Origin of the sequence: Oceanobacillus sp. J11TS1, from assembly GCF_018333215.1 — a bacterium.
Classification (GTDB): Bacteria; Bacillota; Bacilli; order Bacillales; family Amphibacillaceae; genus Oceanobacillus.
The window spans coordinates 1-57671 of record NZ_BORO01000019.1 but is presented as its reverse complement, the minus strand read 5'-3'; the positions used below and the strand labels follow the sequence as shown (position 1 = coordinate 57671).

The window sequence follows — 57671 nt, the reverse complement described above, 5'->3', positions numbered from 1 at the left end:
TTTGATCCAGCGTATCGCCCTGTTGAACAACGTATATTTGCAAAATAATAACCCCCTTCTAGTGCTTCTTCCTCACTATATGAAGGGGGACCCTATTATATGCTAAATTGCTGTAATATCTGCATCCATAACAGATTCCATTAAATAAAGCGCATAATTATTCATTTGTATTTCCTCTGAAGCAAGACAATTTTTTGGAATGGAAAGACTGAATTTATACATATAGGCATCCTTTGCAGTGAATAGGATGCAAATATCACCAGCAATTCCTGCTAAAATCAAATGTGTTCGCTTTAATTCTGTAAGAAGCGATTGTAAGGGTGTTTGAAAAAGTGCAGAGTGTTGTGGTTTAATTAAAAAATAATCATCGTCATCTGGTTTGATTTTTTCAATAACTTTCTCGCTTTTTTTATTTTTACAATGATCAATAACTTTACGGAAATCCGCTTGCCATAAACCGTAATGGTCATTAACATAGATAATAGGAATGGATTTTTCTTTAGCAAAGCGACGAAGCTTTACTAAGTTTGGAAGAATAGCTTCTGTGTGAGAGAAAAGATCTTCACCTCCATTAAATTTAAAATCATTAATTAAATCGACAAAAATAAGTGCTGTATTTTCAGGTGTAATATTCATAGGCGGCTCCTTTTATAAAGAATTGAGTTAATTTAGTATTCCCGCTTAGATCGATAATTAAAACGAGAATAAAGTGAAGTGATAAAATGACAGAAGAAGTCTCAGTAAGTCAAGATGAAATATATATGGCAGCTGCTATTCAAGAGGCGCGCCGGGCACAGATATTAAACGAAGTACCGATCGGTGCTGTGATTGTCAAAGACGGGGAAATTATCGGGAAAGGATTTAATCTGCGCGAATCGATGCAAGCAACCATGACACATGCAGAGCTGCTTGCTATTCAAGAAGCAAATCAAGCAGTTGGGAGCTGGAGATTAGAGGATTGTACATTGTATGTTACGTTAGAACCATGCCCTATGTGTGCAGGAGCGATTGTACAGTCGAGAATGAAGCGGGTGGTTTACGGAGCAAGTGATTTGAAGGCGGGCTGTGCTGGGACATTAATGAATTTATTAGAAGAGCCACGATTTAATCATCAAGTAGACGTAACATCTGGAATCCTTGAACAGCAATGCAGTACCATCTTAAAAAATTTCTTCAAAGCATTGCGTCAGAAAAAGTCTGGTAAGGGTTCAACAACGGAAGACACGTAAAAAAGGTGCAAATATCATTGCAATTTTTGCATGAGGAAGCTATAATAATAATTACGTGCTAAGCGGGGAGGTAGCGGTGCCCTGTACTCGCAATCCGCTATAGCGAGGCCGAATTCCTGCTCGAGGTGGGATGACTGTATGGTCTGACGTAAGGGATTGGTGTTGACGTCCGGGTCCTGCGCAACAGGAACCCATGAACCCTGTCAGGTCCGGAAGGAAGCAGCAGTAAGTGGCTACTCTTGTGTGCCGCAGGGAAGCCTGGGCTGAGCCATGAACTTACGTAGCGCATATGGTCATTCCATCGAAAGCAGGTGCACGCTACATATTGAAAAAAGCGGAGAGCGCCAATATCCGGGTTTTTGGCGCTTCAAGCTAGATATATTAAAAAACGAACTGTGTATGCAGTTCGTTTTTTTATGGATAAAAAGTTAAAATGTTGCCATAGGTCCGGGGGTATAAAATTTTTGTTTTTTTCTTCATTAAAATGATTTCTAGCATAACTGTGTTTCGTATAAATTCTTTTAGGGGTCAAAACCAAAATCTATGGTTAATATTAAAGAATAAATATGTTAATTACGTCTAGCTAGCGGAGGAAAAACACGGAGACTCCTATGGGAAAGCGCAATGGTCTTCGGTGGGGCGAGTAATCGCAGTCCCAGTGGGAAGACCCCGCAGAAAAAAGTGGTCTTCTTTTTTCGAGGAGGCTGAGCGCAAGCCCATGGAAAGTGTAGTGTTTTTCCGTAGCGGTTGCTCAGAACAAAGTCATTATAATTTGTCATCCATAAATTTTGGTGAAGAGCCTCTTTTAGATAAATAAAATACATGAGCATTGCTTTATTTAGTTAAACAGATTATTTGCACTAAATAATAAGAAAGCATATGCTATAAATTACTTAGAAATTTATGAGTGAGGGGTGCTAGAATGGCTCAATTAACACAACCTTTTACATTAAAAAGTTTAACCTTGAAAAATAAAGTTGTCATGGCACCAATGTGTCAATATTCCGTTGATGCCAAAGATGGAATTCCAAACGAATGGCATTTTGTACATTATACATCCCGTGCAGTGGGCGGGACTGGTTTAATCATCGTTGAGATGACAGATGTAGATCCCGACGGTCGTATTACAGATAATGATCTTGGCCTATGGTCAGACGAACAAATTCCAGCTTACAAAAAAATCGTTGATGCTGTTCATCAGCAAGGTGCGAAGATCGGTATTCAAATTGCACATGCCGGCAGAAAGGCGGAAGATGCGAATCCGCCAGTTGCTCCATCAGCAATTCCTGTTACAGAAAACAGTAAAATGCCTCGTGCTTTAACCACAGAAGAAGTTCGAGAAACCATTCAACAGTTTCAGGATGCAGCAAGAAGAGCAGTTGAGGCTGGGTTTGATACGATTGAATTGCATGGTGCACACGGCTATTTGATCCATCAATTTCATTCTCCAGGAATCAATCAACGAGAAGACGAATATGGTCAAGACCTATCCTTATTTGGTGTACAGATTATTCGAGCTGTTAAAGCGGTTATTCCAGAGGACATGCCATTATTAATGCGCATCTCCGCTGTCGAGTATATGGATGGCGGTTATGATATCAACCATTCCATAGAAATTGCGAAAAAATATAAATTAGCTGGTGTCGATATGATGCATATTTCCAGCGGGGGGGGAGCTGCTCCAGGAAAACAAAAACCAGCAACTCATCCAGGTTATCAAGTGCCATTTGCACGCAGATTTAAAGAAGAGCTAAATATTCCTGTGATTGCAGTAGGCATCTTGGAAGATCCTTTATTAGCAGAATCTGTGATTGGAAATGGAGATGCCGATTTAGTTGCAATTGGCCGCGGAATGTTAAAGGATCCTTATTGGACCATACGAGCAAGTGAACAGCTGGGGGATACGATGGAACCAGCAGAACAATATAAGCGTGCTTACCCGAAAAAGTAGCCGTAAATATAGGCCCTTATAACTTTCGTTGATTATACGCTTTTTTAAGAAGCAAAATTGTACTAAAAACAAGGCATATGATATAATTTTTATAGAAAAACATAGTATATAATATATAAAGAAGGGCAGTATGCATCCACATACTACCCTGACAATACACACAGTTATTCTCTCATCGCGAGGGAAGGCTGCTTTAAAGTGACGAATGAAGCCACCCTATTTGCCGGCAAGCTAAGGGTGGTTTTACTTTTGGCCTTTATCATGAAATGACAAAATGGCTATAATAAGCAAACCAAAACTTATCATCAGAGAAAGAGCTTCAAAAGTACCCACAGGCATCACCCCCTTTCGTTGAGGAGATGGTACCTTCCACCGGTTAACTTCATACTGTGCGTATCTCTATTTATTATAGCATAAAGGGAACATTAGTTCTACATTTTCGGTAAGCCTTAAATATTTCATTTAAAACTTCTATAATAATTTAATTTATATAAGTTTTAGGCTGTTTTAAAAAATATAAAGAATTCAAGGAAGAAAGACTGCTATTAAAGATCCTAGTAATTGCAGTTCTTAGCAATTTTCTTTAAATGATGAATTACTTCTAGACAATCTATTTCTAAGGTTTTCATCCAAGCCTTTAATCGGTTATAATAGAAACAAGATTAGAAACGACAAACATTTGTGACCAGCGTCTATACTAGGACATCGCGTCCGTTGTGCAAATAGAAAGTTTTATACTTTCCCATTTGACAAATAAGGGGAATCGAAATCATGAGTTATCAAGCTTTATACCGCGTCTGGCGACCAAGAACATTTGAAGATGTTGTAGGACAAAAACATATCACGCGAACATTACAAAATGCCATTACCGAAGATAAATTCTCACATGCCTACTTATTCTCTGGTCCAAGAGGGACAGGGAAAACCAGTGCTGCCAAGATTTTTGCGCAAACCATAAACTGTGAGCATGCGCCTGTAAAAGAGCCATGTAATGAGTGCGCGGCATGCAGAGGAATACAAGATGGCTCCATTTCGGATGTCATTGAAATTGATGCGGCCTCTAACACAAGTGTTGATGATATCCGTGATATTCGAGATAAAGTAAAATATGCACCGAGTTCCGTACCTTATAAAGTGTACATCATTGATGAGGTACATATGATATCGGTGAATGCTTTTAATGCGCTTTTAAAAACATTAGAAGAACCGCCAAAGCATGTTGTGTTTATCCTTGCCACGACAGAACCACATAAAATCCCACTAACAATTATCTCTCGTTGCCAACGCTTTGATTTTAAACCGATTTCGAACCAGGCGATTGTGGATAGAATGCAAAAAATCATGCATGCGGAGAACATTTCTGTTACTGGGGAAGCCTTAGAGGCAGTAGCTTTAGCAGCTGAGGGTGGTATGCGTGATGCGCTAAGTATTTTGGATCAAGCTATTTCGTATAGTGAGGATCAAGTAAATTTAGAAGATGTGCTTGCGGTAACGGGCGGTGTATCTCAAGAAGTTCTCACCAATATTGTTCGTGCAATGCTTCAGCAAGATGTGCCGACCGTACTCAATGGATTAGATCAGATGATTCAAACAGGAAAAGACCCAGGAAAATTTGTGCAGGATTTAATTTACTTTATGCGTGATTTACTTTTATATAAGACTTCATCAGGTCTGGGTGAGTTATTAGAGAGAGCGGTCGTTAATGAAGCTTTTGAAGCACTATCTAAGCAGGTTTCGAATCATTGGATACAGCATTCGATTATTGAATTAAATCAATGTCAACAAGAAATGAAGTGGTCCAACAGTCCGAAAATTTTTATTGAAGTAGCATTGCTATCTATTACAGATCAATTTGGAAAATCAGAAACACCACAGATACAAGCAGACGCTGTGGATCAATCAGCAACTGTGCAGCAACTTCAACAAAAAATACAAGCGATGGAGCGCGATATAGCAAAATTAAAAGAAGCTCCGCCGCAGCATTCTGAGTCTGGAAATGCAAATACTACTCCTGAAAGACGTCGACCTAGTGCCAGAAATTCTCGTAACACATATAAGATTCCATATGATCGAATTCGTGATACACTAGGAAAAGCAGAAAAGAAAGAATTAAAAGATGTGCATGCACATTGGGCAAATTTCTTAAACCAATTAAAAACGACGAATGCACCGGCGCATGCGACCATTCAGGATAGTAAACCTGCTGCAGCATCAGCAGATACACTTATTGTGGCGTTTAAATATGAGATTCATTGTTCCTTATTCCTTGATCATCGAGAAATGGTAGAATCGATATTAGGGAATTTAGATAAACACCGCACGATTATTCCAATTCCTGAAAAAGAATGGAATAACTTGCGCAGTGAATATATTCAAAATCAAGAAAAACCTAAAGATCAAAAGGAGTCGGAAGGAGACCCCATTGTTGATGAGGCACGGAAGCTCTTTGGTGATGATCTTTTAGAAATCCATGATTAACACATCTATTTAAAGGAGGTATTTTCCATGAAGGGAAATATGAATAACATGATGAAGCAAATGCAGAAAATGCAAAAGAAAATGATGAAAGCACAGGATGAATTACATGAAATGTCCTTTGAAGCTACAGCTGGCGGCGGTATGGTAACTGTTCGCGCAAACGGCAAAAAAGAAATTGTTGATGTAGAGATTAAAGAAGAAGTGGTTGACCCCGATGATATTGAAATGCTGCAAGATCTTATTTTAGCAGCAACAAATGATGTGCTAAATCAAATTGATGAAAAAACTAATGCAACAATGGGGCAATTTACAAAAGGATTGAATATGCCAGGAATGTTCTAATTCCTTTCTAATTATGAAATAAGACGTCTGGCTTTTTTGCCAAGGCGTCTTATTTTCGCCAAGGGATAATGTTTTCCATGAGGAGGTAAAAACATATATGTATTATCCAGAGCCGATAACTAAGTTAATGGATAGCTTCTCTAAATTACCAGGAATCGGTCCGAAGACAGCAGCACGTCTAGCATTCTTTGTATTAAATATGAAAGACGATGATGTCATGAATTTCGCCAATGCATTGGTTAACGCGAAACGAGAGCTGACGCATTGTTCCGTTTGCGGACATATTACGGATCAAGACCCATGTGCTATTTGTCAGGATACAAGCCGGGATGGATCCATTATTTGTGTCGTCCAAGATCCAAAAGACGTCATAGCGATGGAAAAAATGAAGGAATTTCATGGGAGATATCATGTGCTTCATGGCGCTATCTCACCGATGGATGGAGTGGGACCTGAAGATATTAATGTACCGGATTTGCTTCATCGCTTGAAGGATGAAGAAGTAGAAGAGCTTATTTTAGCAACCAATCCAAATATTGAAGGGGAAGCAACTGCAATGTATATTTCTCGATTAGTAAAGCCTTCAGGAATTCGTACTACACGTATTGCACATGGTTTACCTGTTGGCGGCGATTTAGAGTATGCCGATGAAGTTACATTGTCCAAAGCATTAGAAGGAAGAAGAGATGTCTAATTTTTTGGATCATCTGTGGAGAGCTAAACCTCCATGGTATGAAATTTCATTTTAAAACGAGGTTTGGTGAAATATGGGGAAGAAATTAAAGAAAAAAGATATGGACAAAGAGCTTCTAAATGCTTTATATCAAGTAGAAGGTGAGTGGAGGCAGCTTCAAGACTTTGTACGAAAAAGTATTGACCCTTCACAAAATGGTATGAAAGAGGAGTTATTAGCAAAATCGAAATATATGATGCTTTTAAGAGAAGCACGCATTCGTAATGTAAAGGCTACACGTTTTTAAAAAATAAAAATACGTTTCCCGAAAGAATCATGTATGTTTCCAGATACTTGGTTCTTTTTTATTCAATCTTATCAAAAGGAATTTGCCAATCCATCTTAGATAACCAAAAGTTAGCTTATATGCGCTTGCAATTTGTTCTAATCGTTGTCACTAAATCATAGAAATAAGGTAAAGCGATAGAAGGAAAGTGGGGAGAGGTATGAGTTCGACACTCGTTATTGGATTTATTATTGGATTAATTATTATTTTATTTATTGTAGGCGCTCCAGTAAAACCAATGAAATATATTGGTAAAGCAACGATAAGGCTAGGCATAGGTGCACTATTGCTTTTCTTTTTAAATGTTTTTGGGGGAGTTATTGGCTTACATATTCCCATTAATCTATTTACTGTTTTGGTATCTGGATTTCTTGGTGTATTTGGTGTCGGTTCCCTTGCAGCTATTCATCTATTTATTCTTTGAGATAATGTTTATGATTGTCTGTTTTCACCAAGAATTTCACTTTAAAGATAGAATGATCAATAGAGATGTGAATGAGCATCTGCTGCTCCAGCAATTTTCGATGGGACGAGTAATCACAATCCCCAATACATTCCGCTGAAAGATCATTTATTTTTAGGGTATTATAGTCACTCGACAAAAGTTCCGTTACCAAAATGGAAAGAAATAAAATTATATCCTCCTGACAAGAACACATTTTTTTAGAATGATTAAACTATAAAATAATATTATCCATGTATATCATCCGTTAGATTAGGAGATACTAGTTTTAACGGAGGTGGGAGAATGAAACAAGAAAAGCTTCATAAACATGAGTATTGTGGAATTTGCGAGGAACCAAAGGAAAGCGGTATTCACTTATATGCGATGTTCCTCTGTACAGAGTGTGAGCATAATATGATTCACACGGAGCCTCGAGAAGAAAAGTATCAATATTATCTGTCAAAATTAAAAAATATAAAACAATCAACATTACATTCCTAAGTTTAATCCCCCTTGTTATAAAGTCTTTGCATGCAAAGGCTTTTTTGTTGCTGTAAATATAAAGGAGGACGCGCTTTTGATAAGTGTGAGGAGATAAATAAGAGTAAAATAGCAGCAAATGGAGATTGCTGTTTTTTAGTACTTGCTTCTATGAATATTAGTAGACGCAGCTTGTAGTTCTATGCTGTCTATACTAACTTTAAGCGATTGCCGCTTTTTGTTACTGCATCATTGCTTGTTATAATAGAGAGCAAAGACACGATAAACCAATCAATTTTTATATTTAGAAGAAATGAGGCAGGTAAATGAACCAGCAACGAATGCCGTTAGTAGAACATTTGGAAACATTTGCAAATAGTAATCCAATCTCTTTTCATGTTCCAGGACATAAACATGGAGAGATTCTCCCATCCGCATATAAAGCATATTTTCAGGAAATGCTCAAATGGGATGTGACAGAGATCACGGGAATGGATGATTTACATGCACCGACAGAAGTTATTGCGGAAGCGGAAAATGTAGCGAGGGATTTTTTTCAAACACAGCATACTTTTTTCCTTGTTGGCGGCTCAACAGTTGGGAATCTTGCAATGATTCTTGCGGTATGTAAGCGGGGAGATAAGGTTCTCATTCAACGTAATTGCCATAAATCTGTGATGAATGGTGTGGAGTTAGCTGGTGCGAATCCTATTTTTCTGGCACCTGAATGGGATGATACTGTCAGACGATTTACAAGCCCAAGCTATGAAACTGTACGAACTGCAATCGAGCAGCATCCAGATGCACAGGCACTTATTCTTACGTATCCGGACTACTTTGGAAATACTTATCATATTAAAGCAATGATTGATAAGGCGCATCAATTTGATATCCCAGTTTTGGTAGATGAAGCGCATGGGGTGCATTTTGCATTAGGAGATCCTTTTCCTATATCAGCCATTCAATTAGGAGCTGATGCAGTCGTTCACTCAGCCCATAAGATGGCTCCAGCAATGACGATGGCCTCCTATTTACACGTTGTCACGTCTCGTATCGACAAGTCTGAGCTTGCTCATTATTTACAAATGCTTCAATCGAGCAGCCCATCCTATTTACTGATGGCGTCTTTAGATATGGCAAGGTATTTTTTAGCGAATTTTTCGGAAAACAATCGAATAAACACATTAAAGAGTACAGCGTATATAAAGGATTTATTTGCAAGTCTCCCCTTTCTGGAATTTATCCCTGCTGCAGACCCATTAAAGCTAACGTTCCACGTGAAACATCCTTTTTCGACAAAATCGGTTGCGAACTTGCTCGAAAAACAAAATATTTTTCCGGAGCTTACGACCGACGAACAAATTTTATTTGTGCATGGGCTTGCACCGTTTGAACAAATCGAATCGTTAGAAAAAAGGTTGAAAACAATAGGGCATCCATTAAAAAAATCAGTAAATCGTGCTACAATAGAGAAGACAAATATTTTTCCAAAGCGGATTCAAGAATTGGATTTGTCGTATTACGAAATGAAAAATTATACCACGTATCTCGTCCCATTGGAGAAAAGTGTAGGAGAAATTGCTGCAGAAGCGATTATTCCTTACCCACCTGGTATTCCACTTTTATTAAAAGGAGAAAGAATCAAAGAGGTTCATATCGCACACGTGGAAAAATTACAGGAGCAGGGTGTTCGAATTCAGCATAGGGATGAAGGCATACGCATATATAGGAATAAAGGGGAACGATGATGACAACTGGTTTGTTTATAACATTTGAAGGTGGAGAGGGAGCAGGCAAGACCACAATTCTAGATCAGGTCTATAAAGAACTCTCAGAAAGCGGAATGGAGATTATCAAGACAAGAGAGCCGGGGGGTATTCGCATTTCTGAGAAAATTAGAGATATCATCCATGACCCCCTCCATCTTGAAATGGAAGAAAGAACAGAAGCATTATTATATGCAGCAGCAAGAAGGCAGCATCTTGTAGAAAAGGTTTTTCCAGCATTAGAAGAGGGGAAAATTGTACTTTGTGATCGATTTATTGATAGCAGCCTTGCCTATCAGGGATATGCGCGAGGTTTAGGAGTCGATGAGGTGTATGCGATCAATCAATTTGTGATTCAGGACTGTATGCCAGATCTAACGCTCTTTTTTGATATTGCTCCGAAAAAAGGATTAGAGCGTATTGCAGCAAATGAAGAAAGAGAGAAAAATCGATTAGATCTAGAAACGATTGAATTTCATGAGAAAGTCTATGAAGGCTACCAGTTAATTCAATCTCGTTTTCCAGAACGTTTTCAAACTGTAAATGCGGACCGCTCACCAGAAGCAGTGTATCAAGATGTGTTCGAAAAAATCACTAATTATATACAGGTTGGGAAAGAATAAAACCTTCGTAACGGTATTAGTAGACCGAGTAATCGCAAAGGGTGCCGGCAGCCCAGAGAAGCATTTGAATTCGTTCAAAATTTCAAGGTACCAATTTCAAGGAAAACGATCTATTCACTAAATGAATAAGCGTTTTTCTAAAATAAGTTAAAAGGGGCCATTTATCATGAAATTAATTATAACTGTCATTCAAGATAAAGATTCGAATCGTTTGGTTAATGCATTAGGTGAAAATAAATTTCAAACGACAAAATTAGCCACCACAGGCGGATTTTTGAAAGAAGGTAACACAACTTTAATGATTGGTTGCGAAGATGAGTATGTGAATGATGCACTTGAAATCATTCGCGATAACTGCTCGCATCGTGAACAGATGGTTGCACCTATTTCACCAATGGGGGGAAATGCCGATTCTTATATTCCAAAACCTGTTAAGGTGGAAGTCGGCGGAGCTACTGTGTTTATCTTGCCAATAGAGTCCTTTTACCAATTTTAAGAGAATGATCATAAAGTAAAAACATATTATGATAGACGAGAGGGGGAGAACAAATGAAGATTTCAAGTGATATATTAACGCCAAGGGATGGCAATTTTAAGCGCCCGCCGCAAACGAATAATCCATCTTTTCAAAATCTTGTTCAATCCCACTCGGAACAGCTTAAAACACAGGAATTCACACAACTGGTAAAGCAAATTACAGAGCAAGGTGATAAGCTCAGCCGATATCGTTCTTTTCGTGAATTAGTAAAATTTAAACGAATGGTGAAGAATTTTCTCGAAAAAGCAACTTCAGAAGGTTATCTTTTAGAGAAAAAACAGAGCTTTGGAATGCAAGGAAGCAGACAATTGTCTACAGTAAAGGCGATTGATGAAAAAATTGTTCAATTAACTGAAGATCTTATGGATGAAGAAAAGAAAACCATTGATATTCTTGGATTAATTGGAGAAATTAAAGGCTTATTAATCAATATTTATACATGAGTTAAACTCCTAGAAAAATTAGCATTTATAAAGTTGACAGGATAAGCGTTAAATGAGCTTATTATCTATCACGAAGCTCTTTTTAAAGATAAAAAAGACAAGGCCGACGAATGACGGATCGCCCTCAACAAACGGGGCGCAGTTTCTACGTTTTAAGCAGGCGCGGCTTGAGCTTTTCAATAAAAGGTGGTAGTAATTATGAAGACTTGGGCAGAGCTCGAAAAAATACAACCTGTGGCAAGCCGAACCATCATCAACAGTATTAAAAAAGGCCGTATCTCCCACGCCTATTTATTTCAAGGAGATAGAGGGACTGGTAAAAAAGAAATGGCTCTTCTGTTAGCAAAATATTTATTTTGTATGAATCGGCAAGGAACAGATCCGTGTAATAATTGTATCAACTGTCAGCGGATTGATTCTGGAAATCATCCAGATATGCATTGGATTGAGCCAGACGGAGCTTCTATTAAAATAGAACAGGTGCGTAATTTACAGAAGGAATTCACTTATTCGGGACTAGAATCGAATCAAAAAGTCTATATTATTCAGGATGCGGATACCTTAACCGTAAATGCTGCCAACCGTCTATTAAAATTTTTAGAGGAACCGAGTGTAGAAACGACCGCCATGATGCTGACAGAGAATGGTCATGCGATGCTGTCTACCATTCGATCACGCTGTCAGATTATTGATTTACAAGCGCTTCCGCCAGATGTTTTACAAGAGAGATTACAGCAGGAAGGTTTACGTGAAGCCGATACTAAACTTTTAAGTGTACTGACAAATAGCCTAACGGAAGCGCTTGAACTTTCTCAGGATGATTGGTTTGCAGGTGCACGAAAAATAGTGATACAATGGGTAGAAATGTATACTATACAACCTGAGGAGATTTATACATTTATTCATCAAAACTGGATGCCTCATTTTAAAGATAGAGAAGAACATGAACGAGGTTTGGACTTATTAATACTAGGATTTAAAGATATTTTACATCAACATATATATGTAGACGCCAATACGATACTATTATCCAATGACCAAAGCAAACTAGAAAAGATGGTCATCACTTTTTCTCAAGCTCAACTGTTGACGATCTTAAATCAGATTTTAATGGCGAAAAGAAAATTAAAGGCAAATGTTCAGCCAACATTGGTTATTGAACAACTAGCGCTTCAAATACAGAGGTGAAAAAATGTTAGAAGTTATTGGCGTACGTTTTAAGAAAGCCGGTAAAATTTACTACTTCGATCCAGATTCCTATCCGATTACTCCCGATAGTTATGTTATTGTGGAAACAGTAAGAGGGATTGAATTTGGAAAAGTCGTTATCACGGAAAAGCAAGTCGATGAAGAAGATGTAGTTTTACCTTTAAAGAAAGTAATTCGGGTCGCCGGTGAAAAGGATAAGCGAACCGTCGTAGAAAATCAAGAACAGGCAAAAAAAGCCTTTGACATATGTACAACGAAAATTAATCAACATAAGCTAGATATGAATCTAGTAGATGTAGAATATACGTTTGATCGAAATAAAATTATTTTCTATTTCACAGCAGATGGAAGAGTTGATTTCAGAAACCTTGTAAAGGATCTTGCATCTATGTTCAAGACGCGTATTGAACTCAGACAAATAGGTGTCAGAGATGAAGCGAAAATGCTAGGCGGAATTGGACCATGCGGACGTATGCTCTGCTGTTCAACCTTCTTAGGAGACTTTGAGCCAGTGTCCATTAAAATGGCAAAGGATCAAAATCTTTCTTTAAATCCAGCCAAAATATCTGGGCTATGCGGAAGGTTAATGTGCTGTTTGAAATATGAAAATGATGCTTATGAAACTGCAAAGAGAGAGTTACCTGACATTGGACAAACCATGCCAACACCACATGGGAAAGGGAAGGTTGTTGGTTTAAATATATTAGAAAAAATGATTCAAATTGAGCTCTTAGACAAAGAACGTGTTGTAGAGTATACATTAGATGAATTAATTGAAGAAGGAATTGTAGCACAAGCGACAGAATAGAGGTGATCGATCATGGGAAACAGAGAAATCTTTGATCAAGTTTCCGATATGGAGAAGCAAATTGGTGAATTATATGAGCAATTAGGTGATTTAAAGGGGAAGCTAAGTGATTTACTTGAAGAAAATCATCGGTTAGCTCATGAAAATCATCATTTGCGCAATCACCTAGATAATCTAACGGAAGATGCTACAGAGAACGAGCAGAAGAAAAAGGATTCTAAGCAGCAAAAAGGCCTTCTTCCAGGAGAAGGGTATGATAATTTAGCTCGCTTGTATGAAGAGGGTTTTCATATTTGTAGTTTGGAGTTTGGCAGTCCGAGAAGAAATGAAGATTGTATCTTTTGCTTGGATTTCTTTGATAAAACGAAACTTTAATTATTGGGACTTCTTTTCCCAATAATTATTAGTTGAGTGAATCAGGAGATGAAGTGACCGTTTTCCCCCAAGGATATTAAAATAATTTTTCTATCGGAAGCAGGGGGAATTACGGACACACATGCTGTGATAAAACGAAACTTTAATTATTGGGACTTCTTTTCCCAATAATTATTAGTTGAGTGAATCAGGAGATGAAGTGACCGTTATCCCCAAGGATATTAAAATAATTTTTCTATCGGAAGCAGGGGGAATTACGGACACTCATGCTGTGGTAAAACGAAATAAATGAACGATAAATGAATGTATCGTATTGGATGGCTGTCTTCCTATGGAGACAGCTATTTTTCTGATAAAGGATGTGATTACTTATGGTACAGTTATATGATGATGAACGTTTAGATTACTTATTAGCAGATGAAACGATGAAAATTATTCAAAGCCCAACAGCATTTGCTTTTTCTTTAGATGCTGTATTGTTAGCTCATTTTAGTTCAATCCCTAAAAAAAGAGGAAAGATTCTTGATTTATGTACAGGAAATGGCGTCATTCCTCTTTTGCTTTCTAAAAAGACAAATGCTGAAATTATTGGTGTGGAGATTCAAGAACGCATTTTTCAGATGGCTGAAAGAAATGTCACTTTAAATGGTCTAGAGAATCAATTACGGATTATTCATGGAGATTTGAAGGAAATGCATACAACACTAGATCAAAGTTCCTTTGATATGATTACTTGCAATCCGCCATATTTTAAAACACCATCCGCTACAGAACACAATCAAAATGAGTATCTTACAATCGCTAGACATGAACTCTATTGTACCTTAGAAGATGTGGTGAAAGCTTGTAAACGGTATGTCAGACCAGGTGGAAAAGTAGCCATGGTACATCGGCCAGGACGCTTAGTTGATATTATGGAGCAATTTAGGCGCTATCGTATCGAACCTAAACGTGTGCAATTTGTTTACCCAAAACAGGGGAAGGAAGCGAATATGCTCTTGATTGAAGGGATTCGTGATGGAAAACCGGATGTTAAAATCCTGCCGCCATTCTATATTTATGAACAGGATGGTACTTACACAAAACAGGCAGAGGAAGTTATATATGGCTAAAGGAAGGCATTTGGTATATATTTTAAAATGCCAGGACGGAACGTTATATACTGGATATACAAATAATTTAGACCATAGAATCCGTATGCATGAAGAGGGAAAAGGGGCAAAATATACAAGAGGAAGAGGCCCATTTGAAATTATCTATACATGTGAATTTGAAAATAAATCAGAAGCCTTGCGTGAGGAATACAGAATTAAGAAATTATCTCGCAAAGAGAAATTAAAATTGATCGGGGTTTATGAGAAAGGAACGTGCGATGAATGAATATCCAAAATAGTTATCAGCCTGAAGAGCACGCTGCATTATACGTTGTCCCAACACCTATTGGAAATTTAGAGGATATGACTTTTCGAGCCATTCGAATTTTAAAAGAATGTGCGTTGATTGCTGCAGAAGATACAAGAAACACGAAAAAGCTGCTCCATTATTTTGAGATTAGTACACCTCTCATAAGTTATCACGAACATAACCACCGGGATAGGGAGAAGCAGCTTTTAGATAAAATCCGTGCTGGTGAATCGATTGCTGTAGTCAGTGATGCCGGAATGCCTGCGATTTCTGATCCAGGAGTGGAACTTGTACAAGCGGCTATCAGGGAAGAAATAGATGTCATTGTTTTACCAGGTGCGAATGCTGCGCTTGTAGCGTTGGTTGGTTCTGGTTTAACGGCACAGCCATTTACATTTTACGGTTTTCTTCCGAGAAAGAAAAAAGAGAAGAAAGAAACGCTTGGAAAATTAAAATATTTTAATTCTACTTTAATTTTTTATGAGTCTCCTTATCGTATGAAGGACACATTAGAGGCCATGGAAGCTGTTTTTGGTGACAGACAAGCAGCTATCGGAAGAGAAATCTCTAAGAAATTTGAAGAATTTGTTAGAGGTTCCATTCCAGAACTTTTTTCATGGAGTAAGAAAAATGACATGCGAGGAGAATTTGTCATTGTTATAGAAGGACAAGGTGAGGCGACGATGGAAGATTATCAACAGGAATCGACCTGGTGGGAAGCTCTATCGGTGAAAGAACATGTAGAGGCTATAATGAAGAATGACAATTTATCGAGTAAGGAAGCAATTAAGCAGGTAGCAGTGGATCGAAAAATGCCGAAAAGAGAAGTTTATCAAAGTTATCATGTTGAATAGAAAGGGAAAGGTATTCTTGTCACCAGGATGATTCTTTTGCTTACCAAAAGGGATAACCTCTGTCAATAGAAGAGGTTATCCCTTTTTATTTATGTATGTTAGGAATACAAGAATCTTCTCAATAGATAAGGTTCTTGTATCCCTAACATGTATTCGGTTGTTTTTTAATTATTATTTGAAACGATTTTGAATTTCTTCTAGCAAAATTTTAGCACCCTCTGGGCTTAAAATAAGATTTCCATCTGCTAAAGTTTGGTTTTCGTCTGTTAACTCACCAGTAATTTGACAAGTCATGTTTGGACGATATTTCTTCAATACGATACGATCGTTATCCACGTAGATTTCCATTGTATCCTTTTCTTTAATATCAAGTGTACGACGCAGTTCAATAGGAATAACCACGCGTCCAAGTTCGTCAACTTTACGTACAATACCAGTAGATTTCATTTCCCCATTCCTCCGATGTCAGATTTAATAGATTTTTCCGAAAAAAGCAACCGCACGTTTTTCAAGGATAAAGTGCAAAAAATGTCGTTGTTAATAACATTAGAATAGCAACAATATTTGGTATTGTCAATACAATTTTACTATAAAAGGAAAAGTTTCACTTGTTCATTTGTTAATATTCAGGTTTTTGTTAAATTTCCGCTACTGGTAAGTAAATAGCTTCTCAAATTGCGAGACGTCGCTATATAAATAGAGTGAAATGGGGCCGTGAAGTAAGGGAATCTTTCACTTTTTCTTCATTAACTGATCATCCATTGATGTAGTGTTTCTATGAATGATGAGAATTCAATATTATTCTACATTTTTCGCAAAGTGAAAGGGAATAGGTACACAATTTGGCAAATTACGTTATAATAGCTACAATAGAAAGTATATATTTTCTTAAAATATTGTATTATATAGGTTTTTTATTAACAAAGAAGATAATAATTTTGAATCTTTTTCGGATGAGATGGCAATGCTTGTTTCATAGCATGTATCATTTTTACAGGTAGATGGGAGAAGCTCCCTGGCACTTGTGTATCCCGGACAAGATTTTTTAAATAGGAAGAAATCTAGGAGGAATAAAACGGATGGGAAGCAAAAATACTTTTTACATTACAACACCAATATATTATCCGAGCGGGAAATTACATATTGGTAGTGCGTATACAACAATAGCTTGTGATATGATGGCGCGATATAAGCGTTTATTAGGGTATGATGTGTTTTATTTAACAGGTAGTGACGAGCATGGTCAGAAAATTGAGCAGAAAGCCGCTGAACAGAATATCTCCCCGCAAGAATATGTGGATGGCATGGCTGCTGGTATGAAAGACTTATGGAAGAAACTTGAAATAAGCAATGATAAATTTATTCGCACGACGGATGAGCAGCACCAAAAAGTTGTGGCGGATATTTTTGAGCGTTTCTTAGCTCAAGGAGACATTTACCTGGATGAATATGAAGGCTGGTATTCTGTCCCTGACGAAACTTTTTATACAGAAACACAGCTAGTAGATATAGAAAAAGATGAAAATGGAAATATTATTGGCGGGAAATCTCCTGATAGCGGACATCCTGTTGAATTAATTAAAGAGGAATCCTATTTCTTCCGCATGAGTAAATATGCAGATCGATTATTGAAATACTACGAAGACCATCCGGATTTTATACAGCCGGAATCTCGTAAAAATGAAATGATCAATAACTTCATTAAACCAGGTTTGGAAGATTTAGCTGTATCTCGTACAACCTTCAGTTGGGGAGTAAAGGTTCCAAGTAATCCAAAGCATGTTGTCTATGTATGGATTGATGCATTGGCTAACTATATCACGGCATTAGGTTATGGTACAGATAATGATGAAAACTTCCAAAAATATTGGCCAGCAGACGTGCACATGGTTGGGAAAGAAATTGTTCGTTTCCATACAATTTACTGGCCGATTATGTTGATGGCATTAGACTTGCCGCTTCCGAAAAAAGTATTTGGCCATGGCTGGTTATTGATGAAAGACGGAAAAATGTCGAAATCAAAAGGGAACGTGGTTTATCCGGAAATGCTTGTGGAGCGTTATGGCCTAGATGCTTTACGTTACTACTTAATGAGAGAAGTTGCTTTTGGCAGTGATGGTGTCTTTGCACCGGAAGACTTTGTTTCTAGAGTAAATTATGATTTGGCGAATGATTTAGGTAACTTATTGAATCGTACGGTAGCGATGATTAACAAATATTTTGATGGAAAAGTTCCTACTGTGAATGGGGTAGTTAATAAAGAAGACGCCGATTTACAAGAGACAGCAGCATCCGTTACCCAAGAATATCAAGAAGCAATGGAGCAAATGGAATTTAGTAATGCATTGAAAAAAGTATGGGCATTGATTTCCCGTGCGAATAAATATATTGATGAAACACAGCCTTGGATCCTTGCGAAAGACGAAGAAAAACGTACCGAACTAGCAAGTGTCATGGCACATTTAGCAGAAACCTTACGTGTAGTTGCCACCATGCTTCAACCTTGTCTGACACATGCGCCAAAGAAAATCATTGAACAGCTTGGTTTAGACGAGAGTGATGGTTTATCTTGGGAAAACGTCCAGTTTGGCAATTTCCCAGATGGCATTACAGTCGTGAAAAAAGGAAAACCAATCTTCCCGCGTTTGGATACGGAGGAAGAAGTAGCATATATTCGCTCACAAATGGGTGGAACTGCCGCGTCTAATGAGGAAGCAGAAAAAGATTGGGATCCGAATGAAACAGAGCTTGTCTCTACGAAAGAAAAACAAATTAAGTATGATGTATTTGATAAAGTCGAGCTAAAAGTAGCAGAAGTGAAGGATTGCAGTAAAGTAGAAGGTGCAGATAAACTATTGAAGTTTCGCCTGGATGCTGGGGATGAAGCAGACCGACAAATTCTATCCGGAATTGCTGAATATTATCCAGAGCCAGAAAAATTAATCGGTAAAAAAGTTGTCATTGTGGCTAACCTTAAACCACGTAAAATGCGTGGAGAAATTAGTCAAGGAATGATTCTCTCGGCAGAAAAAGACGGGAAATTAGAAATCGTTCCAGCACCAGAAAGTGTACCAAACGGAGCCCCGATTTCATAAGAAAAGCGGAAAGCGCCCGTTTAACAAACGATAAAACAAATGAGGTTGGGACAAAAGGAAAGTATATCCACTAGAAGTCGAACAATATGCAAATAGAGCAGAGTATATTTCTGAAGCGGGTAGTTGCACTGATTATGTTCGGAATTTGTTGGATAAAAAAACTTTTGTCCCAGCCTCTTCCTTTTCGATAAGGTATAAAAATGCAAGACAAAGGATGATTGAAAATGTTGTTTGATACACATGTTCATTTAAATGCGAGACAATTTGCTGAAGATAGGGAAGAGACTATCCAGCGTGCGAAAGATGCAGGTGTGGAGTACATGGTTGTTGTTGGATTTGACCATGAGACTATTCCACTTGCAATTGAAATTGCGGAACAAAACGAGAATATTTACGCAGCTGTTGGATGGCATCCCGTCGATGCGATTGATATGACGGAAAAAGAATTAGAATGGCTTGAAGCGTTGAGTGCACATCCTAAAGTGGTAGCGCTTGGCGAAATGGGTTTAGATTATCATTGGGATAAATCACCGAAAGATGTGCAGAAGAAGGTCTTCCGCCAGCAAATAGCACTTGCTAAAAAAGTGAATATGCCTATTATTATTCATAATCGGGAAGCGACAGAAGATATTATTGCGATCTTGCAAGAGGAAAATGCACAGGAAATTGGCGGTATTATGCATTGTTACAATGATTCTGCGCGCTATGTTCAAACATGTCTCGATATGAATTTTTACATTTCACTAGGTGGACCAGTAACGTTTAAAAATGCGCCATTGCCAAAAGAAGTGGCGAAACAAGTACCACTAGATCGTTTGCTTATTGAAACAGATGCACCGTATTTAGCGCCTCACCCATTCCGGGGAAAACGAAATGAACCAGCTTATGTTGCGCGCGTAGCAGAAGATATTGCTGATTTACGCGGAATGGATGTTGCCCAGATTGGAAAAATTACGACAGAAAACGCAAAACGATTTTTTAAGATTAATTAATTCCTTATGATTGTGGAATAAAGTGGAGGAAATCGATTGAAAATAAAAGAAATGATTGTAGTAGAAGGGCGAGATGACACGACGCGTATCAGGCTCGCTGTCGATGCTGATACCATTGAGACAAATGGTTCAGCGATTAATAAAGCGACACTAGATAAAATCCGTCATGCAAAGGAAAAACGCGGAGTGATTATTTTTACAGATCCTGATTATCCAGGCGAGCGAATCAGACACCTTATTAATCAGGCTGTACCTGGCTGTAAGCATGCTTTTTTAAGAAGAGACCAGGCCAAAGCAAAGCATTCCCAAAATAAGAGCTTAGGGATTGAACACGCCTCTGTGGAGGATATCCAAAAAGCGCTTGAGGACGTCTATGAGTTAGCGGATTTTTTGGATAGTGACATTACAAAAGAGGATCTTATCCATTATGGATTAATTGGAGGAGAGAAAGCTGCTGAACGCCGAAAACGTGTTGGGGAGCTTTTGCATATCGGTCATACCAACGGGAAGCAGCTATTAAAGCGACTTACCCAATTCCAAATTTCCAAGGAACAGTTAGAAGAAGTGATGAAAGTGTTAGAGCAGGAGGAACAGGATGTCTAAAAAATATATTGCAACGCCTTCGAGAACAAAAGAATTGTTGAATAAATATGGTTTTGCATTTAAGAAAAGTTTAGGACAAAATTTCTTAATTGATGTCAATGTTTTAGAAAAAATAATCCATCAAGCAGGAATTACGGAAAAAACGGGAGCCATTGAAATTGGTCCTGGAATGGGGGCTTTAACAGAGCAATTAGCCATTCATGCAGATAAAGTAGTCGCTTTTGAAATAGATCAACGTCTATTACCTATTTTAGAAGAGACATTGGGAGACTATAACAATGTGGAGGTAATTCATCAGGATATCTTAAAGGCGGACGTAAATGAAGTGATTAAAACACATTTTAAAGAAGATCAAGATATCCATGTTGTTGCAAACCTTCCTTATTACATTACAACCCCTATCCTCATGAAGCTTGTCCATGATCGGCTTCCTGTTACAAGCCTGACTGTAATGATTCAAAAAGAGGTAGCTGAGAGAATGGCTGCTGTTCCCAATACAAAGAGCTATGGTTCTCTTAGTATTGCTGTTCAGTATTATACCGAAGCTCGGATTGTTTTGAATGTACCGAAACAAGTATTTATGCCGCAGCCTAATGTAGATTCTAGTGTTCTCAAACTTGTTATGCGCAAAGAAGCACCTGTTCAAGTAGACAATGAGGATTTCTTCTTTGAACTTATTCAAGCAAGTTTTGCCTTGAGAAGAAAAACGCTCCGTAATAACTTAAATAAATTTTTAAACAATAAACTTGAAAAGCAGCAAATAGAAGCACTTCTTGAAGAAGCTGCTATTGATGGAAGCAGACGCGGGGAAACCTTAACGATGGACGAATTTGCAAACCTAGCCAATATTATTTATCGGGAGCTCCCAAAAAGCTAATCAAAAGCTAATCTCTTTTGGTTAGCTTTTTTGTATGGTTTCCTCCATTTCTTCATGCGCTTTTTGCACGAACTAAAAAGGAACAGAGCTGGACTTTTATTCATACAATGAGAAAGAGATAAAATGTGAGAGGTGCAGTGATGGATATACAGATTGGGGCCTTAGTGACAAGAAAATCATACAATCATGATTTATTATTTCGTGTGGCGGAGATAAAAAAAAGAGATGCCATACTCCACGGTAAAGAATTAAGGTTAAAAGCAGATGCAGCTTTATCTGATTTAACTTTAGTAGATCAGCGAGAACATAAGAAAAGAAAAGCAAAAGATAAGGAAAAGCAAGAGTCTTCCTTTCGTTTATTTCGCCAGGACTATCAAATGATGAAAGAAAAAAGAAATTTTGAAGCAACGGAAGGTTATACAGATTCTGCAAGTTATTTTCAATTACCAGCAAAAGTGCTTCATATTGATGGAGATCCATCTTATTTAAGAAAATGTATTCAATTATATCAGCGTATCGGGTTGCAAGTGCATGGAGTCCATTTGGCAGAGACAGAGATGTCATTTCAAATTAAGGACCTTTTGGAAAAAATTCAGCCGGATATCATGGTAATAACAGGACATGATGCTTACTCGCAAAATAAGGGGATGAAGAATGATTTAAGTGCATATCGCCATTCAAAATACTTTGTAGAAGCTGTGCGGGAAGCGCGAAACATGTATCCTAACTTAGATCAGCTTGTTATTTTTGCGGGAGCGTGTCAATCACATTTTGAATCATTAATTCGTGCTGGTGCAAATTTCGCAAGTTCCCCCTCCAGGGTCAATATTCATGCGCTAGATCCGGTTTATATTGTTGCAAAAGTAGCATATACCTCCTTTATGGAAAGTGTTTCTGTATGGGAGGCGCTCCGTAATACATTAACCGGTGAAAAAGGGTTAGGCGGCATACAGACACGAGGTTTATTGCGAACAGGGATGCCATACTTAGCTATTGAAGGTGATATCGAAAGCGATAATTAATTATTTGTAGGATGGAAGTCGACGGTGCTGGGAACGAACGAGGAATGGGAAGGGTTAAATGGTGTGACATGAAGTCCTTTAAAAATTAAAGAGCTATAGACGTGGGATGCATACTTTTATTCCTTCTCCTTTTTAATGTTATAAGAACAGAAGTGGTGTAGAAGGATTCCAATTATTCTTAATGAGCGCTAATTACGTCCAGATGGAGTCAGTAAACGTTAGGGCTAAAGTCGATCCAGCAAGTGAAAGTCATCATTCATGCCAAGCCCCCAAGGAACGAGGTCTCAACTCTCTCTATTTTTATTCTAACTTTTTATAATAACAGATATTTACATTTGTTTTTGTGACAAATTATGTATAAAAATAAAGATCTTACAAATAATATCAGAAATAGACATAATTAATAGTTGACAAGCAAAAACATATGCTGATATAATTATAACTTTTATTTGACTTTTCATCGGCATATATGTTAGAATAAATATATGTGAGGTGGAGTGTAGTGGGCAAAACGTTAATCGAAATTAAGCAAGGTCTTGACGGTCAAGTAGGGAAACGGTTAAAGCTCAGAGCGAATGGTGGAAGACGGAAAACCGTTGAAAGATGCGGTATTCTAGCGGAGACATATCCCTCTGTTTTCATTGTTGAGCTTGACCAGGAAGAAAATGCGTTCGAACGAGTTTCATACAGCTATACAGACATATTAACAGAAACGGTAGAGCTGAATTTTGATGAAGGAAATTCAGCAATAATCTTTGAGCAGTAGACAAGCAACAGTCTTCTGCTTTTTTTTTGCGCTTTAGACATCAGAAAACTAGAAATGAAGCAGCATTAATTTCAATGAATGAATTGGGTTAATGTACGAAGCATTAGAAAAAAGGAACAGGAAATGGTTTTCTTGGTTAATTCTTGCGAGAGTGAAAAAAAGAAAAATACATAAGCTATGATTGCCTATCGAGAACTACATTCATTCGTAAAGGGGAGCTTTTACATGGGTAGACGTGGAATTATGTCAACGCAGATGAAAGAAGAAATAGCGAAAGAATTAGGATTTTACGATACGGTACAGCAGGAAGGCTGGGGAGGAATAAAAGCCCGTGATGCCGGTAATATGGTTAAGCGTGCGATAGAGATAGCACAGGAAAACATGAAGGAGAGCGAGTCCTAAATACAGGGCTTGCTTTTTTTGCGTAAAAGCAATAATGTATTCATCCCAAATTATTTTTTGATTAAGGGATAATCACTTTTTATACAAAATTAGCCTCTATGTTTTGATTATGATACAATAAAATATATTTTTAGGGACGTATGTATGATGATTTCATATAGGTGAACGAATTTCCAACGCTTTGAGGATGTGATTGAAGATGCTTGTAATGGAGAAAGCACCTGCTAAGATAAATTTGTCACTAGATGTGTTAAGCAAGCGAGAAGATGGCTATCATGATGTTGAAATGGTAATGACGACGATAGACTTAGCAGATCGTTTGGAATTACGGGAATTACCTACAGACGAAATTCAATTATCGTTGGAAAGCCGTTATGTTCCGTGCGATGAAAGAAATTTAGCATATCAAGCAGCAGTATTATTTAAAGAAACATACCAAATAAAAAAAGGTGTTCACATCCGAGTGGATAAATCGATCCCTGTATCAGCAGGACTAGCTGGAGGAAGTGCTGATGCTGCAGCGGTTTTACGAGGACTAAATCGATTATGGAAATTAGATATTCCATTAGCTGAATTGGCCGGATTAGGATCTCAATTAGGAGCGGACATTGCTTTTTGTGTTTACAGTAAGACAGCCATAGCAAAAGGATATGGAGAATGCATTGAACTTTTACCTCCACCCCCTACATGCTGGGTTGTTCTTGCTAGACCGGATATTGGTATATCTTCCTACACTATTTTTAATAAAATTAATATTCCTGCCTTACAGCACCCAAATACCAAGCAAGTATTAGAAGCCTTACATGAAGGAAACTTTTCAAAGTTATGCAATCATCTAGGTAATGCGTTAGAACCGATTACTTTTTCCATGCACCCTGAGGTTGCGAGGCTCAAGGAAGCAATGGAGCTGGCGGGCGCAGAAGGTGTGATGATGAGCGGCAGCGGGCCGACCGTGTTTGGGTTATTAAAACATCATCGTAAGGCAATTCGAATATATAACAGTATGCGCGGCTTTTGTAATGACGTACAATTAATCCGGATTCTTGGATAAGCATTGATAAAATTCATATGATAATGCTATATTATATAAAGAACATTCGGATTTGAGGTGTGATTTTTTGAAAAGAAGTAACCGATTGGTTGTGTTAACAGAGTACTTTTTAGAAAACCCAAGAAAACATATTCAATTGCCTTTCTTCGTAGAGCTTTGTGATACAACAAAGTCATCAATAAGTGAGGATTTAGATATTATACATGAAGTATTTCAATTAAAAGGACTAGGGCAGTTAGAACGAACTACTGGGGCAGGTGGCGGTGTAAAATATATCCCGACAAGTTCTGCTCAAGCTAGTGAGGATTTTATAACAACCCTGCAGAAAAAATTAGAGGACCCTTCCCGTATTCTTCCTGGAGGATACCTATATATGAGTGATATTCTTGGTGATCCTACTACAGTTCGGGAAATAGGACGTGTTTTTGCTTCTTGTTTTTCCAACTTAAAGATAGATGCAATTGTGACGGTTGCAACAAAAGGAATTCCCTTGGCATATGCCACAGCATCATTCCTAAACGTTCCAGTTATTATAGCGCGCAGAGATCCGAAGGTAACGGAGGGGTCGTCTGTAAGTATTAACTATGTTTCTGGATCATCTCGGAAAATTCAAACCATGGTGCTGCCAAAGCGCAGCTTACCGGATGGGGCAAATGTTTGTATTATAGATGATTTCATGAAAGCGGGAGGGACGATTACAGGTATAAAGAGTCTCTTAGAAGAGTTTTCTGCAACTGTACAAGCTGTTGGTGTATTAGCAGAAGCGGATGATGAGGAAGACGAAAGAGTGATTACAGACTATATTTCCCTGTTAAAAATTGCTCCAGTGGATATACAGAATCACCGTGTTTCGGTCCAGCCGGGTAACTATCAGATAAAGTCTTTAGACAAATAATACTTTAAATTAACTGCAACATGATAAAGCAGATCTTGGTCTCATATATAGATTAAGATCTGTTTTTTTAGTCTCTTTCTAAAAGCTAAGTCTGCTAGGTAGTCCACTTTTCTGCGGAGTCTCCCATTACACTTTCCGACACAATTCATTCCCGTATTTAACCAATGCCAATTGATAGCCTGTAAAAGTTAGATAGAACGTGGAGTAATTTATTCCTGAAATGGATTTTTACTGTATTTATAAGAAAAATATGGATAAAAATGACTAGAATTGTCGAATACATATCCTGATTTAGGTATTCAGATGAATAAATTTAAAATATTTTATTTTTTTGGTATTACTAAGAAGGATTTTTGTAAATTGTGTTGAAGTAGTTAATAATAATAGAGATATTTGATTAGGAAAAAGGTGGTGAAACATCATGGAAGTAACTGACGTAAGATTACGCCGTGTAAAAACGGATGGAAGAATGCAGGCAATTGCCTCTATCACATTAGACCATGAGTTTGTAGTCCATGATATTCGCGTTATTGACGGGAATAATGGGTTATTTGTGGCTATGCCATCCAAGCGGACACCAGATGGAGAATTTAGAGATATTGCCCATCCAATTAATTCCGGAACACGCTCAAAAATTCAAGAGGCTGTTTTAGGAGAGTATCATCGTGAACGCGAAAAAGCAGAAGGGCTAGATTATAAAGAAGAAGCGGGTGTTTCCTAAGCCGCGTTAAGGGTGAGTAGACGAGAAGGTGGAATTCTAAATGATGGATTTGCCTTCTTTTTGTTTTGTGCGTTTTTAATAAGGTAACGCTTTCTTACAGAAAATATTACATGATAACATAGATTGTAGAGAGATTGTAGAAATCAAATCTTCAATTTTATTGAAATCAAGGCTTTTTTACGATATATTTTTAAATGGAGAATTAGAGATAATGGAGGTTTCCTAATGACGAATCGATTTGCTGTTATTTTGGCAGCAGGACAAGGAACAAGGATGAAATCAAAGTTATATAAAGTACTTCATCCTGTAGTTGGAAAACCAATGGTACAGCATGTTGTAGATCACTTACAAGAAACAAATTTAGATAAATTAGTTACCATTGTTGGATTTGGAGCAGAGCAGGTAAAAACGCAGCTTGGAGAATCTAGTGACTTTGTAGTGCAAGAAGAACAACTAGGTACGGGACATGCCGTTATGCAGGCTGAAGGATTGTTACAGGATAAAGAAGGTGTAACGATTGTTGCTTGTGGTGATACCCCTTTGATTCGTGCAGAAACATTCCAAAAATTGTTTGAACACCATGAACAAACGGGTTCCAAGGCAAGTATATTGACAGCTCTCGCAGATGATCCAACTGGATACGGCCGGGTTGTGCGAAATGCTGCTGGTGAAGTTGAAAAAATTGTCGAACATAAAGATGCTTCAGCGGATGAATTATCTATTAATGAAATCAATACAGGAACTTATTGTTTTGATAATAAAGCATTGTTTGAAGCGCTAAAATTGGTTTCGAATGACAATGCACAAGGCGAGTATTATTTACCAGATGTGGTCAAAATTTTGCGTGATCAAGGTGAGCGCATTAGTGCTTATGTGACAGCGGATTTCAATGAGACTATAGGTGTTAATGATCGTGTTGCACTGAGTGAAGCAGAAAAAATCATGAAAAGACGTATTAATGAGCTACATATGCGTAATGGTGTGACAATCTTAGACCCGGATAATACGTATATCGGTCCAGATGTGAAGATTGCTGCAGATGTTTGTCTTCATCCAGGAACAATTTTAAAAGGAAAAACATCTATTGCTGCTGGTTCAGAGATTGGTCCGCATACAGAAATTAAAGACTGTGAAATTGGGGAAGATACAAATATTCGGTTTAGTGTCGCTGTAGACAGTCGCATTGGAAATCGTGTGAATATCGGGCCATATGCGCACATTCGTCCAGCATCCAATGTTGGAAATAATACTAAAGTTGGTAATTTTGTAGAACTTAAGAAAACCAACCTCGGTGATAATAGCAAAGTTTCTCATCTTAGCTATATCGGAGATGCTAACGTTGGGGAGCGTGTCAATGTCGGGTGTGGTACAATTACAGTAAATTATGATGGGAAAAATAAATACCTGACAACTATTGAAGATGATTCATTTATTGGTTGCAACTCAAACTTAATTGCACCAGTTACAGTTGGAAAAGGGGCTTATGTTGCAGCAGGATCTACGATTACGAAAGATGTGCCAAATGACGCATTATCGATTGCGAGATCAAAGCAGGCAAATAAAGAAGGATATGCAAAAAAGCTTAAAAAATAGACTACAAAGTCATGGAGGTTAGGGTAATGTCATCCAACTATAAGGATTCGTCGTTGAAAGTATTTTCGTTAAACTCTAGTTTAGCGTTAGCAGAAAAAATCGCAGATCAGATCGGAACGAAATTAGGAAAGTGTACAGTAACACAGTTCAGTGATGGAGAAATACAAATCAATATAGAAGAGAGTGTACGTGGATCTGACGTTTATGTTATTCAGTCCACTTCTGCTCCAGTAAACCAACACATTATGGAACTGCTTATTATGATTGATGCATTGAAACGTGCTTCTGCAAAATCAATCAATATTGTGATGCCGTATTACGGTTATGCACGTCAAGACCGAAAAGCAAGGGCACGTGAGCCAATTACAGCAAAATTAGTAGCAGATTTAATCGAAAAAGCAGGAGCAAATCGAATGATTACACTTGATTTGCACGCCCCGCAAATTCAAGGCTTCTTTGATATTCCAATTGACCACTTACAAGGTGTACCAATTTTATCCACTTATTTTGAACAAAAAAACTTAGAGGATGTCATTGTGGTTTCTCCTGACCACGGCGGTGTTATTCGCGCAAGAAAAATGGCTGACCGCTTAAAGGCTCCAATTGGTATTATCGACAAACGTCGTCCAAAACCAAATGTTGCGGAAGTAATGAATATTATTGGTAATATTGAAGGAAAAACAGCAATCTTAATTGATGATTTAATTGATACTGCTGGTACAATTACATTGGCGGCAAATGCATTAATTGAAAGTGGCGCAAAAGAAGTATATGCTTGTTGTACACATCCAGTACTTTCAGGGCCAGCAATTGAGCGCATTGATAATTCAAAAATTAAAGAACTTGTGGTAACAGATACAATTCCTTTACCAGAAGAAAAATGTATCGATAAAATTACCGAGTTATCCGTTTCTTCTCTTATCGGAGAAGCAATCATCCGTGTTCATGAAATGCAATCTGTAAGTATTCTTTTTGACTAATACACGGAAGCATCATTTTAACATGAATTATTTCTTTTCTGAATTGAAGGTTTAACTTGTTCCATTTTAGGGTATTTAATATACTGACCGTTTTTTTATTGAGAAAAAAGAAATGAACTTTCACAAGGTGTAATGACTTCTAACCCGCCACAAGAAGTGAGCGGTTTTCATAGAAGATTCTATTCACAGTAACGATGTTTCATATTATTTTTTTAAATAAACTTGGAGGGTGATACGAATGGCAGTAAAATTAAACGCACAAAAAAGAGAAGACCTTGCAAAGTCAGCAACAAATGAAATTAGAAATAGCGGTAGAATTCCAGCGGTTGTGTATGGGAAAGACAAGGAAGCCAAAACGGTTTCTGTCGATAGTATTGATTTAATCAAAACCGTTCGCGACGAAGGAAGAAATGCGATTATTTCGCTTCAAGTCGAAGGTGGCGACGCTGTAGATGTGATGCTGCATGATTATCAAATTGACCCAATAAAAGATAATTTACTACATGCTGATTTTTATATCGTGAATATGTCTGAAGAAATGGACGTTGAGGTTTCTGTTCGCCTTGAAGGTCAAGCAAAAGGTGAAAAAGAAGGTGGCGTGCTGCAACAGCCATTTTATGAAATCCAAGTCCGTGCAAAACCAAGCGATATCCCAGAGGAAATCGTGGTCGATGTCTCTGACCTAGAGGTGAATGATAGCCTATCTATTTCTGATCTGACACCAACTGGAAACTATGAATTTTTAGATTCTCCAGATACGGTTATCGCTTCTGTTGTACCTCCAACTACAGAAGAAGAGATAGAAACAGATGCAGATGAGGGCGCTGAACCAGAAGTCATTAAAGAAAAAGATGAATAAGATTCATTCATTCTTCTAATTCAAAATAGAATGTATAAGTAGTACCTCCCTTCTTTACTTACATCGTACAGGTTTGAGTAAAGAAGGGTTGTTGTGTTTAAAGAAAATGTGGTTTTGATGAACCTCTTATAAGAAGTGAGGGCAAGGTGATGAAGTTAATCGTAGGGCTAGGTAATCCTGGCAGAAAGTATAAGGAGACGCGTCATAATATTGGATTTTGCACCATTGACGAATTACTGCGTCGACATGACTGGAAACTAAATAATTCTAAATTTCGTGGGGATTATGCAATAGAACACTTCAATGGTGAAAAAATTATATTATTACAACCGCAAACTTATATGAATTTATCAGGAGAGTCTATTCGACCATTGATGGATTATTATGATATAGATATAGATGACGTTGTGCTTATTTATGATGATTTGGATTTACCTACCGGAAAAATTAGATTACGGCAAAAGGGTGGCCATGGCGGTCATAATGGTGTCAGGTCGACTATTGAACATTTAGGTACGAAAGAGTTTAAGCGCGTACGTCTTGGCGTAGGAAGGCCGGTAAATGCAACACCTGTTGTAGATTATGTATTAGGGAAGTTTCCAAAAGAAGAAAAAGAAGCTGTCAGCCAAAGTATTCAACAAGCAGCTGATGCGATTGAATCATGGATAAATCGAAAGCCGTTTATAGATGTAATGAATGAATTTAATCAATAGAGCATACTTTTTTTAAGACAAAGTATATTCTCATTCCCCTCGGTTAAAACTAGAAAGAATAGTACAGAACATCCTCTTAAAACAAAGGATAAACTGTACTCTAAATCTTTGTGTTTTAATCGAGGTGAATGAGATGATTATCTATTATGGTTGTCGCCATTGCGGGAAAGAATTAGGTATATTGGAGTATAAAGAAATTGACTTATCCTTTCGTTTTCTTGAATTAATAGATGAACAAGATATGATGGAGATGGTAGTCTCTGAAAAAGACGGCAATTTTCGATTAAATGTAATTTGTGAATACTGTCAACAGACTCTTGAAGCGAACCCTAATTATCATGAATTAGATCATTTCTTACAATAGCGGGATAACCGTGATTTGGTAATCACTTTGGTTTAATAGACATTTGCCATATAAATATATACCATTGTCTGATAAGGTGGTTTATCATGCTGTAATTATTTACTCGAGCCCAAGTAGCTCTTTTTCTTAATATTTTAACTTAGCAGTTTAGAGGGGAAATACGAATGAAAGCAATTCAAAATTATTTAAATTCGCAGGAAGATATACAGTCGATTATGGATGGGTTGCTAACTGGCATGAAAGAGCAAATGGTTGCCGGTTTAAGCGGCTCCGCCAGAAGCCTGCTCTTATCCACCATACATCAATCAATGAATCGACCGTTTTTAATTGTTACGCATCAATTAGCTCAGGCACAGCAACTATATGATGACCTGACAGAGTTGACAAACAATGAAGGCGTTTATCTTTATCCGGTTAACGAGCTGATAGCTTCTGAAATGGCTGTAGCTAGCCCAGAATTACGCTCACAGCGCATTGAAGCCTTGACGGCGTGGACCGAGAAGGATAAAGGGATTTTAATAGCACCTGTTGCAGCATTAAAACGGATGCTGCCACCAAAAGCATATTGGAATAAGTATCAGCTTCTGTTTCAGGTTGGCAAAGACATTGAAATGGAGGTTTACTTGCGTTCTCTTGTGGAGATGGGATATGAAAATGCTCCCATGGTTACGGCCCCTGGAGAATTTAGTCAGCGTGGAGGAATTATTGACATTTATCCGATTACGGAAGAACACCCGATTCGTATCGAGTTATTTGATGAAGAGGTAGATTCTATCCGTTTCTTTGATGCGGAGTCACAACGTTCTATGGATAAATTAGAAGAGATAACCATTCATCCTGCAACGGAATTATTAATTGACGAACAAGAAATGATCAAAGTAGCAGAACGAATTGAAGACGCACTTGCAGATACGTTGAAAAAAGTAAAAAAACCTGAAGATAAAGAAGATCTTGTCGAAGTAATCGAGCAGGATATTGAGCAGTTTAAACAACTTAATCGTTTTCAAGGCATGTATAAGTATATTGGCTATTTATATGATGAGCCCGCTAGTTTATTAGACTATTTGCCGAGAAATGGTGTTATCTTTTTTGATGAAATGAGTCGAATTCATGAAACAGCGACAAATCTAGATCATGAGGAATTAGAATGGTACACAGGGCTGTTAGAAGCAAATAAAATGGTTCAGGGCAGTCAATTCTCTTTTGGGTGGAATAAGCTAATAGATGAAATTTCACATCCTCGTGTATATATGTCTGTATTTATGCGACATATTCCAAATACCAACCCGCAAAATGTTATTAATCTATCGACACGGACCATGCAGGAATTTCATGGCCAAATGCCTTTATTTAAAAATGAATTAAAGCGTTGGGAAAAAGGGGATTATTCAGTTGTTATTCTTACGCCAAATGAACAACGCGCAGAAAAAGTACACTCTATTTTAGAAGATTATGATATCGAAACAAATGTGGAAAAAGATTTAAAGTTACCTTTACAAAAGCCGACAATTGTTGTTGGTTATCTACATGCCGGTATTGAATTTCCAATGCATAGGTTGGCAATTATTACGGAAAACGAGTTATTTAAAAAACGTATGAAGCGTCCTAGAAAACAGCCGAAGATTTCCAATGCAGAACGAATTAAAAGTTATCAAGAGTTAAAGATAGGCGACTATGTTGTGCATGCGAATCATGGTGTTGGGAAATATTTAGGGATTGAAACGTTAGAAGTCAATAAACTGCATAAAGATTATATGCTGATTCGCTATTCCGGAGATGATAAGCTATTTGTACCGATTGAACAAATTGATTTAGTGCAAAAATTTGTTGGTTCAGAGGGGAAAGAGCCGAAACTATATAAATTAGGCGGCACGGAATGGACAAAGGTAAAACGAAAAGTACAAAGTTCTGTTGAAGATATTGCCGATGATTTAATCAAGCTGTACTCAGAACGTGAATCTCGGAAAGGATATGCCTTTTCGCCAGATTCCGATTTACAGCGGGAATTTGAGGACTCATTTGCTTATCAAGAAACAGAAGACCAGCTCAGGTGTATCGCTGAAATTAAAGCAGATATGGAAAAAGAAAGACCAATGGACCGCTTGCTTTGTGGCGATGTAGGTTATGGAAAAACAGAGGTAGCTATTCGTGCAGCTTTCAAAGCAGTAGCAGATGGAAAACAAGTAGCGATTCTTGTTCCAACGACAATTCTTGCGCAGCAGCATTATGAGACATTTCGTGAAAGATTTCAGGACTATCCAATAAATATTGGTCTATTAAGTCGTTTTCGTACGCGCAAACAATCCAATGATACCGTAAAAGGGCTTGCGGATGGAAACATGGATATTGTCGTGGGGACGCATCGCCTGTTATCGAAAGATGTCCATTATAAGGATTTGGGATTACTGGTTGTCGATGAGGAACAACGATTTGGTGTAAAACATAAAGAAAAAATTAAACAGCTGAAAACCAATGTCGACGTTTTAACATTGACAGCAACACCAATTCCAAGAACATTGCATATGTCTATGCTTGGCGTAAGAGATTTATCTGTTATTGAGACACCACCAGAAAATAGATTCCCGATTCAAACGTATGTGATGGAGTATAACCCCTCTTTTATACGTGAGGCTATTGATCGAGAAATGTCTAGAGGCGGGCAAGTTTTCTTCTTGCACAATCGGGTAGAAAACATTGAAAAAGTCGCTCGTGATATTGGAATGCTCGTACCAAATGCAAAAGTAGCAATTGCTCATGGGCAGATGAACGAATCCGAACTGGAGAACGTTATATTTGGTTTTATTGAAGGTGAATTCGACATTCTAGTTAGTACGACAATCATTGAGACTGGTGTAGATATTCCAAATGTAAATACGTTGATTGTTAACCACGCTGACCGTATGGGACTTAGCCAGCTTTATCAGTTAAGAGGACGGGTTGGCCGTTCTAATCGTGTAGCATATGCTTATTTCACCTATCAGCGTGACAAAGTTTTAACAGAGGTTGCGGAGAAAAGGTTGCAAGCAATTAAAGAATTCACAGAACTCGGTTCCGGCTTTAAGATAGCTATGCGGGATTTATCCATTCGCGGTGCTGGAAATCTTCTAGGTGCACAGCAGCATGGATTTATCGACTCTGTAGGGTTTGATATGTACTCTCAAATGCTGAAAGACGCCATCGATGCTCGTAAAGAAGGTAAAGAGGTCGAGGATATCAAGCCTTTTGAACCTGAGATTTCCTTGAAAATTGATGCTTATATTCCGGATGAATATTTGAAGGATGAAAAGCAAAAAATTGAAATGTATAAGCAGTTCCAAACCTTGGATAGCCCAGAAGATGTCCAGGATTTAAGAGATGAATTAATTGATCGTTTTGGAGATTATCCTGCCGAAGTAAATAATCTATTTACGGTAAGTATTATGAGAATGCATGCTAAGAAGCAACGTGTTCAATCAATTACTGAGGCGCCAAAGAAAATTACCATGCTGATTGATGAAGGAAGAAGCCGAGAAATTGATGGCTCTAAATTGTTTGAAGTAGCAAATCAATTTGATCGTCAAGTCAGTCTAGGCACAGAAAATCAAAACTTAAAAGTCGGTATCAAATGGAGTAATGACAAAGCCTACAAACGTCACGATACCGTGATAGAATTTATAAAAAAATTAAGTGATGTAAATCGTTAAATAAATAGTAAGGAACGACAAGCAACTTTCTTCTATAAGAGAGAAGCTTGTCGTTTTTTTGCTGTCTAAAATAAAATCGTCTAAATTTCAATTGGAATGTATAGTTATTCTTGGTTGATTTATACTAAAACAACAGCCAGTGATGATGAAGCAAAGGATAGACTTTTCATCCAGGCCAGAATTGTCAGTTGAAAGGGAGGATACTTAGATGAAAGCAACAGGAATTGTGCGACGTATTGATGACTTAGGAAGAGTAGTGGTACCGAAAGAAATTCGAAGAACACTGCGAATTCGTGAAGGAGACCCGCTTGAAATCTTCGTTGATCGCGAAGGTGAAGTCATTTTAAAAAAATATTCGCCAATTAGTGAATTAGGTCATTTTGCCAAAGAATATGCAGAGGCATTATTTCAATCTTTACAAGCACCAGTTCTTATTACAGACCGGGACGAAATTATTGCAGTAGCAGGAGAATCCAAAAAAGAGTATCTAAATAAATCGGTAAGTAATCATATTACAACTATTATTGAAGGGCGTTCACCTGTTTATGAAGGAGATAAGACACAAGTTGAGATTATAGACGGGATTGAAGAGGAGCTGCACTCTTATTCTATTCAACCTATTATTGCGAATGGTGATCCAATCGGCTGTGTCATGATTTTTTCAAAAGAAGAAAAACTGAGTAAGGTAGAACAAAAAGGAATAGAAACTGCATCTGTTTTTCTGGCGAAACAGATGGAATAGCCAATTATTATTGATACTTGTCCAGAAAGAAGCTTTCTCTAGGTTACCCTCCAATCTAGAGCATAGGCTTCTTTTTTATGGATAAAGAAAGTATTAAAGTTTTGGCTCTTCACCTGAAACCATGGTTGACAAACTGAATTTAAATTGATAAAGGCAACCGCTGCAGAAAAACACTACGCTTTCCGTGGGCTTGTCCTCAGCCTCCTCGAAAAAGAAGTTCGCTTTTTCTGCGGGGTCTTCACACTGCGCATTCCCACAGGAGTCTCCGTGTTTTTCCTCCGCTAGCTAGTTTTCACTACCATATTTATTCATATATTTCAACCATTAATTTAGGTGTTGACTCAAAGTTTTGCGTGAATTAATTTTGGCTCTTCACCAAAATCTATGGATGCAAATTATATTGAATTTGTTAGGAGCAGTCGCCATGGAAAGCGGAGTGTATTTCCGAAGCGGGTAATTGCGCTCATTATGTTCGAAATTTGCTGGATAAATGAACACTTTTGTCTCAGCCTTCACCCCCCCAAAGAACGGGGCGCAATCTCTACGTTTTTAAACGGGCGCTCTGCGCTTTTGGTTTTTGATATGGTATACTGAGGGAAATTCATTTTGAAAAGGAAATATTCGTGATGTCAGACAATGAAACAAGTCGGTTAGTTAAAGGCGCACTCTTACTTAGTATTGCTGGTTTGATAAGTAAAGGGCTCAGCGCCGTTTATCGTATTGTATTGCAAAATTTAACAGGGGATCTGGGATTTTATATGTACCAACAGCTTTATCCGTTGTTAGGAATTGCAACAATGCTTGCGTTATACGGATTTCCCTCAGCGATTTCTTCATTGACAGCAACAGAACTAGAAAAAGGGAAACTGCTGTCATGGAAAACTTTTTACCGGCCAATCTTATTAATCCTTTCGGGCTTTCATATTGTATGGATAGCTATCATTTATTTTACCGCTCCAATTCTAGCTAGACTAGCTGGTGATGAGCGTTTTATTGTTCTATACCAATTTGCAGCTATTGTGTTTCTAATTGTTCCTATCTTGGCTTTGTTTCGGGGGGTAGCGCAAGGTAGATTTGAAATGGCCCCAACTGCAATTTCTCAAATTGGAGAGCAGATTATACGTGTAGGAACCATTATTTTAGGGGCGTTGTTTGTAAGTCAGGGTATTTTTTCTCTATATACCATTGGAACGACTGCAGTGATTGCATCTATACTGGGAGGCTTCAGCGCACTTTTTATTCTATTTGTTTTCCATTACAAAAGCCGCTACTATCCAAGCGCAGCAGCTAAAACATCTACTTTTGAAGAAGCGATTCCATGGAAAACTTATCTGAAAACCTTGCTGTTATTTGGGATTGCTGCTGCAATGAACCATATGACGCTTTTATTCATGCAATTAGCGGATGCATTTACATTTGTACCGAAACTAATGGCAAGCGGCGTGGAAGAACTCGATGCCAAAGAGATGAAGGGTGTATTTGATCGCGGGCAGCCACTTATCCAGATGGTAACCATCGTCGGCTCTTCTATTGCATTAGCAATTATACCGGCAATTAGCCATCAAAAATTAAAAGAGCAGAGAAAACAGGTGACGAATTACATTCAAACAGCAATCCATGTCGGCATTTTTATCGCAGTAGGTGCTGTGTTAGGTTTATTTATTCTTTTTCCAGAGGTCAATCAATTGCTTTATAAAAACACAGAAGGGACAAATGAATTAAGGTTATTAATTGTGTCCATTTTGATGTCAACCATTTCTATCATTGGTGCATCGATCCTGCAAAGTCTGGGAATGATTGTGCGGACGGCAGTATTTATTGGGATTTCTTTTGTAATAAAAGTGTGCAGTAATCTTATTCTCATAGCCCTTTATGGCGTGTATGGAGCGAGCATAGCAACTGTCTTAAGCCTTAGTGTGTTATTATTGCTTGTAGTTATCGAATTACACCGGAAACTGCCAAATATGGCGTTATACCGCTCCATTTCTTGGAAAAGTTTATTAGCAGCAAGTTTATCAATGGTTATATACCTTTTCATCATGCAAGGAATTTTTTCAGCATTTGTGATGAATGGGAGACTGTTGCTGCTTGGCTATGTTGTCTTTATTTCCATCTCAGGAGCAGTTGTATTTCTCTTTGTATTGCTTCGGACCGGTGGATTAACGGAAGCACAAATTCGCATTTTACCAAAATCAGAGTACTTGTTACGTATTTATAAAGGGAGGAATCATCCTTGAAAAAAATAGAGGTGATCGGACTGGGCGCAGGAGATTTGAATCAGCTTCCGCTCGGTATATATCGAAAATTAACCGCAACACAGCAAACCATTTATGTAAGGACATTAGATCATCCGGTTATAGAAGCACTAGAAAGTGAAGGAGTGACCTTTACTTCATTTGACCAGCTTTATCAAGAGGAAGAGCAGTTTGAAGCAGTGTATGAACGCATTGCTGCGACATTAGTGGAAGCTGCCAAGATAAGCGAGAACACGGTTCTCTACGCTGTTCCAGGTCATCCCATGCTAGCAGAAAAAACCGTTCAGCTTCTTTTGAATCAAAAAGAAGTAGAGATGGCGATTGTTGGCGGCCAAAGTTATTTGGATGACTTGTTCACGGCGATGCAGATCGATCCTATTGAAGGTTTTCAATTCGTAGATGGAACAGATTTTAGGCGCAATCAGCTTAACCTGCGCAATCATCTGTTTATTTGCCAAGTATACGACATGTTTATCGCCTCTGAAGTCAAATTAACTTTATTAGAGGACTTACCGCCTGAGTATGAAATTTATATTGTCGAAGCAGCAGGGAGCAGTGCAGAAAAAATCGAAAAAGTTCCTTTAGAGGAATTAGATCACCGGATGGAAATTAGCAATTTAACAACGTTATATATTCCGCCGGTTCCAGAAGAATATCTTCACCATACTTTCCCGTTTTTCCGAGAGGTGATGGCTGTTTTACGCGGACCAAACGGCTGTCCTTGGGATAAAAAGCAAACACATGAATCTTTGCGTTATCATACCATTGAAGAAGTCTATGAGTTGATTGAAGCGATTGATGAGGGAGACGATGATCATATTGTTGAGGAGCTTGGCGATTTGCTGATGCATGTTTTATTGCATAGTCAGATTGGTGAGGATAATGGTTATTTTTCAATAAATGATGTGATTAAATCTATATCCGATAAAATGATTTATCGTCATCCGCATGTGTTTTCTACAACGGTCGCGGATACAGAAGAAGCTGTTCTACAGAACTGGGAAGAGTTAAAGCAACAGGAAAAAGGAAAAGAAAGAGAATCCATTCTTGATGGCATCCCGTCCCACCTGCCTTCCTTGGCCAAAGCATATAAATTAACCTCCAAGGCTGGAAAAGCCGGTTTTGAATGGGAACATGTCGAGGAAGTTTGGGAGAAGCTGAAGGAAGAAATCGATGAAGTTATAGAAGCGGTCCAGGAAAAAGAATTTACAGATGTGGAAGAAGAACTTGGAGATGTATTATTTGTTTTAGCAAATATTTCTAGATATTATAGAGTAAATCCGGAGGTTGCGTTAGAACGTGCTAATCGGAAATTTATGTATCGATTTCATTATATAGAGAAAAAGCTTCAAGAGAAGAATCAAACAGTTCAGGAAGCTTCGCTACAAGAAATGGATGCTTACTGGGAAGAAGCGAAGAAAAAACAATGATTGTTAGAGGAGAATGAAGATGAGACTAGATAAATTCTTAAAAATATCTCGTATTATTAAACGCCGTACTTTGGCAAAAGAAGTAGCAGAACAAGGAAGAATTACGGTCAATGGCAATCCAGCGAAAGCTTCTACGATCCTTTCTGAGGAAGACGAGCTTGTGATTCGCTTTGGCCAAAAGCTTGTAACAATAAAAGTAAAAGCTTTACGGGAAAATGTCCGTAAAGACGAAGCGGATTCGCTGTACACCATTGTCAAAGAAGAGAAATTAGAGCAGTAGAAGATATTGAACAGGCACTGCTAGAAATATAGTTCTATCCTTGTCCCTCCCATCATAAGCTATTAACGATAGGGAGGGTTTTTATATGAATTATTATGAGAATAGGGATGTAAGAAATAATGTTGAACTAGAGCATACGGTAAAAATAGACAAACGAAAAAACCTTGAAATCACAGGTGTCAAAGAAGTGGATAGCTTTGATAATGAAGCTTTCCTTTTAGAAACGGTGATGGGATACTTAATTATTCGTGGGCAGAACTTGCAATTAAAGAATCTGGATGTGACAGAAGGGGTTGTCACAATTAAAGGGAAAATTTATGAGCTTTCCTATGTAGATGAGCAGCAGCAGGAGAAAGCTAAAGGATTCTTTAGCAAGTTATTCCGATGACGTTATCTACGCAATTTATAACACTAATCACAATGATTATCAGCGGGTTTTATTTAGGGATTGTCCAGGAAACCTTCCGTCGCTTCACAATTTATTGGAAGGGGCGGTTGTTTTTAACCTATTCTTTAGAAATATTATTCTGGGTGACGCAGGCTGGTATATTATTTTATATCTTATATCGGGTAAATCAAGGAGAGCTCAGACTTTATATCGTGTTAGCATGTCTCTTTGGTTTTTCTATTTATCAGGCATTGGTGAAACAAGCATACAAAAGGTTATTAGAACATGTGATTCAAATTTTGAGAGCGATCTATCAGGGAATAGAGAAATTGATAAAAATCTTGTTGATTTCTCCTTTGCGGTGGATAATTTTAACATTATATCGTATGATAAAAGCAATTCTCATTGGAATTTTGAAAATAGTTATGTGGATATTCCGTTTCGTATTTACTCCATTCCGATGGGTAGGGACGGGGATTTTTCGCCTTTTACCAAAACCAATCCAAAAATTATTTCTGCAAATAGCAGGATTTTATAGTAAAATACAGAATATAGTTAATAAGTGGCTTCAGTCTTATCGAAGGAGGTAAAAGCTGTGGAAGAAAGAAAGAAGGTAACAAAGCTTCATTCTAAATCCGCACATCAGTACGATGCATATCTAGAGCGGCAGAAAAGAAAAAAGCAGCGGCTTACCAGACGGTTGGTACTGTATGCAATCATTGTTGCGGTTATCGTAGGAAGTATGTCCGTGTATCATTTTAATCAGCGCGCCATTAAAGCAGAAAAAATGGACGAGTATGAAAGTTTGGAGCAGCAGCTTGCGGATTTAAAGAAGGAAGAATCGGATTTAAATCATGAAATTGGACTCCTGCAAGATGAAGATTATGTACTTGAAATTGCTAGAACAAATTATTTCTTCTCTAATGAGGGAGAATTAATATTTAAATTACCAGATGAAGACCCGTCATATTGACACTTTTTATTTTCGTTAATATACTATACATTGAAGAACATTTAATCTTTTAAGGAGGAGCATTTCTTTTATGTCAATTGAAGTAGGCAGCAAGCTGCAAGGAAAAGTAACCGGGATCACTAATTTTGGGGCTTTTGTGGAGTTAGAAGAAGGAAAAACAGGTCTTGTTCATATTAGTGAGGTTGCTGACAACTATGTAAAAGATATTAATGAGCATTTAACAGTCGGCGATGAAGTGAAGGTTAAAGTCATTAATGTTGAAAAGGATGGCAAAATCGGCCTGTCCATAAGAAAGGCAAAAGATCGCCCACAAGTACGTCAAAAGAGTCAAAAAGAACGCACAGAGAACTTCGAGTCCAAAATGAGTCGTTTCCTAAAGGATTCCGAGGATCGCTTAGCCTCTTTGAAAAAGCACACCGAATCCAAACGTGGTGGTCGTGGTGCAAGAAGAGGATAGTAGTTGCTGTCTATAAATAATGCTCTATGAATAAATAAAACAGGTGCTTAAATGAAAGCATCTGTTTTTTGTATGGAAAGAGAGTATAAAAGTTTTGTAAATGGTTTCGGTAGGGCGAGTAATCGCAACAATGTTGTCAGGTTAATGCAACCGCTACGGAAAAACACTACGCTTTGAAAGAGGATAATGAATGTTTGTATGAACAAAAAAAAGCTTATTTCCTTTATGTGAGGAAATAAGCTTTTTTATTTGATAGCGGCGGAGGGGATCGAACCCACGACCTCACGGGTATGAACCGTACGCTCTCGCCAGCTGAGCTACGCCGCCATAGAAAACCAACAAGAAGAATCATACAATAGACAATACAAAGTGTCAATAGTTTCTTGTTATATTTTTTAAATTAATTTTATAGATAAGCCTGCATGACCTTAAGCCCCCTTCTGTTTTCATTGTCTGTTTTCTTGTCGAGCAAATAAAAAAGAATAAGATTCCCCCCACTTTTTTCTACAAATGATGAAGGGATATCTAAAAACCTGCGACAATCCTTCCCTCATATATAGGTAGAAATAGATAGCAAAAGATCCTTTTTTCGCTGTTTTAAATAAAAATCTCTCATCATCCGTATCCAATCCATTTTGTAAAACAATGTTACCTTCCTAAAATTACGTCGAACGATTTTTAGAAATTACCATGTTTTTTTGACAAAAAAAGAATGCATACTGTGGTTTACTAGTTGGAAAGATGGGAGTGGATAAAATGATAGGTTCAATTCCAAGGGTGGAATCGGGAAGCATTACAATTGAGAAGGCAAGTAAAAAGAGAAAATGGAGAGAGCGAATTACAGCAAAGATTAATCACATATTAATTGCACAGGGGTGGCTTTTTTACATTACTGGGTTCTTATTAGGACGAGCTGTCATCTTGCAGACAGTTTCTCCATTTGCTGTTGCGTTCATTGCTAGTATGTGGCTTATTCATCGGGATAAATCATTTCGTTCCATGATTGCTGTTGTTTTAGGAGCGCTAACGTATTCCGTGCACCATGCGATATTCATCTTTCTAGCTTTTATACTATTTATCTTTCTATCGGCAGCAACAAAATCTATTCCAAATAAGCAATGGTTGTTACCAATTGTTGTGTTCTTTTCTACTAGTCTGCCGAGAATGTTTTTATATTCTATTCAAGATACAATTTCGTCTTTCGGGTGGATGATGTTAGCCATTGAGGGGGTGCTCGGAGCAATCCTTGTACTTATATTTATGCAAAGTATTCCGCTATTATCACCAAAACGGTATAAACCAGCCTTAAAAAGTGAAGAAATTGTCTGTTTGATTATTCTCATTGCCTCTGTATTAACCGGGTTTATTGGCTGGGAGGTATATGGAGCATCATTAGAGCAGGTCTTTTCAAGATACTTTGTACTATTATTTGCATTTATTGGCGGAGCGGCTATAGGATCAACGGTTGGTGTGGTGGCGGGGATGATCCTAGCTTTGGCTAACGTAGCCAACCTTTATCAAATGAGTTTGCTCGCATTTTCAGGGGTGCTTGGAGGACTATTGAAGGAGGGGAAGAAACCAGGGACGGCACTAGGGCTTTTAATTGGGACAGGCCTCATTGGTGTCTACGGTGAAAATGTTGCCTTGTTGCCGTCATTAATAGAATCACTTATTGCTGTTATGCTATTTCTATTAACTCCGGCATCTTGGTTTGAACAAATCGCTCGCTATATTCCAGGGACAGAGGCATATACGAATGAACAAGAACAGTATTCGCAAAAGGTGAGAAATGTCACTGCCAAACGGGTAGAGCAATTTTCCGATGTATTCCATGCTTTATCAAAGAGTTTTGCTGTAACGGATCGGACGTTAAGCGATGAAAAGAGAGATGAGAAACGGGATACAGATTACTTTTTAAGCCAAGTGACTGAAAAAACCTGCCAAGGATGTTTCCTTAAGAGTAAATGCTGGCAAAAGGAATTTGATAAAACCTATTCTCTGATGGAGGAAATGAAGCAAGATGTGACTTCAGGGCAAGAACCAAATCGGACAGTGATGAGAGAATTTGAAAATCATTGTGTCAAATCACGCCAAGTTGTGGAGGTCATGCGGTCGGAAATGAGCTTTTACGAAGCGAATCAACAACTAAGGCAACAAGTGACAGAAAGTAAACGCTTAGTCTCCGATCAGCTCCAAGGTGTTTCAGAAGTGATGAATGATTTCGCAAAAGAAATACTTAAAGAGCGACAACATCACGAGTTGCAAGAATCTCAAATTATTCAAGCTTTAAAGCAAATGGGCATTGAATTAGTGCGTCTAGATATTTATCACTTGGAGAAAGGAAATGTAGATATAGAATTGACGACAAGCTTTTATGAATATCATGGAGAAGGAGAAAAATTAATTGCTCCGATTCTTTCGGAATTACTTGATGAGATGATTGTAGTAAAGGAAGCAGATATTTCCTCCTTCCCGCATGGCTATAGTCATTTCGTCTTCGGCTCAGCAAGGGAATTTGCAATTGAGACGGGAGCTGCCAATGCGGCAAAAGGAGGTGGGCTTGTTTCAGGGGACAGCTTTACGACGATCGAACTCGGCGCAGGGAAATTTGCAATGGCAATCAGTGATGGCATGGGGAATGGAAAACGCGCAATGGAAGAGAGTACGGAAACATTGCGCTTACTGCAGCAAATCTTACAAACAGGGATACGGGAAAAAGTCGCCATCAAAACCATTAACTCTATTCTTGCTTTGCGGACAACAGATGAAATGTTTGCAACGCTCGATCTAGCAGTAATTGATTTGCATAATGCATCCGCTCAATTTTTAAAAATTGGTTCGACACCAAGTTTTATACGGAGAGGGAACGCGATGATTAAAGTGGAAGCTAGTAATCTGCCAATGGGGATTATTAAAGAATTTGATGTCGATATTGTAAGCGAACAGTTAAAACCGAATGATTTATTAATTATGATGAGTGATGGAATATTTGATGGACCTAAGGACGTGGAGAATATCGATATTTGGATAAAACGAAAAATAAAAGAAATGGATACAGAAGATCCACAAGAAATTGCTGATCTACTATTAGAAGAGGTGATTCGAACAAGGTCAGGAGATATTAATGATGATATGACCGTACTGGTTGCCAAAGTGCAGAAAAACACTCCAAAATGGGCAAACGTTCCAGTTTATCAGGGGAAGGTTCTTTCTGGATAAAGAAATACTCTCTTATTCTTCTAGCAAAACGTATATAGAAATCAATATTTGGTGATGATGGTAATGGAAGAAGAGGGAGGTTTACATGAAATGAAGGCAGGTACATTAAAACAAATTTTGCTATTAACAGATGGTTGTTCTAACAAAGGGGAGGACCCCGCTGTGGTTGCTGGATTGGCGAATCAGCAAGGAATCACCGTGAATGTAATTGGCATTTTAGATGATGATCAAACGGAGGAGCCAGAAGGTCTTCGGGAAGTGGAGGACATTGCTGTTTCAGGTGGTGGAGTTAGTCAAATTGTTTATAGCGAACGATTATCACAGACGGTGCAGATGGTCACAAGACAGGCAATGACACAAACCTTGCAAGGATTTGTAAATAAAGAGCTGCGCAGTATTTTAGGGAAAAATCAATCGATGGAGGAGTTGGAACCTGAAAAACGTGGTGAAATTATGGAAGTCGTTGAGGATCTGGGTGAAACAAGTGATTTAGAAGTCGTTGTCCTAGTTGATAGCAGTGCAAGTATGCGTGATAAATTAGAAACGGTCAAAGAAGCACTCGTTGATTTATCAATTAGCTTGAACGCACGTATCGGAAAAAACCGCTTTTGTATTTATCGATTTCCAGGGCGTCGTAATGATATAGAGCTTGTACTTGATTGGTCGCCAAAGTTAGATGCGATTTCGCAAGTCTTTCCAAAGCTGACAAGCGGTGGAATCACTCCAACTGGTCCAGCATTACGTGCAGCAATGTATCAATTTAGTAAGAAGCAGCTACGGAGGAAGTGGGATGAAGAACCATTCGACATTGAAGAAACCGGCTATTAAATTACATGCTGGGCAGAACGTAATTGGAAAATGGCATCATCAATCCTATACCGTAGTAAGAAAGATTGGCGAGGGTGCAATTGGCGCAGTATACCTCTGCACGCAGCGTGGGCGACCTGTTGCTTTAAAAATTAGTGAACAAGATGCTGCTGTAACCGTAGAAGTAAATGTACTTAAAGCGCTAAAAAAGGTTCAAGGATACCGCCTTGGACCTTCTTTGTTGGATGTGGACGATTGGACAGCACCGAATGGAAGGGTGTATTCGTTCTATGTGATGGAATACATGAAAGGAGACAGATTAGGAGCATTTATTCAGGCGGAAGGGAAGAAGTGGCTTGGTGTGTTGATGATTCAATTATTAGACGATTTAGAGCAGCTTCATCAGGCAGGTTGGACTTTCGGCGATTTAAAAACCGATAATATTCTTGTTGAATCAAATCCGCCGAGAATTCGATTAGTGGATGTGGGCGGCACAACAAGGATGGGACGTTCGATTAAAGAGTATACAGAGTTTTTTGATAGAGGCTACTGGGGACTGGGTACTCGAAAAGCAGAGCCTAGCTATGATTTATTTGCTGTTGCTATGGTGTTTCTCCATATTTATTATCCAAGACGATTTGACCGTGTCGCGGGGGAGGCTTCTGGTAAACTACTGGAAAAAAAGCTGTACCGTGCAAAAGATTTAGACTTATTGCATCCCATTTTAAAGCGAGCGTTAAAAGGAAAGTACCTTACTGCAAGTGAGATGAAAAAAGATGTCATCGATAAAATGAAACAATTACAGCGCCGCAGTCATTATCATAAAAAGACGCGTCAAAAAAAGAATTATCCGGTGCTGGAATCGTTTAGTATATCTATCGTTGCTTCAATTTATTGGATTATTTCTTTGCTATTACCTTAGTTGAAAGTAACGTGATAATGGCATCTTCTTTTTTGGCATACTCTTTTTTGAACCGATTCTTAAAAAAGAGTATGATAGAAGTATAGCCAAAAAACTGGGTTTTCTTCTTTGAATCCTGGTTATACTGGATAGAAATTTTGAGCTGGGAGGAAAGCGATGGAACAGGAAGTGTTTGCGTTTTTGAATAGGCACCAATTAATTCCAAAGCATACAACCGTCCTTGTGGGTGTTTCAGGAGGACCAGATTCTATTGCATTATTACACTTTCTTAAAAATCTCCAATTCAATTGGGATTTAACCATCATAGCGGTAACGGTAGATCATCAACTACGCAACGCAGCATCTGCGGAGGATTGTCGGTTTGTGGAAGAAATTTGTCAGAGTTGGGGAATTCCCTGTGTGGCGAGAAAAGTAAATGTGCGTCAATATCAAAAAGAAAAAGGTGTCAGTGAAGAGGTTGCTGCGCGTGAATTACGTTACAGTGTTTATAAAGAGATAATGCGTGAAAAAAATGCGCATATTCTTGCGCTTGGTCACCATGCAGATGATCAAATTGAAACCATGGTCATGCGTCTGGCGAGAATTGCGACATCGAATGCGTTAAAAGGAATTCCTGTACGGCGTAAATTTGCTGGCGGTGAAATTATCAGGCCGCTATTAGGTGTGACTAAGAATAACATCCTTGACTATTTGGGAAAATATCGACTGCATTATCGAACGGATAAAACAAATGAAGATGACACGTATACGAGGAATTATTACCGGATGAATGTAGTCCCTTTGCTGAAGAAGAAAAATCCAAATCTTCAAGAGACGATACAAACCCTTAGTGAGACGTTATCTCAGGATGAGCAATATATGCAAGCAGAGACAAAAGAAAGGTTGGAAAAGGTGGTAGAATTTCGTGAGAATAAGCAGGAAATTTGTTTTGCCGCAGATGCTTTTTTAGAGCTTCCTCAGGCTTTACAAAGACGGGGGTTTCATCTAATATTAAACTATCTATATGGAACCTTACCTAAAGACCTATCTTATATCCACGAAGTAAACTTTTTTGACCTATTAAGGCGTCGGAATGGCAGTTCTAGTCTGGATTTTCCTTCGCGGCTTCGTATCACAAATGAATATGGACAAATTCATCTGCAATTTGGTCATCAAGTATCCGCGAAGCCAGCTCATTCCTCCTTATTGACAGTTCCGGGCGAAGTGCTGCTCTCAGACGGAACAAGGATTGAGTCAACAATGGTTAAAGAAGCTCCGGCTGAGAATGAAGCTACTTTTGTTTTTCCGTTAGATTCTGTTTCATTACCACTACATATCCGAGCAAGAAAAGCGGGAGATCGTATGTCTGTAAGAGGACTAAATGGTTCAAAAAAGCTGAAGGATATTTTTATAGATGCTAAAATACCAAAAAATCTGCGGGATAATTGGCCAATTATAGCGGATGATAAAGGAGTCATCCTTTGGGTCGTCGGTCTAAAAAAATCTGAGACTGTACAAAATGGTAAAGGAATGAATATTAAACTAAAGCTTCATCGAGACGATAATTAGGAGGAAAAAACATGGCACAAGGGACAATTCATGACGAGATTGAGAAGATTTTAGTAAGCGAAGAAGAAATTCAAGAAAAATGTAAAGAGCTGGGTGCTGTATTATCAGAAGAATACAAAGACAAGTTCCCATTGGCTATCGGTGTATTAAAGGGTGCATTGCCATTTATGTCAGATATCCTTCGTTATACAGAAATACATTTAGAAATGGACTTTATGGATGTATCTAGCTACGATGGCGGAACGTCTTCCACAGGTGAAGTGAAAATTGTAAAGGATTTGAATACAAAAGTAGAAGGCCGCGACATTATCATTGTAGAAGATATTATTGATAGCGGACTTACATTAAGTTACTTAGTAGATTTATTTAAATATCGTAAAGCAAATTCCATCAAGATTGTGACGCTTCTTGATAAACCTGCCGGAAGAACAGCAAATATCAAAGCAGACCTAATTGGTTTTGAAATTCCTGATGAATTTGTTGTTGGTTATGGATTGGATTATGCGGAAAAATATCGAAACCTTTCCTACATTGGTGTTTTAAAACCAGAAATTTATGGTGGCTGATAAAAGAAAGTTGACGGCAGGAAAGAAAAGGCTCTATCAAGAAAGATTGCAAATGTGCTTGCTAAAAAAACATAGATATGATTAAGGGCAGGCATGACATAACTTATCGATTTCAAAGCGTAACCTTAGCCGATATAATCAGGAATTTTGCAATATTTCTTTTCATAAACATATACGTTTAAAAAGGTCTAGAAATTCGATATGTCATTTTTATCGGACTTTTTGAACTTTATCTAAAAATAATTCGTCAAAAATGGTTAAATTATTTGTATAAAGCGTTTTTCCTGTGATACGATTTACTATAGTTTTTCCCCATTTGGGAGGAGGTTGGCAATGAATCAGATATTTCGTAAGGTCTTCGTTTGGATGCTCTTATTTATTATCATCATTGGTGTAATTGGGGTATTCAATGGACAAGGTGAAGATCAAGAAAAGTATGATGTACAGCAATTTATGAATGCTTTAAATAGTGGTGAAATTAAGGAACTGACCTTTCAGCCATCACACGGTATCATTCGTTTGACGGGTACGTTAAAGGATGGCGAAACGGAATTCGTTGCTCAAGTGCCGGACAATGAAGAAATTGTTTCGCAAATAACAGAACAAGCAACCAGTCAAAGTGAATTGACTGTGGAAGAAGAAGAGCAGCCAAGTCCTTGGCTCACATTCTTAACTGGAATTATTCCATTCTTATTGATTGGTTTATTCTTATTATTCATCCTAAGTCAGGCACAAGGTGGCGGCGGTGGCGGTCGCGTTATGAATTTCGGTAAGAGTAAGGCAAAAATGTACTCTGAAGATAAGAAAAAAGTCCGCTTTAAAGATGTCGCTGGTGCTGATGAGGAGAAACAAGAGCTTGTTGAAGTGGTGGAATTCTTAAAGGATCCGCGTAAATTCTCTCAAGTAGGCGCACGAATTCCAAAAGGTGTTCTTCTAGTAGGGCCTCCAGGTACCGGTAAAACATTATTAGCGAGAGCAGTTGCTGGGGAAGCAGGAACTCCATTCTTCTCCATCAGTGGTTCAGATTTCGTGGAAATGTTTGTTGGTGTCGGAGCATCCCGTGTACGAGATCTATTTGAAAATGCGAAGAAAAATGCACCATGTATCATCTTTATTGATGAGATTGATGCAGTTGGTCGTCAACGTGGAGCTGGTCTTGGTGGCGGACACGATGAACGTGAACAGACACTAAACCAATTACTTGTTGAAATGGACGGGTTTGGAGCGAATGAAGGGATTATCATTATCGCTGCAACGAACCGTGCGGATATTCTTGACCCAGCCTTATTACGTCCAGGACGTTTTGACAGACAAATTATGGTAGATCGTCCAGATGTGAAAGGCCGTGAAGCGGTTCTAGGTGTTCATGCAAGAAATAAACCGCTTGATGAAACAGTCGATTTAAAAACAATTGCGATGCGTACTCCAGGATTCTCTGGCGCAGATTTAGAGAACTTGCTAAATGAAGCAGCTTTAATCGCTGCTAGAGATGATCGTAATACAATAGGTCAACTGGATATTGATGAAGCAATTGACCGTGTTATTGCGGGACCTGCGAAGAAAAGCAGAGTTATTTCCGAAAAAGAAAGAAATATTGTCGCTTACCATGAAAGTGGGCATACCGTCATTGGTATGGTACTAGATGATGCGGACGTCGTTCATAAAGTAACCATTGTACCTCGTGGTCAAGCCGGCGGATATGCGGTGATGCTTCCGAGAGAAGATCGTTATTTCATGACGAAACCAGAACTGTTTGATAAAATTACAGGCTTATTAGGCGGCCGTGTTGCGGAGGAAGTTTTCTTTGGTGAAGTAAGTACCGGTGCTTCCAATGACTTTGAACGTGCAACAGGTATTGCTCATAAGATGATTACCGAATTTGGTATGAGTGATAAGATAGGACCACTTCAATTCAGTAATGGCAGTGGAGGAAATGTTTTCCTTGGCCGTGATATCCAAAATGAACAAACATATTCTGATGCCATTGCACATGAAATTGATCAGGAAATGCAGAATTTCATTAATTACTGTTATGACCGTGCAAAACGTATTATTACAGAGCATAAAGAACAATTAGAACTCATTGCACAGACATTGCTAGAAGTGGAAACACTTGATGCTAAACAAATTAAATCCCTTTTTGAAGATGGAAAGTTACCGGAAGAAAGTTCAGATGATGTGAAGGTAAGTATTCAGTCGAAAGAAGAAAAAGCGGATAACGATGTAAAAACCGGTCTCTCTTTTGAAGAGGCAAAAGAAAAAGCAGAGAAGAAATCCGAAGCTTATATAAACGATCCAATTATGCGTGATGATTCTAAGGCAAAAGAAAAGCCTACCTCTGACGAAAGCACAGAGGATAATTCAGACCATAAAAATTAAGAAATTGGATAGGATATATAGAGAGAAGCAGCCTAAACATGAGGGCTGCTTCTTTTTTTGAATCGTTGCTTTAAGGTATTTATAAAGGGTGGGTGTTTCGTGCGGATGCTTTTTTCGTTTTTCCTTAAAAAAAGTATGTTATATTAAATTTTATAGAAATAAGGGAAGGTATGATGATAGATGTTATTTGTTCTTGATGTGGGGAATACCAATACTGTACTGGGTGTTTTTGATAATGACGAATTAATTCATCATTGGCGTATAAAGACAGACCGTTATAAAACGGAAGATGAGTTTGGAATGCTCATTCATTCTTTATTTGAATTCAAAGGACTAAGCTTTAAAGAAATTACTGGGGTGATTATTTCTTCTGTTGTACCGCCTATTATGTTTGCGTTGGAGAAAATGAGCCGAGATTATTTTGATATAGAAGCTGTTGTTATTGGGAAAACTTCTTATGAAAAGATGATTAAGATGAATTACCCGAATCCTTCTGAAATTGGAGCGGATCGAATTGTCAATGCGATAGCGGCTATTGAAAAATATGGAGCACCATTAATCATTATTGATTTCGGAACAGCTACAACCTACTGTTACGTGGATGAAGAAGCAAGATATGCAGGTGGAATTATTACCCCTGGTGTTAATATTTCCATGGAGGCTTTAAATACCAGAGCCTCAAAGCTCCCGAAAATCGAAATTCAAAAACCACAACATGTTATTGGTTCTTCTACTGTCGAGGCGATGACATCTGGTGTATTTTACGGGTATATTGGTCAAGTCGACGGGCTTGTGAAACGTATTAAACAAGAAAAAGGAAAAAATCCAACCGTTGTTGCAACAGGCGGCCTTTCTAAACTGATGGCATTTGAATCAGAAACAATTGATGCTGTAGAACCTTATTTAACGTTGAATGGGCTGTATCAAATTTATAAAAAGTATTATCAATAAAGTGAAGGAATGATGATTGTGAAAGATTATTTAATTAAAGCAACGACATTTAATGGTCAAATTCGTGCGTATGCGATAGATTCAACAGAAACCGTGGAAGAGGCGCGCAGAAGACAAGATACATGGGCAACTACTTCCGCTGCACTTGGCCGTACAATTACAATTACAGCGATGATGGGTGCAATGCTAAAAGGAGAAGACTCCGTTACCGTTAAAGTGATGGGGAACGGACCTATTGGCGGTATTATTGCGGATGGAAATGCAAAAGGCCATGTACGTGGATATGTTACAAATCCCCATGTTGATTTTGACTTAAATGAGATCGGAAAGTTGGACGTGGCCCGAGCAGTGGGGACAGAAGGAAATATCAGTGTCATCAAGGATCTTGGGATGAAGGACTATTTCACGGGGGAAACACCTATTGTTTCTGGAGAAATTAGTGAGGACTTCACCTATTATTTTGCGACCTCTGAACAAGTTCCATCTGCAGTTGGGGCAGGGGTTTTGGTTAATCCGGATCTCAGTATTTTAGCTGCAGGCGGTTTTATCGTACAAGTCATGCCAGGTGCAGAGGAATCGATTATTGAGCAATTAGAAGATCGTATTCAATCTTTTCCTGCCATTTCGACACTTATCCGTGAAGGAAAAACACCTGAAGAGATTTTATATACTCTGTTTGATAAGGACAACGTAAATATATTGGAGAAAATGCCAATAGAATTTCAATGTAAATGTTCCAAAGAGCGACTTGCTAACGCTATTATTGGACTAGGTGACGAAGAGATCCAACAAATGATTAATGAAGATCATGGAGCAGAAGCAACGTGTCATTTCTGCAATGAACGCTATACCTTTACAGAAGAAGAATTAGAAGAGCTTAAACAGTCGTAAGAAGTAATGGATATAAAGCGTAGTTTGTCAACTATGGGTTTTAGTAAAGAGCCAAAAATGAAAATGTTTATTTTAAAGCTTGTATTTCTTTTAGATTAGAAAACAGGCTTTTTTTTACCATTAGGATTGACATTTTTTCAAAAAAGAAATACATTATATATAAATCAGATAAAAACACTTGGTTTTAGGAGGGGTTAAATGACAGTCGCAAATAATATTACAGGTTTAATTGGCGGAACACCGATTGTAAAGCTTCACAATGTTACAGAATCAGGTAGTGCAGATGTATATGTGAAATTAGAATTCATGAACCCGGGCAGCTCAGTAAAAGACCGTATCGCCGCAGCAATGGTAGAGGCTGCTGAGAAGTCAGGAGAATTAAAGCCTGGTGATACAATTATCGAACCAACTAGTGGCAATACAGGGATTGGCTTAGCAATGGTTGCTACTGCAAAGGGATACCAAGCAATTCTTGTTATGCCTGATACGATGAGTCAGGAGCGTCGCAACTTATTGAAAGCTTATGGAGCGAAATTAGTATTAACTCCAGGAGCTGAAGGAATGAAGGGCGCAATTGCTAAAGCGAAAGAATTGCAAGAGGAGAAGGGTTACTTTATGCCTCAGCAATTCAATAACCCTGCTAATCCAGAAATTCATGCAAAAACAACTGGTAAGGAAATTGTGGAACAGATGTCTGATGGCTTAGATGCTTTTGTTTCCGGGATTGGAACAGGCGGAACCATCACAGGCGCAGGTAAAGTACTTAAAGATCATTTCGATGGCATAAAAATATATGCTGTAGAGCCGAAAGATTCAGCAGTACTTTCAGGAGGAAATCCTGGTCCGCATAAAATTCAAGGAATTGGCGCAGGGTTTAAGCCAGAGGTTCTAGATACATCTGTTTATGATAAGGTTCTTCCAATTTCGAACGAAGAATCTTTCGAAGCAGCACGTAAAGTGGCTACTACCAACGGAATTCTTGGAGGTATTTCTTCTGGGGCGGCAGTAGCGGCTGCATTGAAAGTAGCAAAAGAATTAGGAGAAGGCAAGAAGGTTCTTGCAATCCTTCCTGATAACGGAGAACGTTACCTTTCTACACCTCTTTATCAATTTGAGGAAGACAAATAAAATAGAAAAGGAATCAGCGGGAAAAACAGCTGGTTCTTTTTTTATGTCAAAGAAATGATTGAATCCTGCGTGACAGTCCAGACCCGGAAATCAACGACGCTTTCCGCTTTTTTTCTTTACCTTCTTAGGGTAGGATATAGAATAGACACAATTCATTTGGTATGATGCGATATAGAATTAGACTTATGCTCAGATGGAAAAGAGGTATGGAAACCGGATGATACAGGCAAAAGAATTTCAATTAGATATAAATAAACGAACGCATATTATGGGGATATTAAATGTCACACCGGATTCTTTCTCGGATGGCGGAAACTATTATGATATTGAGAAAGCTGTTGCAAGAGCAAAGAAGATGGAAGCAGAGGGCGCGGATATTATTGATATTGGGGGAGAGTCCACCCGACCTGGGCACACGCCTATAAGTGGCGAAGAAGAAGCGAGGAGAATTATCCCTGTTATTGAAGCTTTAAAAGAAACCTTGCAAATACCAATTTCAGTGGACACCTACAAAGCAACGGTAGCGGAACAAGCTGTAAAAGCTGGTGCTTCTATCATCAATGATATTTGGGGAGCAAAGCGTGAACCAAAAATTGCAGAGGTTGCTGCTCGTTATGATGTACCAATTATTCTAATGCATAATCGTATGGATATGGATTACAAGGACTTTATGATGGATGTGAAAGCAGATTTACAGGAGAGCATTTCAATTGCTAAGCAAGCTGGTGTAAAGGACAGCCAAATTATACTCGATCCGGGCATTGGGTTTGCGAAGACAATGGAACAGAACCAATATATGATTAAAGAGCTCCAAGAGCTAATAACACTTGGTTATCCGCTTCTTCTTGCGGCATCGCGAAAGAAATTCATAGGCGAAGTTTTACATGTCCCTGCAGACCAGAGAGATGTCGGAACAGCAGCTACAACAGTGATAGGAATTGGAAAAGGTGCACGTATTGTTCGTGTTCATGATGTGAAGATTAATCGAGAAGCGGCAAGAGTTGCAGACGCCATTTACCAAACTACTATATAATTGATTTTGTGTAGGAAGGTGTTAGAGAAGGGAGGGAAGATGATGGACAAAATTACTTTGAAACGAATGCAATTCTATGGATATCACGGGCTATTGCCTGAAGAAAACACCCTGGGACAACGGTTTTATGTCGACGCTGACCTGTATCTATCACTGAAGAAGGCAGGAAAATCAGATGCGATGGAGGATTCCATTCACTACGGCGAAGCATATGAAAGAATCAAATATGTCGTTGAGGAAAAGCAATTTAATTTAATTGAAGCAGTGGCTGAAGCGATCGCAGACGAACTATTTGCTTCTTTTGAACAATTAGAGGCATGTACTATTCATGTAACGAAGCCAGATCCGCCGATTCCAGGTCATTATGATTCGGTAGCTGTAGAAATTTATAGGGAGAGAACAAAATGAACCAAGCATTTATCGCACTGGGCACAAATATTGAACCAAGAGAAGAATACCTTATCCAAGCAATAGACATACTGAGAGCAAACCCGAATATTACTATCTCAAAAAAATCCTCTATATATGAAACTGCCCCAGTCGGATATCAGAACCAAGCGGATTTTTTAAATATGGTATTGGATCTAAAAACAAGTTTATCTTCCATGGATTTGCTTCGCGTCTGTCAGCACATCGAAACGGAACTCGGAAGAAAAAGAGATATACGATTTGGCCCCCGAACCATAGACCTTGACATTTTGACTTTTAATCATGAAAATAGTACAGTAGAAAGATTGATTATACCGCACCCTCGCATGCATGAACGTGCTTTTGTGTTAATTCCGTTAGCAGAAATCGCACCTGGATTTGTTATCCCTGTATATGAGAAATCGGTTGAATCCTACTTAGGAGAACTACCGGAGTCAGATAAAGCGGATGTCAGACTATGGAAGACAGAGGTCTAAAGAAGAGCAATAAAGGTGAAGATGGCTATGGGATATAGATGAAAATCTATCGCATAGTCAAATCAGTGTTGAAAAAATGGAATTGGAACATCAACTTTCGCAGTGTAATTAAAATCTGCTCGTATTATTATCTGAGCAGATTGTTGCGTTTAATGTAGGTGTTTAGAAGATATATTACATTAACTATTATAGAAGCGGAGTGGTCGAAGTGTCAGAAGAATTAAATGAACATATGCAGGTAAGACGCGATAAGCTTACGGGATACATTGAAAAAGGATTAGATCCATTCGGCGGGAAGTTCGAGCGTACTCATTTAGCAAAAGAGCTCGTTGAAAAATACGATCAATATTCCAAAGAAGAGTTAGAAGATATTACGGATGAAGTGACTATTGCTGGACGTTTAATGACAAAGCGTGGAAAAGGAAAAGCTGGATTCGCGCATATGCAGGATTTAAGCGGACAAATCCAACTCTATGTACGTAAAGATGAAATTGGCGAAGAAGCATATGAAGTATTTAAATCCATGGACTTAGGTGACATTGTCGGTGTTACAGGTGGAATGTTTAAAACAAAGGTTGGAGAGCTATCTGTTAAAGTAAAAGAATTTCATTTATTAACGAAATCGTTACGCCCTTTACCAGAAAAATATCATGGATTAAAGGATATTGAGCAACGCTACCGTCAGCGTTATTTAGATTTAATCACCAACCCAGAAAGCAGAGAAACTTTTGTATCTCGCAGTAAAATTATTCAATCCATGCGTGAATATTTAAATGGACAAGGTTACTTAGAGGTAGAAACACCAATGATGCACAGCATTCCAGGTGGAGCATCTGCACGTCCTTTTGTTACACATCACAATGCATTGGATATTCCTTTATATATGCGTATAGCAATTGAGTTGCATTTAAAACGTCTTATTGTCGGTGGTTTAGAGAAAGTATATGAAATTGGTCGTGTATTCCGTAATGAAGGTGTATCAACAAGACATAACCCTGAGTTTACAATGATTGAATTATATGAAGCATATGCAGACTATCATGATATTATGGAACTTACTGAAAATCTCATTGCACATATTGCAAAAGAAGTGTATGGAAAAACAACAATTCAATACGGTGATTATGAAGTAAATCTTGAGCCAAAGTGGACAAGATTGCACATGGTAGATGCTATTAAAAAGGCGACAGGTGTAGACTTCTGGCAGCACCTATCAGATGAGGAAGCACGTTCATTAGCAAAAGAACACAATGTGGAAATCACAGAATCGATGACATTTGGACATATTGTTAATGAATTCTTTGAGCAAAAGGTAGAAGAGACATTAATACAGCCTACTTTTATCTTTGGGCATCCTGTAGAGATTTCACCGCTTGCTAAAAAGAATAAAGAAGATGAACGTTTTACAGATCGTTTTGAGCTATTTATTGTTGGAAGAGAACATGCCAATGCATTTAGTGAATTGAATGATCCAATTGACCAACGTCAACGGTTTGAAGCGCAGGTAAAAGAGAGAGCAGAAGGCAACGATGAGGCACATTATATGGATGAGGACTTTTTAGAAGCATTAGAATACGGTATGCCGCCGACTGGAGGATTAGGAATCGGTGTGGACCGTTTGGTAATGTTATTAACAAATTCTCCTTCCATACGTGATGTATTGTTATTCCCGCAAATGAAAAACCGTTAATGGAATTATTATTCCATGCGTATATAAAGGACCTAATGGGAGGTGATATCCATTAGGTCCTTTGCGGTTTAATGAAGGTAGATAAGCAGGTAAAATGCTGATAAATTACGGTTTATAAAGGGTTTAACAAAATGCTTCAATAAGGAGAATTATAGAAATATTTTTCTTGTGTAAATTTCTTTTAAAAAAGACTTGCTTTCGCTTAAAAATCATGATAAATTAATTAACGTTGCATGACGCAATACGCATCACACAAACGATTCGACATAATAACAACAAAATAATTTAAAAAAGTTGTTGACAAGGAATTGCGGATGTGATATATTAATAAAGTCGCTGATTTGAAATGGCGACAACGAAATTGCTCTTTGAAAACTGAACAAAACAACCAGTACGAAAAAAGAAAGACAACCTCGTTTTTCTTATTAAATAAGTCAGAAGTTGACTTCTGAAAGCTAAGAAACAAAAAACTTTTATAGAGAGTTTGATCTTGGCTCAGGACGAACGCTGGCGGCGTGCCTAATACA

59 protein-coding genes, 1 tRNA gene and 1 other RNA gene (1 of these 61 running past the window's edge) are annotated in these 57671 nt (G+C 38.2%); 56 read left to right on the top strand and 5 right to left on the bottom strand.

What is annotated here, in order from left to right; all coding sequences use genetic code 11:
* On the bottom strand, positions 1-43 hold the start of the coding sequence (locus KI343_RS14130) for a glycoside hydrolase family 18 protein (protein WP_212927071.1). 1256 nt of this gene lie to the left of the window's left edge; only the first 43 of its 1299 coding nucleotides appear in the window; its start codon is at positions 41-43; the stop codon falls past the left edge of the window.
* A 59-nt stretch (positions 44-102) separates the two neighbouring features.
* Positions 103-636 (bottom strand): cysteine hydrolase family protein, encoded by a 534-nt coding sequence (locus tag KI343_RS14125; RefSeq protein WP_212927070.1) that lies wholly within the window; start codon positions 634-636, stop codon positions 103-105.
* 86 nt (positions 637-722) lie between these two features.
* Between KI343_RS14125 and tadA the strand changes: the two genes are divergently transcribed.
* The 3 genes from tadA to KI343_RS14110 all read left to right on the top strand — a co-directional run bounded on the left by tadA (position 723) and on the right by KI343_RS14110 (position 3180).
* Positions 723-1229, top strand: a complete 507-nt coding sequence (tadA, locus tag KI343_RS14120) for a tRNA adenosine(34) deaminase TadA (RefSeq protein WP_212927069.1) — start codon at positions 723-725, stop codon at positions 1227-1229.
* A gap of 53 nt (positions 1230-1282) precedes the next feature.
* Positions 1283-1548: signal recognition particle sRNA large type (gene ffs, locus KI343_RS14115), an RNA gene on the top strand.
* 603 nt (positions 1549-2151) lie between these two features.
* Positions 2152-3180, top strand: a complete 1029-nt coding sequence (locus KI343_RS14110) for an NADH:flavin oxidoreductase/NADH oxidase (RefSeq protein WP_212927068.1) — start codon at positions 2152-2154, stop codon at positions 3178-3180.
* A 243-nt stretch (positions 3181-3423) separates the two neighbouring features.
* Here the strand turns inward: KI343_RS14110 and KI343_RS20640 are convergent, their stop codons facing one another.
* Positions 3424-3519 carry a putative holin-like toxin gene (locus tag KI343_RS20640; protein ID WP_374705444.1) on the bottom strand — a complete coding sequence of 32 codons (96 nt, stop codon included), beginning with the start codon at positions 3517-3519 and terminating at the stop codon, positions 3424-3426.
* Positions 3520-3951: 432 nt separating this feature from the next.
* On the opposite strand from KI343_RS20640, the gene dnaX reads away from it, so the two are divergent.
* The 16 genes from dnaX (at position 3952) to rsmI (ending at position 15964) form a co-directional block, all read left to right on the top strand.
* A complete protein-coding gene (gene dnaX / locus KI343_RS14105; RefSeq protein ID WP_212927067.1) occupies positions 3952-5658 on the top strand; it encodes a DNA polymerase III subunit gamma/tau in 1707 nt (568 codons plus the stop codon).
* 27 nt (positions 5659-5685) lie between these two features.
* Entirely contained in the window at positions 5686-6000 is a 315-nt protein-coding gene (locus KI343_RS14100; protein ID WP_212927066.1) for a YbaB/EbfC family nucleoid-associated protein, read from the top strand.
* A gap of 97 nt (positions 6001-6097) precedes the next feature.
* Positions 6098-6694, top strand: coding sequence for a recombination mediator RecR (recR, locus tag KI343_RS14095; RefSeq protein WP_212927065.1), 597 nt, complete (start codon positions 6098-6100; stop codon positions 6692-6694).
* Between the two features lie 73 nt (positions 6695-6767).
* Complete coding sequence (locus KI343_RS14090; protein ID WP_212927064.1) at positions 6768-6980, top strand: YaaL family protein; 213 nt, start codon at positions 6768-6770, stop codon at positions 6978-6980.
* 199 nt (positions 6981-7179) lie between these two features.
* A complete protein-coding gene (locus tag KI343_RS14085; RefSeq protein WP_212927063.1) occupies positions 7180-7443 on the top strand; it encodes a pro-sigmaK processing inhibitor BofA family protein in 264 nt (87 codons plus the stop codon).
* Between the two features lie 324 nt (positions 7444-7767).
* Positions 7768-7965 (top strand): sigma factor G inhibitor Gin, encoded by a 198-nt coding sequence (locus KI343_RS14080; protein ID WP_212927062.1) that lies wholly within the window; start codon positions 7768-7770, stop codon positions 7963-7965.
* Between the two features lie 305 nt (positions 7966-8270).
* The gene (locus tag KI343_RS14075) at positions 8271-9692 is read left to right on the top strand and encodes an aminotransferase class I/II-fold pyridoxal phosphate-dependent enzyme (RefSeq protein WP_212927061.1); all 1422 of its coding nucleotides are present in this window, start codon (positions 8271-8273) and stop codon (positions 9690-9692) included.
* Positions 9692-10333 carry a dTMP kinase gene (tmk, locus tag KI343_RS14070; RefSeq protein ID WP_212927060.1) on the top strand — a complete coding sequence of 214 codons (642 nt, stop codon included), beginning with the start codon at positions 9692-9694 and terminating at the stop codon, positions 10331-10333. The genes KI343_RS14075 and tmk overlap by 1 nt, the downstream gene beginning before the upstream one ends.
* A gap of 166 nt (positions 10334-10499) precedes the next feature.
* Positions 10500-10829, top strand: coding sequence for a cyclic-di-AMP receptor (locus KI343_RS14065; protein ID WP_040977662.1), 330 nt, complete (start codon positions 10500-10502; stop codon positions 10827-10829).
* 53 nt (positions 10830-10882) lie between these two features.
* On the top strand, positions 10883-11314 hold the full coding sequence (locus KI343_RS14060) for a YaaR family protein (protein WP_212927059.1): 432 nt from the start codon (positions 10883-10885) through the stop codon (positions 11312-11314).
* A 198-nt stretch (positions 11315-11512) separates the two neighbouring features.
* A complete protein-coding gene (gene holB, locus KI343_RS14055; RefSeq protein WP_212927058.1) occupies positions 11513-12502 on the top strand; it encodes a DNA polymerase III subunit delta' in 990 nt (329 codons plus the stop codon).
* A 4-nt stretch (positions 12503-12506) separates the two neighbouring features.
* Complete coding sequence (locus tag KI343_RS14050; RefSeq protein WP_212927057.1) at positions 12507-13331, top strand: PSP1 domain-containing protein; 825 nt, start codon at positions 12507-12509, stop codon at positions 13329-13331.
* Between the two features lie 12 nt (positions 13332-13343).
* Positions 13344-13706, top strand: a complete 363-nt coding sequence (gene yabA / locus KI343_RS14045; protein ID WP_212927056.1) for a DNA replication initiation control protein YabA — start codon at positions 13344-13346, stop codon at positions 13704-13706.
* 371 nt (positions 13707-14077) lie between these two features.
* Complete coding sequence (locus tag KI343_RS14040) at positions 14078-14818, top strand: tRNA1(Val) (adenine(37)-N6)-methyltransferase (protein WP_212927055.1); 741 nt, start codon at positions 14078-14080, stop codon at positions 14816-14818.
* Complete coding sequence (locus KI343_RS14035; protein ID WP_212927054.1) at positions 14811-15086, top strand: GIY-YIG nuclease family protein; 276 nt, start codon at positions 14811-14813, stop codon at positions 15084-15086. Before KI343_RS14040 ends, KI343_RS14035 begins: the two co-directional genes overlap by 8 nt.
* The gene (gene rsmI / locus KI343_RS14030; protein WP_212927053.1) at positions 15083-15964 is read left to right on the top strand and encodes a 16S rRNA (cytidine(1402)-2'-O)-methyltransferase; all 882 of its coding nucleotides are present in this window, start codon (positions 15083-15085) and stop codon (positions 15962-15964) included. Before KI343_RS14035 ends, rsmI begins: the two co-directional genes overlap by 4 nt.
* 171 nt (positions 15965-16135) lie before the next feature.
* On the opposite strand, the gene KI343_RS14025 is transcribed toward rsmI, so the two are convergent.
* Complete coding sequence (locus KI343_RS14025; RefSeq protein ID WP_077602833.1) at positions 16136-16411, bottom strand: transition state genes transcriptional regulator AbrB; 276 nt, start codon at positions 16409-16411, stop codon at positions 16136-16138.
* A 632-nt stretch (positions 16412-17043) separates the two neighbouring features.
* Between KI343_RS14025 and metG the strand changes: the two genes are divergently transcribed.
* From metG to KI343_RS13905, 24 genes are all read left to right on the top strand, one after another.
* Positions 17044-19059, top strand: coding sequence for a methionine--tRNA ligase (gene metG / locus KI343_RS14020; protein WP_212927052.1), 2016 nt, complete (start codon positions 17044-17046; stop codon positions 19057-19059).
* A 224-nt stretch (positions 19060-19283) separates the two neighbouring features.
* Positions 19284-20051, top strand: coding sequence for a TatD family hydrolase (locus KI343_RS14015; RefSeq protein WP_212927051.1), 768 nt, complete (start codon positions 19284-19286; stop codon positions 20049-20051).
* 36 nt (positions 20052-20087) lie between these two features.
* The gene (rnmV, locus tag KI343_RS14010) at positions 20088-20654 is read left to right on the top strand and encodes a ribonuclease M5 (protein WP_212927050.1); all 567 of its coding nucleotides are present in this window, start codon (positions 20088-20090) and stop codon (positions 20652-20654) included.
* Positions 20647-21531 (top strand): 16S rRNA (adenine(1518)-N(6)/adenine(1519)-N(6))-dimethyltransferase RsmA, encoded by an 885-nt coding sequence (gene rsmA / locus KI343_RS14005; RefSeq protein ID WP_212927049.1) that lies wholly within the window; start codon positions 20647-20649, stop codon positions 21529-21531. Before rnmV ends, rsmA begins: the two co-directional genes overlap by 8 nt.
* Positions 21532-21671: 140 nt before the next feature.
* Entirely contained in the window at positions 21672-22553 is an 882-nt protein-coding gene (gene yabG, locus KI343_RS14000; RefSeq protein WP_212927048.1) for a sporulation peptidase YabG, read from the top strand.
* A gap of 502 nt (positions 22554-23055) precedes the next feature.
* Positions 23056-23319, top strand: a complete 264-nt coding sequence (gene veg, locus KI343_RS13995; protein ID WP_212927047.1) for a biofilm formation stimulator Veg — start codon at positions 23056-23058, stop codon at positions 23317-23319.
* Between the two features lie 225 nt (positions 23320-23544).
* Positions 23545-23721, top strand: a complete 177-nt coding sequence (locus KI343_RS13990; protein WP_212927046.1) for a small, acid-soluble spore protein, alpha/beta type — start codon at positions 23545-23547, stop codon at positions 23719-23721.
* Positions 23722-23920: 199 nt separating this feature from the next.
* Positions 23921-24772, top strand: a complete 852-nt coding sequence (gene ispE / locus KI343_RS13985) for a 4-(cytidine 5'-diphospho)-2-C-methyl-D-erythritol kinase (RefSeq protein ID WP_280530144.1) — start codon at positions 23921-23923, stop codon at positions 24770-24772.
* A gap of 67 nt (positions 24773-24839) precedes the next feature.
* Complete coding sequence (gene purR, locus KI343_RS13980) at positions 24840-25667, top strand: pur operon repressor (RefSeq protein ID WP_212927044.1); 828 nt, start codon at positions 24840-24842, stop codon at positions 25665-25667.
* Positions 25668-26088: 421 nt separating this feature from the next.
* A complete protein-coding gene (gene spoVG, locus KI343_RS13975; RefSeq protein WP_212927043.1) occupies positions 26089-26388 on the top strand; it encodes a septation regulator SpoVG in 300 nt (99 codons plus the stop codon).
* A gap of 225 nt (positions 26389-26613) precedes the next feature.
* On the top strand, positions 26614-27981 hold the full coding sequence (gene glmU / locus KI343_RS13970) for a bifunctional UDP-N-acetylglucosamine diphosphorylase/glucosamine-1-phosphate N-acetyltransferase GlmU (protein ID WP_212927042.1): 1368 nt from the start codon (positions 26614-26616) through the stop codon (positions 27979-27981).
* Between the two features lie 26 nt (positions 27982-28007).
* On the top strand, positions 28008-28961 hold the full coding sequence (locus KI343_RS13965; protein WP_212927041.1) for a ribose-phosphate diphosphokinase: 954 nt from the start codon (positions 28008-28010) through the stop codon (positions 28959-28961).
* A 238-nt stretch (positions 28962-29199) separates the two neighbouring features.
* Entirely contained in the window at positions 29200-29820 is a 621-nt protein-coding gene (locus tag KI343_RS13960; RefSeq protein WP_212927040.1) for a 50S ribosomal protein L25/general stress protein Ctc, read from the top strand.
* 149 nt (positions 29821-29969) lie between these two features.
* Positions 29970-30533, top strand: a complete 564-nt coding sequence (pth, locus tag KI343_RS13955; protein WP_212927039.1) for an aminoacyl-tRNA hydrolase — start codon at positions 29970-29972, stop codon at positions 30531-30533.
* 133 nt (positions 30534-30666) lie between these two features.
* Entirely contained in the window at positions 30667-30897 is a 231-nt protein-coding gene (locus tag KI343_RS13950) for an anti-sigma-F factor Fin (protein WP_212927038.1), read from the top strand.
* Between the two features lie 164 nt (positions 30898-31061).
* On the top strand, positions 31062-34580 hold the full coding sequence (gene mfd, locus KI343_RS13945) for a transcription-repair coupling factor (protein WP_212927037.1): 3519 nt from the start codon (positions 31062-31064) through the stop codon (positions 34578-34580).
* 208 nt (positions 34581-34788) lie between these two features.
* Complete coding sequence (gene spoVT, locus KI343_RS13940; protein ID WP_212927036.1) at positions 34789-35322, top strand: stage V sporulation protein T; 534 nt, start codon at positions 34789-34791, stop codon at positions 35320-35322.
* Positions 35323-35948: 626 nt separating this feature from the next.
* Complete coding sequence (locus KI343_RS13935) at positions 35949-37559, top strand: putative polysaccharide biosynthesis protein (RefSeq protein WP_212927035.1); 1611 nt, start codon at positions 35949-35951, stop codon at positions 37557-37559.
* Positions 37556-39007, top strand: a complete 1452-nt coding sequence (gene yabN, locus KI343_RS13930; RefSeq protein WP_212927034.1) for a bifunctional methyltransferase/pyrophosphohydrolase YabN — start codon at positions 37556-37558, stop codon at positions 39005-39007. Before KI343_RS13935 ends, yabN begins: the two co-directional genes overlap by 4 nt.
* Before the next feature lie 19 nt (positions 39008-39026).
* A complete protein-coding gene (locus tag KI343_RS13925) occupies positions 39027-39287 on the top strand; it encodes an RNA-binding S4 domain-containing protein (protein ID WP_212927033.1) in 261 nt (86 codons plus the stop codon).
* Positions 39288-39372: 85 nt separating this feature from the next.
* Positions 39373-39675, top strand: a complete 303-nt coding sequence (gene yabP, locus KI343_RS13920) for a sporulation protein YabP (RefSeq protein WP_212927032.1) — start codon at positions 39373-39375, stop codon at positions 39673-39675.
* A complete protein-coding gene (gene yabQ, locus KI343_RS13915) occupies positions 39672-40265 on the top strand; it encodes a spore cortex biosynthesis protein YabQ (protein ID WP_212927031.1) in 594 nt (197 codons plus the stop codon). The genes yabP and yabQ overlap by 4 nt, the downstream gene beginning before the upstream one ends.
* A gap of 5 nt (positions 40266-40270) precedes the next feature.
* Positions 40271-40648, top strand: a complete 378-nt coding sequence (locus KI343_RS13910; protein ID WP_212927030.1) for an FtsB family cell division protein — start codon at positions 40271-40273, stop codon at positions 40646-40648.
* 70 nt (positions 40649-40718) lie between these two features.
* Positions 40719-41105, top strand: coding sequence for a S1 domain-containing RNA-binding protein (locus KI343_RS13905; RefSeq protein WP_212927029.1), 387 nt, complete (start codon positions 40719-40721; stop codon positions 41103-41105).
* A 253-nt stretch (positions 41106-41358) separates the two neighbouring features.
* Here the strand turns inward: KI343_RS13905 and KI343_RS13900 are convergent.
* Positions 41359-41432 (bottom strand) — tRNA-Met (locus KI343_RS13900).
* A 429-nt stretch (positions 41433-41861) separates the two neighbouring features.
* On the opposite strand from KI343_RS13900, the gene spoIIE reads away from it, so the two are divergent.
* The 13 genes from spoIIE (at position 41862) to lysS (ending at position 57144) form a co-directional block, all read left to right on the top strand.
* Positions 41862-44324 (top strand): stage II sporulation protein E, encoded by a 2463-nt coding sequence (gene spoIIE / locus KI343_RS13895; RefSeq protein ID WP_212927028.1) that lies wholly within the window; start codon positions 41862-41864, stop codon positions 44322-44324.
* 63 nt (positions 44325-44387) lie between these two features.
* Positions 44388-45152, top strand: a complete 765-nt coding sequence (locus KI343_RS13890; RefSeq protein WP_280530143.1) for a vWA domain-containing protein — start codon at positions 44388-44390, stop codon at positions 45150-45152.
* Complete coding sequence (locus KI343_RS13885) at positions 45115-46053, top strand: serine/threonine protein kinase (RefSeq protein ID WP_212927026.1); 939 nt, start codon at positions 45115-45117, stop codon at positions 46051-46053. Before KI343_RS13890 ends, KI343_RS13885 begins: the two co-directional genes overlap by 38 nt.
* Before the next feature lie 156 nt (positions 46054-46209).
* Entirely contained in the window at positions 46210-47601 is a 1392-nt protein-coding gene (gene tilS, locus KI343_RS13880) for a tRNA lysidine(34) synthetase TilS (RefSeq protein WP_212927025.1), read from the top strand.
* A gap of 11 nt (positions 47602-47612) precedes the next feature.
* Positions 47613-48167, top strand: a complete 555-nt coding sequence (gene hpt / locus KI343_RS13875; RefSeq protein ID WP_374705443.1) for a hypoxanthine phosphoribosyltransferase — start codon at positions 47613-47615, stop codon at positions 48165-48167.
* 333 nt (positions 48168-48500) lie between these two features.
* A complete protein-coding gene (gene ftsH / locus KI343_RS13870; RefSeq protein ID WP_212927024.1) occupies positions 48501-50546 on the top strand; it encodes an ATP-dependent zinc metalloprotease FtsH in 2046 nt (681 codons plus the stop codon).
* Between the two features lie 180 nt (positions 50547-50726).
* Entirely contained in the window at positions 50727-51497 is a 771-nt protein-coding gene (locus KI343_RS13865) for a type III pantothenate kinase (protein ID WP_212927023.1), read from the top strand.
* An 18-nt stretch (positions 51498-51515) separates the two neighbouring features.
* Positions 51516-52388 carry an Hsp33 family molecular chaperone HslO gene (hslO, locus tag KI343_RS13860; RefSeq protein ID WP_212927022.1) on the top strand — a complete coding sequence of 291 codons (873 nt, stop codon included), beginning with the start codon at positions 51516-51518 and terminating at the stop codon, positions 52386-52388.
* 198 nt (positions 52389-52586) lie between these two features.
* The gene (cysK, locus tag KI343_RS13855; protein ID WP_212927021.1) at positions 52587-53516 is read left to right on the top strand and encodes a cysteine synthase A; all 930 of its coding nucleotides are present in this window, start codon (positions 52587-52589) and stop codon (positions 53514-53516) included.
* Positions 53517-53733: 217 nt separating this feature from the next.
* Positions 53734-54549 carry a dihydropteroate synthase gene (gene folP, locus KI343_RS13850; protein WP_212927020.1) on the top strand — a complete coding sequence of 272 codons (816 nt, stop codon included), beginning with the start codon at positions 53734-53736 and terminating at the stop codon, positions 54547-54549.
* 42 nt (positions 54550-54591) lie between these two features.
* Positions 54592-54957: a dihydroneopterin aldolase gene (gene folB / locus KI343_RS13845; RefSeq protein ID WP_212927019.1), complete on the top strand. Its 366-nt coding sequence runs from the start codon at positions 54592-54594 to the stop codon at positions 54955-54957.
* Complete coding sequence (gene folK / locus KI343_RS13840; RefSeq protein WP_212927018.1) at positions 54954-55454, top strand: 2-amino-4-hydroxy-6-hydroxymethyldihydropteridine diphosphokinase; 501 nt, start codon at positions 54954-54956, stop codon at positions 55452-55454. The genes folB and folK overlap by 4 nt, the downstream gene beginning before the upstream one ends.
* A gap of 208 nt (positions 55455-55662) precedes the next feature.
* On the top strand, positions 55663-57144 hold the full coding sequence (lysS, locus tag KI343_RS13835) for a lysine--tRNA ligase (protein ID WP_212927017.1): 1482 nt from the start codon (positions 55663-55665) through the stop codon (positions 57142-57144).
* Positions 57145-57671 lie beyond the last annotated feature (527 nt).

What these genes read in the sequence shown, in the direction of transcription:
- KI343_RS14125 (WP_212927070.1), bottom strand. Translation starts at nt 636, where the DNA reads ATGAATATTACACCTGAAAATACAGCACTTATTTTTGTCGATTTAATT.
- tadA (WP_212927069.1), top strand. Translation starts at nt 723, where the DNA reads ATGACAGAAGAAGTCTCAGTAAGTCAAGATGAAATATATATGGCAGCT.
- KI343_RS14110 (WP_212927068.1), top strand. Translation starts at nt 2,152, where the DNA reads ATGGCTCAATTAACACAACCTTTTACATTAAAAAGTTTAACCTTGAAA.
- KI343_RS20640 (WP_374705444.1), bottom strand. Translation starts at nt 3,519, where the DNA reads ATGCCTGTGGGTACTTTTGAAGCTCTTTCTCTGATGATAAGTTTTGGT.
- dnaX (WP_212927067.1), top strand. Translation starts at nt 3,952, where the DNA reads ATGAGTTATCAAGCTTTATACCGCGTCTGGCGACCAAGAACATTTGAA.
- KI343_RS14100 (WP_212927066.1), top strand. Translation starts at nt 5,686, where the DNA reads ATGAAGGGAAATATGAATAACATGATGAAGCAAATGCAGAAAATGCAA.
- recR (WP_212927065.1), top strand. Translation starts at nt 6,098, where the DNA reads ATGTATTATCCAGAGCCGATAACTAAGTTAATGGATAGCTTCTCTAAA.
- KI343_RS14090 (WP_212927064.1), top strand. Translation starts at nt 6,768, where the DNA reads ATGGGGAAGAAATTAAAGAAAAAAGATATGGACAAAGAGCTTCTAAAT.
- KI343_RS14085 (WP_212927063.1), top strand. Translation starts at nt 7,180, where the DNA reads ATGAGTTCGACACTCGTTATTGGATTTATTATTGGATTAATTATTATT.
- KI343_RS14080 (WP_212927062.1), top strand. Translation starts at nt 7,768, where the DNA reads ATGAAACAAGAAAAGCTTCATAAACATGAGTATTGTGGAATTTGCGAG.
- KI343_RS14075 (WP_212927061.1), top strand. Translation starts at nt 8,271, where the DNA reads ATGAACCAGCAACGAATGCCGTTAGTAGAACATTTGGAAACATTTGCA.
- tmk (WP_212927060.1), top strand. Translation starts at nt 9,692, where the DNA reads ATGACAACTGGTTTGTTTATAACATTTGAAGGTGGAGAGGGAGCAGGC.
- KI343_RS14065 (WP_040977662.1), top strand. Translation starts at nt 10,500, where the DNA reads ATGAAATTAATTATAACTGTCATTCAAGATAAAGATTCGAATCGTTTG.
- KI343_RS14060 (WP_212927059.1), top strand. Translation starts at nt 10,883, where the DNA reads ATGAAGATTTCAAGTGATATATTAACGCCAAGGGATGGCAATTTTAAG.
- holB (WP_212927058.1), top strand. Translation starts at nt 11,513, where the DNA reads ATGAAGACTTGGGCAGAGCTCGAAAAAATACAACCTGTGGCAAGCCGA.
- KI343_RS14050 (WP_212927057.1), top strand. Translation starts at nt 12,507, where the DNA reads ATGTTAGAAGTTATTGGCGTACGTTTTAAGAAAGCCGGTAAAATTTAC.
- yabA (WP_212927056.1), top strand. Translation starts at nt 13,344, where the DNA reads ATGGGAAACAGAGAAATCTTTGATCAAGTTTCCGATATGGAGAAGCAA.
- KI343_RS14040 (WP_212927055.1), top strand. Translation starts at nt 14,078, where the DNA reads ATGGTACAGTTATATGATGATGAACGTTTAGATTACTTATTAGCAGAT.
- KI343_RS14035 (WP_212927054.1), top strand. Translation starts at nt 14,811, where the DNA reads ATGGCTAAAGGAAGGCATTTGGTATATATTTTAAAATGCCAGGACGGA.
- rsmI (WP_212927053.1), top strand. Translation starts at nt 15,083, where the DNA reads ATGAATATCCAAAATAGTTATCAGCCTGAAGAGCACGCTGCATTATAC.
- KI343_RS14025 (WP_077602833.1), bottom strand. Translation starts at nt 16,411, where the DNA reads ATGAAATCTACTGGTATTGTACGTAAAGTTGACGAACTTGGACGCGTG.
- metG (WP_212927052.1), top strand. Translation starts at nt 17,044, where the DNA reads ATGGGAAGCAAAAATACTTTTTACATTACAACACCAATATATTATCCG.
- KI343_RS14015 (WP_212927051.1), top strand. Translation starts at nt 19,284, where the DNA reads ATGTTGTTTGATACACATGTTCATTTAAATGCGAGACAATTTGCTGAA.
- rsmA (WP_212927049.1), top strand. Translation starts at nt 20,647, where the DNA reads ATGTCTAAAAAATATATTGCAACGCCTTCGAGAACAAAAGAATTGTTG.
- yabG (WP_212927048.1), top strand. Translation starts at nt 21,672, where the DNA reads ATGGATATACAGATTGGGGCCTTAGTGACAAGAAAATCATACAATCAT.
- KI343_RS13990 (WP_212927046.1), top strand. Translation starts at nt 23,545, where the DNA reads ATGGGTAGACGTGGAATTATGTCAACGCAGATGAAAGAAGAAATAGCG.
- ispE (WP_280530144.1), top strand. Translation starts at nt 23,921, where the DNA reads ATGCTTGTAATGGAGAAAGCACCTGCTAAGATAAATTTGTCACTAGAT.
- spoVG (WP_212927043.1), top strand. Translation starts at nt 26,089, where the DNA reads ATGGAAGTAACTGACGTAAGATTACGCCGTGTAAAAACGGATGGAAGA.
- glmU (WP_212927042.1), top strand. Translation starts at nt 26,614, where the DNA reads ATGACGAATCGATTTGCTGTTATTTTGGCAGCAGGACAAGGAACAAGG.
- KI343_RS13965 (WP_212927041.1), top strand. Translation starts at nt 28,008, where the DNA reads ATGTCATCCAACTATAAGGATTCGTCGTTGAAAGTATTTTCGTTAAAC.
- KI343_RS13960 (WP_212927040.1), top strand. Translation starts at nt 29,200, where the DNA reads ATGGCAGTAAAATTAAACGCACAAAAAAGAGAAGACCTTGCAAAGTCA.
- pth (WP_212927039.1), top strand. Translation starts at nt 29,970, where the DNA reads ATGAAGTTAATCGTAGGGCTAGGTAATCCTGGCAGAAAGTATAAGGAG.
- KI343_RS13950 (WP_212927038.1), top strand. Translation starts at nt 30,667, where the DNA reads ATGATTATCTATTATGGTTGTCGCCATTGCGGGAAAGAATTAGGTATA.
- mfd (WP_212927037.1), top strand. Translation starts at nt 31,062, where the DNA reads ATGAAAGCAATTCAAAATTATTTAAATTCGCAGGAAGATATACAGTCG.
- spoVT (WP_212927036.1), top strand. Translation starts at nt 34,789, where the DNA reads ATGAAAGCAACAGGAATTGTGCGACGTATTGATGACTTAGGAAGAGTA.
- KI343_RS13935 (WP_212927035.1), top strand. Translation starts at nt 35,949, where the DNA reads ATGTCAGACAATGAAACAAGTCGGTTAGTTAAAGGCGCACTCTTACTT.
- KI343_RS13925 (WP_212927033.1), top strand. Translation starts at nt 39,027, where the DNA reads ATGAGACTAGATAAATTCTTAAAAATATCTCGTATTATTAAACGCCGT.
- yabP (WP_212927032.1), top strand. Translation starts at nt 39,373, where the DNA reads ATGAATTATTATGAGAATAGGGATGTAAGAAATAATGTTGAACTAGAG.
- yabQ (WP_212927031.1), top strand. Translation starts at nt 39,672, where the DNA reads ATGACGTTATCTACGCAATTTATAACACTAATCACAATGATTATCAGC.
- KI343_RS13905 (WP_212927029.1), top strand. Translation starts at nt 40,719, where the DNA reads ATGTCAATTGAAGTAGGCAGCAAGCTGCAAGGAAAAGTAACCGGGATC.
- spoIIE (WP_212927028.1), top strand. Translation starts at nt 41,862, where the DNA reads ATGATAGGTTCAATTCCAAGGGTGGAATCGGGAAGCATTACAATTGAG.
- KI343_RS13890 (WP_280530143.1), top strand. Translation starts at nt 44,388, where the DNA reads ATGGAAGAAGAGGGAGGTTTACATGAAATGAAGGCAGGTACATTAAAA.
- KI343_RS13885 (WP_212927026.1), top strand. Translation starts at nt 45,115, where the DNA reads ATGAAGAACCATTCGACATTGAAGAAACCGGCTATTAAATTACATGCT.
- tilS (WP_212927025.1), top strand. Translation starts at nt 46,210, where the DNA reads ATGGAACAGGAAGTGTTTGCGTTTTTGAATAGGCACCAATTAATTCCA.
- hpt (WP_374705443.1), top strand. Translation starts at nt 47,613, where the DNA reads ATGGCACAAGGGACAATTCATGACGAGATTGAGAAGATTTTAGTAAGC.
- ftsH (WP_212927024.1), top strand. Translation starts at nt 48,501, where the DNA reads ATGAATCAGATATTTCGTAAGGTCTTCGTTTGGATGCTCTTATTTATT.
- KI343_RS13865 (WP_212927023.1), top strand. Translation starts at nt 50,727, where the DNA reads ATGTTATTTGTTCTTGATGTGGGGAATACCAATACTGTACTGGGTGTT.
- cysK (WP_212927021.1), top strand. Translation starts at nt 52,587, where the DNA reads ATGACAGTCGCAAATAATATTACAGGTTTAATTGGCGGAACACCGATT.
- folP (WP_212927020.1), top strand. Translation starts at nt 53,734, where the DNA reads ATGATACAGGCAAAAGAATTTCAATTAGATATAAATAAACGAACGCAT.
- folB (WP_212927019.1), top strand. Translation starts at nt 54,592, where the DNA reads ATGGACAAAATTACTTTGAAACGAATGCAATTCTATGGATATCACGGG.
- folK (WP_212927018.1), top strand. Translation starts at nt 54,954, where the DNA reads ATGAACCAAGCATTTATCGCACTGGGCACAAATATTGAACCAAGAGAA.